At 51.1% G+C, this 57,671-nt stretch carries 47 protein-coding genes (2 of these 47 running past the window's edge); 37 read left to right on the top strand and 10 right to left on the bottom strand.

Annotated elements, in window-relative coordinates; all coding sequences use genetic code 11:
• Positions 1-207, bottom strand: the 5' portion of a protein-coding gene (locus CLFS41_RS20810; RefSeq protein WP_045093347.1) for a LytS/YhcK type 5TM receptor domain-containing protein. The gene continues 1,497 nt to the left of window position 1, outside the view; only the first 207 of its 1,704 coding nucleotides appear in the window; the start codon lies at positions 205-207; its stop codon lies off the left edge, out of view.
• Between the two features lie 245 nt (positions 208-452).
• On the opposite strand from CLFS41_RS20810, the gene CLFS41_RS20805 reads away from it, so the two are divergent.
• From CLFS41_RS20805 to CLFS41_RS20750, 11 genes are all read left to right on the top strand, one after another.
• A complete protein-coding gene (locus tag CLFS41_RS20805) occupies positions 453-845 on the top strand; it encodes a GntR family transcriptional regulator (RefSeq protein ID WP_007863751.1) in 393 nt (130 codons plus the stop codon).
• The gene (locus CLFS41_RS20800) at positions 838-1,737 is read left to right on the top strand and encodes an ABC transporter ATP-binding protein (protein ID WP_045093346.1); all 900 of its coding nucleotides are present in this window, start codon (positions 838-840) and stop codon (positions 1,735-1,737) included. Before CLFS41_RS20805 ends, CLFS41_RS20800 begins: the two co-directional genes overlap by 8 nt.
• Complete coding sequence (locus CLFS41_RS20795) at positions 1,712-4,105, top strand: DUF6449 domain-containing protein (RefSeq protein WP_045093345.1); 2,394 nt, start codon at positions 1,712-1,714, stop codon at positions 4,103-4,105. The genes CLFS41_RS20800 and CLFS41_RS20795 overlap by 26 nt, the downstream gene beginning before the upstream one ends.
• Positions 4,106-4,421: 316 nt before the next feature.
• The gene (locus CLFS41_RS20785) at positions 4,422-5,609 is read left to right on the top strand and encodes a pyridoxal phosphate-dependent aminotransferase (protein ID WP_045093343.1); all 1,188 of its coding nucleotides are present in this window, start codon (positions 4,422-4,424) and stop codon (positions 5,607-5,609) included.
• A gap of 33 nt (positions 5,610-5,642) precedes the next feature.
• Positions 5,643-6,704 (top strand): histidinol-phosphate transaminase, encoded by a 1,062-nt coding sequence (gene hisC, locus CLFS41_RS20780; RefSeq protein WP_045093342.1) that lies wholly within the window; start codon positions 5,643-5,645, stop codon positions 6,702-6,704.
• 55 nt (positions 6,705-6,759) lie between these two features.
• Positions 6,760-7,890, top strand: a complete 1,131-nt coding sequence (gene ytvI / locus CLFS41_RS20775) for a sporulation integral membrane protein YtvI (RefSeq protein ID WP_040416682.1) — start codon at positions 6,760-6,762, stop codon at positions 7,888-7,890.
• A gap of 24 nt (positions 7,891-7,914) precedes the next feature.
• A complete protein-coding gene (locus CLFS41_RS20770; protein WP_007863758.1) occupies positions 7,915-9,273 on the top strand; it encodes an MATE family efflux transporter in 1,359 nt (452 codons plus the stop codon).
• 34 nt (positions 9,274-9,307) lie between these two features.
• Positions 9,308-9,754, top strand: coding sequence for a DUF523 domain-containing protein (locus tag CLFS41_RS20765; RefSeq protein ID WP_007863759.1), 447 nt, complete (start codon positions 9,308-9,310; stop codon positions 9,752-9,754).
• Positions 9,755-9,757: 3 nt separating this feature from the next.
• Complete coding sequence (locus CLFS41_RS20760) at positions 9,758-11,737, top strand: L,D-transpeptidase family protein (protein WP_045093341.1); 1,980 nt, start codon at positions 9,758-9,760, stop codon at positions 11,735-11,737.
• A 160-nt stretch (positions 11,738-11,897) separates the two neighbouring features.
• On the top strand, positions 11,898-12,425 hold the full coding sequence (locus CLFS41_RS20755; protein ID WP_007863761.1) for a DUF6465 family protein: 528 nt from the start codon (positions 11,898-11,900) through the stop codon (positions 12,423-12,425).
• A 174-nt stretch (positions 12,426-12,599) separates the two neighbouring features.
• On the top strand, positions 12,600-14,135 hold the full coding sequence (locus CLFS41_RS20750; protein WP_045093340.1) for an RsmB/NOP family class I SAM-dependent RNA methyltransferase: 1,536 nt from the start codon (positions 12,600-12,602) through the stop codon (positions 14,133-14,135).
• Positions 14,136-14,151: 16 nt separating this feature from the next.
• Here CLFS41_RS20750 and CLFS41_RS20745 read toward each other — a convergent pair whose 3' ends face one another.
• From CLFS41_RS20745 to CLFS41_RS20730, 4 genes are all read right to left on the bottom strand, one after another.
• Positions 14,152-15,042, bottom strand: coding sequence for an RluA family pseudouridine synthase (locus CLFS41_RS20745; protein WP_045093339.1), 891 nt, complete (start codon positions 15,040-15,042; stop codon positions 14,152-14,154).
• Positions 15,043-15,060: 18 nt separating this feature from the next.
• Positions 15,061-16,326 carry a DNA polymerase IV gene (locus CLFS41_RS20740; RefSeq protein WP_007863764.1) on the bottom strand — a complete coding sequence of 422 codons (1,266 nt, stop codon included), beginning with the start codon at positions 16,324-16,326 and terminating at the stop codon, positions 15,061-15,063.
• A gap of 130 nt (positions 16,327-16,456) precedes the next feature.
• A complete protein-coding gene (locus CLFS41_RS20735) occupies positions 16,457-16,696 on the bottom strand; it encodes a hypothetical protein (protein ID WP_045093338.1) in 240 nt (79 codons plus the stop codon).
• A gap of 193 nt (positions 16,697-16,889) precedes the next feature.
• Positions 16,890-17,804: an AraC family transcriptional regulator gene (locus tag CLFS41_RS20730; protein ID WP_045093446.1), complete on the bottom strand. Its 915-nt coding sequence runs from the start codon at positions 17,802-17,804 to the stop codon at positions 16,890-16,892.
• A gap of 136 nt (positions 17,805-17,940) precedes the next feature.
• On the opposite strand from CLFS41_RS20730, the gene CLFS41_RS20725 reads away from it, so the two are divergent.
• The 10 genes from CLFS41_RS20725 to CLFS41_RS20680 all read left to right on the top strand — a co-directional run bounded on the left by CLFS41_RS20725 (position 17,941) and on the right by CLFS41_RS20680 (position 32,742).
• Entirely contained in the window at positions 17,941-19,248 is a 1,308-nt protein-coding gene (locus tag CLFS41_RS20725) for a D-alanyl-D-alanine carboxypeptidase family protein (RefSeq protein ID WP_045093337.1), read from the top strand.
• A gap of 149 nt (positions 19,249-19,397) precedes the next feature.
• Positions 19,398-21,701: an SH3 domain-containing protein gene (locus CLFS41_RS20720; protein WP_007863770.1), complete on the top strand. Its 2,304-nt coding sequence runs from the start codon at positions 19,398-19,400 to the stop codon at positions 21,699-21,701.
• Positions 21,702-21,737: 36 nt separating this feature from the next.
• Positions 21,738-23,579: a cadherin-like beta sandwich domain-containing protein gene (locus CLFS41_RS20715; protein WP_242856898.1), complete on the top strand. Its 1,842-nt coding sequence runs from the start codon at positions 21,738-21,740 to the stop codon at positions 23,577-23,579.
• Positions 23,580-23,711: 132 nt separating this feature from the next.
• Positions 23,712-24,605 carry a MurR/RpiR family transcriptional regulator gene (locus tag CLFS41_RS20710; RefSeq protein ID WP_045093444.1) on the top strand — a complete coding sequence of 298 codons (894 nt, stop codon included), beginning with the start codon at positions 23,712-23,714 and terminating at the stop codon, positions 24,603-24,605.
• Positions 24,606-24,751: 146 nt separating this feature from the next.
• Positions 24,752-26,164 (top strand): 6-phospho-beta-glucosidase, encoded by a 1,413-nt coding sequence (locus CLFS41_RS20705; protein ID WP_045093336.1) that lies wholly within the window; start codon positions 24,752-24,754, stop codon positions 26,162-26,164.
• A 31-nt stretch (positions 26,165-26,195) separates the two neighbouring features.
• A complete protein-coding gene (locus CLFS41_RS20700; RefSeq protein ID WP_045093335.1) occupies positions 26,196-28,064 on the top strand; it encodes a beta-glucoside-specific PTS transporter subunit IIABC in 1,869 nt (622 codons plus the stop codon).
• Between the two features lie 188 nt (positions 28,065-28,252).
• Positions 28,253-29,299 (top strand): anaerobic sulfite reductase subunit AsrA, encoded by a 1,047-nt coding sequence (gene asrA, locus CLFS41_RS20695; RefSeq protein ID WP_045093334.1) that lies wholly within the window; start codon positions 28,253-28,255, stop codon positions 29,297-29,299.
• Positions 29,300-29,301: 2 nt separating this feature from the next.
• A complete protein-coding gene (asrB, locus tag CLFS41_RS20690; RefSeq protein WP_007863782.1) occupies positions 29,302-30,093 on the top strand; it encodes an anaerobic sulfite reductase subunit AsrB in 792 nt (263 codons plus the stop codon).
• Between the two features lie 17 nt (positions 30,094-30,110).
• Positions 30,111-31,154 carry a sulfite reductase subunit C gene (gene asrC / locus CLFS41_RS20685; RefSeq protein ID WP_007863783.1) on the top strand — a complete coding sequence of 348 codons (1,044 nt, stop codon included), beginning with the start codon at positions 30,111-30,113 and terminating at the stop codon, positions 31,152-31,154.
• A 184-nt stretch (positions 31,155-31,338) separates the two neighbouring features.
• Entirely contained in the window at positions 31,339-32,742 is a 1,404-nt protein-coding gene (locus CLFS41_RS20680) for a PLP-dependent aminotransferase family protein (protein ID WP_045093333.1), read from the top strand.
• Here CLFS41_RS20680 and CLFS41_RS20675 read toward each other — a convergent pair.
• Positions 32,709-34,001: a RelA/SpoT domain-containing protein gene (locus CLFS41_RS20675; RefSeq protein WP_007863785.1), complete on the bottom strand. Its 1,293-nt coding sequence runs from the start codon at positions 33,999-34,001 to the stop codon at positions 32,709-32,711. The genes CLFS41_RS20680 and CLFS41_RS20675 overlap by 34 nt on opposite strands.
• A gap of 161 nt (positions 34,002-34,162) precedes the next feature.
• Between CLFS41_RS20675 and CLFS41_RS20670 the strand changes: the two genes are divergently transcribed.
• The gene (locus tag CLFS41_RS20670) at positions 34,163-36,100 is read left to right on the top strand and encodes a leucine-rich repeat domain-containing protein (protein WP_045093332.1); all 1,938 of its coding nucleotides are present in this window, start codon (positions 34,163-34,165) and stop codon (positions 36,098-36,100) included.
• 98 nt (positions 36,101-36,198) lie between these two features.
• Complete coding sequence (locus tag CLFS41_RS20665; protein WP_045093331.1) at positions 36,199-37,401, top strand: FprA family A-type flavoprotein; 1,203 nt, start codon at positions 36,199-36,201, stop codon at positions 37,399-37,401.
• Between the two features lie 227 nt (positions 37,402-37,628).
• On the opposite strand, the gene CLFS41_RS20660 is transcribed toward CLFS41_RS20665, so the two are convergent.
• Positions 37,629-37,976, bottom strand: a complete 348-nt coding sequence (locus CLFS41_RS20660; protein WP_007863788.1) for a helix-turn-helix transcriptional regulator — start codon at positions 37,974-37,976, stop codon at positions 37,629-37,631.
• 172 nt (positions 37,977-38,148) lie between these two features.
• On the opposite strand from CLFS41_RS20660, the gene CLFS41_RS20655 reads away from it, so the two are divergent.
• On the top strand, positions 38,149-39,534 hold the full coding sequence (locus tag CLFS41_RS20655; protein WP_007863789.1) for a sensor domain-containing diguanylate cyclase: 1,386 nt from the start codon (positions 38,149-38,151) through the stop codon (positions 39,532-39,534).
• Here the strand turns inward: CLFS41_RS20655 and asnB are convergent.
• Both asnB and CLFS41_RS20645 read right to left on the bottom strand, forming a co-directional pair.
• Positions 39,510-41,363 carry an asparagine synthase (glutamine-hydrolyzing) gene (gene asnB, locus CLFS41_RS20650; RefSeq protein ID WP_007863791.1) on the bottom strand — a complete coding sequence of 618 codons (1,854 nt, stop codon included), beginning with the start codon at positions 41,361-41,363 and terminating at the stop codon, positions 39,510-39,512. The genes CLFS41_RS20655 and asnB overlap by 25 nt on opposite strands.
• 58 nt (positions 41,364-41,421) lie before the next feature.
• Positions 41,422-42,795 carry a hypothetical protein gene (locus tag CLFS41_RS20645; protein WP_045093330.1) on the bottom strand — a complete coding sequence of 458 codons (1,374 nt, stop codon included), beginning with the start codon at positions 42,793-42,795 and terminating at the stop codon, positions 41,422-41,424.
• Between the two features lie 392 nt (positions 42,796-43,187).
• Between CLFS41_RS20645 and mgtE the strand changes: the two genes are divergently transcribed.
• The 7 genes from mgtE (at position 43,188) to deoD (ending at position 51,559) form a co-directional block, all read left to right on the top strand.
• Entirely contained in the window at positions 43,188-44,537 is a 1,350-nt protein-coding gene (gene mgtE, locus CLFS41_RS20640) for a magnesium transporter (RefSeq protein ID WP_007863795.1), read from the top strand.
• A 953-nt stretch (positions 44,538-45,490) separates the two neighbouring features.
• On the top strand, positions 45,491-46,576 hold the full coding sequence (locus CLFS41_RS20630; protein ID WP_007863802.1) for a BMP family ABC transporter substrate-binding protein: 1,086 nt from the start codon (positions 45,491-45,493) through the stop codon (positions 46,574-46,576).
• 16 nt (positions 46,577-46,592) lie between these two features.
• Positions 46,593-48,110 (top strand): ABC transporter ATP-binding protein, encoded by a 1,518-nt coding sequence (locus tag CLFS41_RS20625; protein WP_045093328.1) that lies wholly within the window; start codon positions 46,593-46,595, stop codon positions 48,108-48,110.
• Positions 48,094-49,125, top strand: coding sequence for an ABC transporter permease (locus CLFS41_RS20620; protein ID WP_007863805.1), 1,032 nt, complete (start codon positions 48,094-48,096; stop codon positions 49,123-49,125). Before CLFS41_RS20625 ends, CLFS41_RS20620 begins: the two co-directional genes overlap by 17 nt.
• Positions 49,126-49,128: 3 nt before the next feature.
• Positions 49,129-50,034, top strand: coding sequence for an ABC transporter permease (locus CLFS41_RS20615; protein WP_045093327.1), 906 nt, complete (start codon positions 49,129-49,131; stop codon positions 50,032-50,034).
• Between the two features lie 50 nt (positions 50,035-50,084).
• Positions 50,085-50,852, top strand: coding sequence for a GntR family transcriptional regulator (locus tag CLFS41_RS20610; protein WP_007863809.1), 768 nt, complete (start codon positions 50,085-50,087; stop codon positions 50,850-50,852).
• Positions 50,853-50,857: 5 nt separating this feature from the next.
• A complete protein-coding gene (gene deoD / locus CLFS41_RS20605) occupies positions 50,858-51,559 on the top strand; it encodes a purine-nucleoside phosphorylase (RefSeq protein ID WP_045093326.1) in 702 nt (233 codons plus the stop codon).
• Between the two features lie 5 nt (positions 51,560-51,564).
• On the opposite strand, the gene CLFS41_RS20600 is transcribed toward deoD, so the two are convergent.
• Positions 51,565-52,101, bottom strand: a complete 537-nt coding sequence (locus tag CLFS41_RS20600; RefSeq protein ID WP_007863813.1) for a DNA-deoxyinosine glycosylase — start codon at positions 52,099-52,101, stop codon at positions 51,565-51,567.
• A 283-nt stretch (positions 52,102-52,384) separates the two neighbouring features.
• Here CLFS41_RS20600 and CLFS41_RS20595 point away from each other — a divergent pair, with 283 nt between their 5' ends.
• The 6 genes from CLFS41_RS20595 to CLFS41_RS20565 all read left to right on the top strand — a co-directional run.
• Positions 52,385-53,272, top strand: coding sequence for a fructose bisphosphate aldolase (locus CLFS41_RS20595; RefSeq protein ID WP_007863814.1), 888 nt, complete (start codon positions 52,385-52,387; stop codon positions 53,270-53,272).
• A 263-nt stretch (positions 53,273-53,535) separates the two neighbouring features.
• The gene (locus CLFS41_RS20585; protein WP_045093443.1) at positions 53,536-54,570 is read left to right on the top strand and encodes a transglutaminase domain-containing protein; all 1,035 of its coding nucleotides are present in this window, start codon (positions 53,536-53,538) and stop codon (positions 54,568-54,570) included.
• Positions 54,554-55,660, top strand: a complete 1,107-nt coding sequence (mobB, locus tag CLFS41_RS20580; protein ID WP_242856897.1) for a molybdopterin-guanine dinucleotide biosynthesis protein B — start codon at positions 54,554-54,556, stop codon at positions 55,658-55,660. Before CLFS41_RS20585 ends, mobB begins: the two co-directional genes overlap by 17 nt.
• A 157-nt stretch (positions 55,661-55,817) precedes the next feature.
• Entirely contained in the window at positions 55,818-56,225 is a 408-nt protein-coding gene (locus tag CLFS41_RS20575; RefSeq protein WP_007863833.1) for a GntR family transcriptional regulator, read from the top strand.
• Positions 56,226-56,266: 41 nt separating this feature from the next.
• Positions 56,267-56,881: a UvrB/UvrC motif-containing protein gene (locus CLFS41_RS20570; RefSeq protein ID WP_007863835.1), complete on the top strand. Its 615-nt coding sequence runs from the start codon at positions 56,267-56,269 to the stop codon at positions 56,879-56,881.
• Positions 56,874-57,671, top strand: partial view of an ATP--guanido phosphotransferase gene (locus CLFS41_RS20565; RefSeq protein ID WP_007863837.1) — the 5' portion only. The gene runs 243 nt beyond the window's last position; the window shows 798 of its 1,041 coding nt (coding positions 1-798); its start codon is at positions 56,874-56,876; its stop codon lies beyond the right edge, outside the window. Before CLFS41_RS20570 ends, CLFS41_RS20565 begins: the two co-directional genes overlap by 8 nt.

Here is a 57,671-nt window from a genome sequence, read left to right as displayed (position 1 = left end):
TACAATGGCTCCCTGGGCACGCACGCCTGTATAGGTGGAGAAGATGCTGACAAGGCCAAAGATAACTGCCAGTGCAGCACGGCTGCCAATGGGGTTGTTATCACCCAAAAGCATACTGCGGACAACGGGAATCTTGGTGAGCAGCGTGGCGATGAGAACCAGCAGCCCTATGTTTAAAAGCAGGCTGAAAAACATGGTATTGGGCATAGGAGGCCTCCTTGTGATGATTTTATGGTACTATCAGTATACCAAATATTTGCAGAACAGGGAATCTTAAGAAAATCTTTTATTGTTTTTCCCGGAAAGATATGGTAATCTAATGTCGAAGATAACTGTACTAATATAATTAATACAGATAATACGCCTGTGCCATTGAAATAAGGTGTTCTTTCGGAGTCTCCGAGAGTACGCCATATAGGCCGGGTGAATTTCCGGAAAGGGGGAAAGAAGGGATGATCGTACTGGACTACAGGGACCGGAGGCCTTTGTATGAGCAGGTGGTGGAACGGTTCCAGGAACTGATGTTTAACGGAGTACTTCCACAGGACTCACAGCTTCCTTCGGTGCGCAGCCTGGCAACGGAGCTTTCCATCAATCCCAATACCATCCAGCGCGCATATGGAGAGCTGGAGCGGCAGGGATACATTTATTCCATCAAGGGTAAGGGAAGTTTTGTGGCTGACAGCAGCCGCCTAAGGGCGGGCATGCTGGGAGAATGGAAGATCCGGTTTGAGTCCTCGGTAAGCGAGGGCATAAAGATCGGGGTCACGGAAGAAGATATGACAGGGATCATAGAGAAAAAATACCGTGAGTATATGACAGAAAGGGGAGAGAGGCATGATTGAAGCAGTGAATCTGACCAAGCGGTTTGATGATATTATGGCCGTGGATCACTTGAACGCCACCATAAAGGACGGAAGCGTCTTTGGCTTGATCGGCACCAATGGGGCCGGCAAATCCACCTTCCTCAGACTGGCAAGCGGGGTGCTGAAGCCGGATGAGGGATGTATCACCATAGACGGACATGAGGTATTTGAGAATACATCTGCAAAAAAGCGTTTTTTCTATATATCGGACGAACAGTTTTTTTTCAGCAACACAACACCTTTGGAGATGATGCACTATTACAGAAAAATCTATGAAAAGTTTGATGAAACCAGGTTTCACAAGCTGATGCAAAGTTTCGGACTGGATGAAAAGCGTAAGATACACACATTTTCCAAAGGCATGAAGAAGCAGGTTTCCGTTATCTGCGGCGTGTGCGCTGCCACGGACTATCTGTTCTGTGACGAGACGTTTGACGGATTGGATCCGGTTATGCGCCAGACGGTTAAAAGCATATTTGCAGCTGACATGGAGGACAGGAACCTGACTCCCATTATCGCGTCCCACAACCTGAGGGAGCTGGAGGATATCTGTGACCACGTAGGTCTTCTCCACAAGGGAGGGATCCTTCTTTCCAAGGATCTGGATGACATGAAGCTGAACATTCATAAGGTCCAGTGTGTGCTGCAGCCTGACATGAAGCCCGAGGACCTGGTGGCTCTTGACAAGGTGAGCATTGAACAGAGGGGACGGCTGTGCACGGTTACGGTGCGGGGGACCAGGCCGGAGATAGAGGCGATCATGTCCTCCTATGATCCGGTGTTCTTTGAATGCATCCCTCTGTCCCTGGAGGAAATATTTATCAGTGAAACGGAGGTGGCTGGTTATGACATCAGGAAGCTTGTACTTTAAGTTGTTAAGGGAGGATTTAAAGCGCCGCGTATGGGCCATTGCCCTGGTTTTCCTGGCGTTCTTCTTCTCACTGCCCATCGGCCTTGCACTCTCCATGGAGAACGCGGCCAATACGGATTATTTTATATATAACGGATACAGAAACTTTGTCCAGGACGGTTCCCTGCCCGATGACCTGTTCCAGGCCAAGCTGCTGGAACTGAAGACAAAGGTGGTGCTGAGTGATGCGGCCTTTGGAAACGGCCTGATCGTATTCCTGCTCATTGTGGCGGCCGTGGTGATCGGTGTATCCAGCTTCTCCTATCTGCACAATAGAAAGAAGATCGATTTTTATCACAGCATTCCTGTGAGAAGGGAGATCCTGTACAGCACACAATATACGGGGGGTATCCTGATCGTGGGCCTGTGCTACCTGATCAACCTGATCCTTATGCTGGGAGTGGCCCTGTCTTACGGCGTGCGCCTGGGAAGCCTGATCGGACCAATGGCAGGCGGCTGGGCGCTGAACATGCTGTATTTCCTTCTCATGTATGCAGTTGTGGTGGTTGCCATGATGATGACAGGAAACATGGTGGTGGGCCTCCTGGGCTCCGGCGTATTCTTTTTCTTCCTGCCGGCGATCATGATGCTTCTGGCAGCATACTGTGAGACGTTTTTCCTGACCACGGCCAGAAGTATGTGGAGTTCCGAGGATTCACCTTTTATGTGGGGCATGAAATACCTGTCGCCCTTCAGCGTATACATGACTGCCCTGAGCTGGGGCGTGAAAAACATAGGAAAACATATACCTGAACTCATATGCACAGGCTTCGGATTCCTGGCGTTTTCACTTCTGGGGCTTCAGCTCTACCGCAAGCGTCCCTCCGAGGCGGCGGGCAGAGCCATGGCGTTTAAGCGTACCATGGCGCCGATCCGCATGATCCTGGTCATTGGCTGCGGCCTTGCCGGCGGTATGTTTTTCTGGTCCCTCCAGAGCAATTTAAAATGGGGGCTGTTCGGAATTGTGGTGGCCGTTATACTGACCCACTGCATTGTGGAGATCATCTATCATTTTGACTTTAAGAAACTGTTCGGCCATAGGGTACAGCTGGTCATCTGTCTGGCGGCAGGCGTGCTGGCATTTTTAAGCTTCCGTTATGACTGGTACGGATATGACTCCTACATGCCTCAGGCCGACCGGATCGCATCCGCCAGCCTGGAGATCGGCATTGACAGCAACTGGCTGGACAGCCGGGAGATCACCATCAGTGACAGCGGAGAGTTTGGAGTCACCTACAAAGCAGCCTACGAAGAAATAGAGAAAAATATGAAGCTCACCGATATGGGACTGGTGCTTCCCATTGCGGAAGAGGGGCGCCGCAATGCCATTGAAGACAGGAAGGTGCGCCTGGGCAGCAGCAGGACACCGGCATACGCAAACACCCGGGTTTCCTATATCGGAGGGGCGGACGGCCCCACATCCGTCTTTGTGGCAGGGAAAGTGGCGGGAGAGGAAAACGAGACCGACAGGCAGATGTACTATACCAATGTGACTGTTAACTACCGCCTTACAAACGGACGCCGGGTCAGCCGCGCTTACAGCCTTTATCTTTCCGACATAATGGATACCTATGAGAAGCTGTACAGCCAGACTGATTATAAGACGGGACTGTACCGCATCCTTTCCCAGACGCCTGAACAGCTGAGCCGGGCGTATTACAAGGAGGCGGGGACCATCGCCTACACCGCGGAGGAGGGCAGCGTGCTGACCGAACTGTTAAAAGCCTATCAGACAGACCTTATGGCCCTGGATACACAGACAAGGATCCAGGAAGCCCCCATTGGAAGCATCTGCTTTGTGACAAAGGACTCGGTTCATTATCTGAAAAAAGGGATCGAAGATTCCCTGTACAAATACAGGGGCGGTTACTGGGATTACAGGGTAGAGGACTTTAACCAATACTGGCCCATTTATCCCTCATTCACCCGCACCATCCAGATACTGGAGAGCCAGGGTGAAAAACCGGGAACCTTTTTTGCCCCAGAGCAGGTAAAAGAGATAACCATCAATGTCCAAAACCTTTTAAAATCATCCTACAGCGACATACCGCAGGATGAGGAACTGGCAGAACTGCGGAAAAAGAATCCCTATTACCAGGAAGACGGAAGCCTGCACTTCACAGACGCCCATGACATTGCCCTGCTTATGGATGCCATGATGGAGGAAGAATACTATCAGATGGATCAGTTCCATCAGCCGGCAGGAGGGTTCTCATACTGCCAGATCGAGCTGAAGGGCAATCAATATGTATCCGGCCTCATTATGGAGGACCGGGTGACGCCTGAGATGCTGGATCTGTTTGCCGGGATTCCCATGGAAGTGGAGTAGGCCGGTCAAATATAACAAAGCCGCGGCCGCCATCTGATATTCGATGGCCCGCGGCCTTTTAGATAACCCCAGAGAGCCTTTTGCACAATTTCGGCGGCCGGGCCGTTTCCCGGAGTCTCAGACCTGCCAAGCCCGCCGCCGTATCCGCCGCCCCATCCCCATTCTTCTCATTGGTCCACCTCTGCCTTCTCCCCATCCCACAAATCCCAATTTTCTTTTTATTGACAATCCCCAAAAGGAAAGCTACAATCATATCAACAGAAGGGCCGGTCCGTATGAGGGGTCTGCCGACAGGGAGAAAGAGAGGACATAAGATATGATATCAGAGAAGATGAAACCATTGGTGAACAATAATTCCGCTATCCGTGCCATGTTTGAGGAGGGCAAGAAGCTGGCTGCCATTTACGGGGCGGAGAATGTATATGATTTTAGCCTTGGCAACCCCAATGTGCCTGCGCCGGAGGCTGTGAATCAGGCGATCTGTGATATCCTGAAGGAAGAAGAGTCCACTTTTGTCCATGGCTATATGAGCAATTCCGGGTACGAGGATGTGAGGGACACCATTGCACAGTCCCTGAACCGCCGGTTTGGAACCGCTTTTCACCAGAACAATATTATCATGACCGTGGGCGCTGCCAGCGGCCTGAATGTGATCCTAAAGACGATCCTCAATCCGGGGGATGAGGTCATTGCGTTTGCCCCATACTTTGTGGAGTATGGCAATTATGTGCGCAACTATGACGGCAATCTGGTGGTGATCTCTCCCAATACAAAGGATTTCCAGCCGAATCTGGAGGAGTTTGCCCGGAAGATAACACCTAAGACAAAGGCTGTCATCATTAACACGCCCAACAATCCTACCGGGGTGGTGTACTCTGCTAAGACCTTGACCGATATGGCGGATGTCCTGAGAAAGAGGGCGGCAAAACTGGGGACCGAGATCGTGCTGATCTCTGATGAGCCGTACCGTGAGCTGGCCTATGATGGGGTGGAAGTGCCCTACGTGACAAGATTTTATGACAATACGGTTATCTGCTATTCTTACAGCAAGTCATTGTCACTGCCCGGAGAGCGTATCGGCTACCTGGTGATCCCTGATGAGCTGACAGACAGTGAGGAAGTGTTTAACGCGGCTACCATTGCAAACAGGGTAATGGGAGCGGTGAATGCACCATCCCTGATGCAGCGCGTGATCAAACGATGTGTGGATGAGCAGGTGAACCTGGAGGCATATGACAGGAACAGGAACCTTTTGTACAACGGGCTCAGGGATATGGGCTTTGAGTGCATTAAGCCGGAAGGTGCATTTTACCTGTTTGTGAAGTCCCCGGAGCCGGATGAGAAGCAGTTTTGCGCCAACTGTAAGAAGTATAATCTTTTGGTGGTGCCGGGCAGCTCCTTTGCGTGTCCGGGATATGTGAGGATCTCCTACTGTGTATCCTATGGCCAGATCGAGCGTTCCCTTCCGGCCTTTAAGAAAGTGGCGGCTGATTACGGCCTTTGATTCATCGGGATCATTAAGAGAGGAGTGCAGAGTATGAGACCATGGGAAGCAAATGTCCGCAGGGTGGTTCCCTATGTACCGGGGGACCAGCCTAAGGGCAGTAAACTGATAAAACTGAATACCAACGAAAATCCGTATCCCCCGGCGCCGGGAGCGGAGAGGGCCATTAGGGAGATGGACACGGACCGGCTGCGCAAGTATCCGGACCCCACGGTTTCAGATCTGGTGGAGGTATTGGCGGAGTACTATGGGGTAGGGACGGACCAGGTATTTGTGGGAGTTGGATCTGATGATGTGATCGCCATGTCCTTTCTTACGTTCTTTAATTCCCCAAAGCCGGTGTTGTTTCCGGATATTACGTATTCTTTCTATAAGGTGTGGGCGGACCTTTACAGGATCCCCTATGAGACACCAAAGCTGGATGGGGATTTTTCCATCATTCCCCGGGATTATAAAAGGGAGAACGGAGGAGTGATCTTCCCGAACCCCAATGCGCCTACGGGCGTCTATATGCCCCTTGACCAGGTGGAGGATATCATAAAGGCCAACCAGGATGTGGTTGTGATCGTGGATGAGGCATATATAGATTTTGCAGGCCCTTCCGCCCTTGGGCTGATCGGGACCTATGATAACCTTCTGGTGGTGCAGACCTTCAGCAAATCCCGTTCCATGGCCGGACTGCGGATAGGCTTTGCGGTGGGAAACCCAGCCCTGATCAAGGCACTGAACGATGTGAAATATTCCTATAATTCTTATACCATGAACCTGCCCTCCATTGTGATGGGAGTGGAGTCTGTAAAGGACAGGGAATATTTTGAGGACATAACAGGGAAAATAACAGCTACCAGGGAACGGGCGAAGATCCGCTTAAGGGAATTGGGATTTACATTCCCGGATTCAAAGGCCAACTTTATTTTTGCATCCCACAAAAGCGTGCCCGCGGCACAGATATTTGAAGCTCTCAAAAAGGAGCAGATTTATGTGCGGTATTTTGATGGGGAGAGGCTGGACAACAGCCTGCGCATCAGTATTGGAACGGATGAGGAAATGGAAACGCTGTTTGCATTTTTGGAACGGTTCCTCGGGGAGCAGTGAGAGATGACAGAGACAGACAGGACAGGGAAAAGAGACAGACAGGACAGGTGATAGGATGGAAGATGCAGGGTGGAAGCATTATCTGCGGCTTATGCTGAATATATTGATCCCGGTAACAGGCTGGATCCTTTTGTGCGTTATGGGGCCCAAGGTTTTGAAATTTTTCATGCCCTTTGTCATTGGCTGGATCATAGCCATGATCGCAAATCCCCTGGTGCGCTTTTTAGAGCGCAGGGTAAAGCTGGTACGAAAGCACAGTTCCATTGTGATCGTGGTGGCGGCCCTGGCCCTGGTGGTTGGCCTTATCTATCTGATCCTGTCCAGAAGCCTGGTATTGCTTCACGGCTTTATGAAAGATCTTCCAGCTCTCTATGAAGGCATTGAGGGGGATGTGGCGCGCAGCATGGAACAGATTGAACATCTGTTCCGGTTCCTGCCCGACAGCATCCAGCAGACCTGGGCGGAGATCGGCAGCAATCTGGGAAGCTATGTGGGAAAGGCAGTGGAAAAACTTGCTTCCCCTACTGTGGAGGCGGCCGGATCAGTGGCCAGGAGCATTCCCGCCGTACTGGTGTATCTGGTGGTCACTATTTTGTCTGCCTATTTCTTTATTGTGGACCGGGATAAAATACTGGCCATGATCAAAGCACACACGCCGGCATGGGCCCAGCGTTATACCAGATACCTGAGAGGGGAACTTCTCCGCCTGATCGGCGGCTATTTTATGGCACAGTTTAAGATCATGGTGGTAGTATGGCTGATCCTTACCGTGGGATTTCTTGTGCTGGGAGTGGGATATGCTCCGCTTTGGGCATTTCTCATTGCATTTTTGGATTTCCTGCCTGTATTCGGCACAGGTACGGCCCTGATCCCATGGGGACTGATCAAGCTGCTGGGAGGCGAGTATGCCTTTGCGGCAGGCCTTTTGCTGATTTATGTCCTGACCCAGGTTACGCGTCAGCTGGTACAGCCTAAGCTGGTGGGAGACAGTATGGGACTCAATCCCCTCCTGACCCTTCTGCTTTTATACCTGGGCTTTAAAGTAAAGGGCATAGCCGGCATGATCCTGGCAGTGCCCATTGGATTGTTTTTTGTGAGTTTATATGAATACGGAGCATTCCAGGGAATCAAGGACAGCCTGGATGTCCTGATCAAGGATATAAATGCCTTCCGAAGGAAGGAATAGATTAGATTATAGGGGAGCAGTACGGTGAGAGTAGAGAATAATCTGGATACGGATCAAGTAAGAGGGCTGGTGTGGAGGTTGGCATTTCCTTCCATGCTGGCTCAATTTGTGAACGTGCTGTACAGCATCGTGGACCGTATGTACATTGGAAATATAGAAGGAATCGGGGCAGTGGCCCTGGCAGGGGTTGGGATCTGCGGTCCGGTGGTGACCCTGATCTCCTCCTTTGCAAGCTGGATCGGGGTGGGAGGCGCCCCGCTGATGAGTATTCGGCTGGGACAGAAAAATGAAAGGGCGGCAACCCAAATGGTGGCTAACTGCTTTGCCCTTCTCACAGGAATGGCCCTTATTATCATGACGGTTACCTTTTTGTTTAAGGAGCCATTGCTTACATTTTTTGGCGCCAGCCCTGCTATCTTTCCCTATGCCAACGAATACATGAGCTGGTATTTATCAGGAACGGTGTTTGCGCTGCTATCAGCTGGCATGAACCAGTTTATCATATGTCAGGGATTTGCCAAGGTGGGGATGAAATCCGTTGTCCTGGGTGCGGTCAGCAACATTGTCCTGGATCCCATTTTCATATTCTATTTTAATATGGGGGTCAAGGGAGCGGCCATCGCCACGGTGATTTCCCAGATGGCCTCCTGCATATACGTGCTCATTTTCCTGTTTGGAAAGAGGCCTCTGGTGCGGATCACGTTTGGGGGATACAGATGGAATACCATGAAACAGGTGCTGATCGTGGGGCTTTCACCTTTCCTTATCATTGCTTCCGACAGCCTGCTGATTATTGTGATGAACATGGTGATCAGCAAGTTTGCCAGGCCGGGGGATGGGGATATGCTTCTCACCTGCAATACCATTGTGCAGAGCTTCATGCTTTTGATCACCATGCCGCTGGGAGGAATTACCGGTGGAACACAGACGGTTTTAGGTTATAATTATGGAGCAGGCAGGCCTGACAGGATACGCAGGGCAGAAAAACACATCGTGGTCCTGGGACTGGTATTTACAGCTGTGATGTTTATCATAGCCCAGGTGGGCCCCGGATATTTTGTACGGATCTTCACAAGGGAATCTTCCTATGTGGGAATTACGGAGTGGGCGATCCGGATCTACACCCTTTGTGTGATCCCGCTGGCCGTCCAGTACACCGTGGTGGACGGATTTACGGGCATGGGCATTGCAAAGGTGGCTGTCAGTCTATCCATGTTCAGGAAGCTGGTGTATTTCCTGTCCATGCTGTTTCTGCCCATGGTATTCGGGGTGGAAAAGGTGTTCTTTGCAGAACCGATCTCAGATATCATTGCATGTATGACAAGCACCGCCACGTATCTGCTCCTGAGCGGGAAGGTGCTGGGAGATCACAAGAGGTTCTGACGTAAAATGATACATAAATGGGAGGATGGGGAATATGAATATACTGGTAAGCGCCTGCCTGCTGGGGGTGGAGTGCAGATATAACGGCAAAGGGGTACTTGAGCCGGAGATAGAGGCACTGCTCCATACGCATCACCTGATCCCTGTGTGTCCGGAGATTATGGGAGGTCTTGCCACGCCCCGTACACCTGCCGAACGGATACAGGGGCGGGTGGTTACCAGAGATGGTGAGGACGTGACCATGGCCTATCAAAAGGGAGCGGAAGCAGCGCTGAAGCTTGCACAGCTCTACGGGTGCAGGGCGGCCATATTGAAGGAGCGGAGTCCATCCTGCGGCAGGGGGCAGATCTATGACGGAACCTTTACCGGCAGATTGATACCGGGGGATGGGGTCTGTGCAGGGCTTTTAGAACAACATGGGATCAAGGTGTACGGAGAAAGCCGGATTACCAGATTGCTGGAGGAATTAGAAAGGTATTGATGCATGGATAAAGAACAGAATAAGAAAGAGGGGATATCAGTACAGGAAAAGCAGGATCCGGGCCGTCCGCGGCGAAGCAGGAGCAAGGCCGCTTTTATGGCCAGGAAAGAGGAACAGGCGCGTGAAAAAGCAGCCGGGGAGAGACGGGAGAGCCCGGCGCAGCCACAGGGAACCGTCAGCCCGCAGAACCGGCAAAACGGCATAAGAACAGACGGACCCCCCCAGGAGCCGTCCGGCAGAGGCAGGGAAGCCGGAAAAAGCCAGGAGCCGTCCGGCAAAGGCAGGGAAGCCGGCGAAACCCGGGAGCCGTTGAAGGGCGGATATTGGAAAGTGGCTGCCATAGTGATGGCTCTGGCATTGGCGGCATGTGCCGGGGGATATTTTTACCGGGCCATGGGATACCGGGATACATACCTTCCCCATACGGTCATTAATGGAATGGACGTGTCGGGACGGTCTTCAAAAGAAGTAAAGGATATGATATCCGCAGGAATCAGGGATTACAGCCTAACGCTCAAGCTTAAGGGCGGAAACAGCGAGTCTGTTTCGGGAGAGGATATTGACCTGCATACTGTATTTGACGGAAGCCTGGAGGAGATCATCCGCCAGCAGAATCCGTACGCCTGGCCCAGATACCTGTTCAGAGGCCCGGAATATGATATCCATACCATGATCGCATTTGACCAACGCAAGCTGGAGGACAGTCTGGGACAGCTGGACTGCTTTGACCCCGCACTGGTTACCGTGCCCGCGGATGCCTATTTGTCAGATTATGTGAGCGGCCAGGGATATGCGGTCGTACCTGAAGTTGAGGGCAATGAACTGGATCCGGACCTGGTAAGGAAGACAGCGGCAGAGCATGTGCAGGCCCTTGAAAAGGAAGCGGACCTGGAGGCGCTGGGCTGTTACCGGGCGCCCTCCATCAGGTCTGACAACAGTGCGCTTGTGGCGGCCAGGGATGCAAGGAACAGGTATGTCAATCTATCGGTGACATACACCTTTGGAAGCACAAGTGAAGTGCTGGATGGGGAAACCATTCACCAGTGGCTGGTTTCTGACGGGCAGAGCGTTGCCCTTGACAGGGATAAGATATCAGAATACATAAAGGATCTGGCGTTCAGACACAACACAGCCTACAAAAAACGCTCCTTTCAAACCAGCTATGGGGAAACCGTGGAGGTGACCGGGTTTTATGGCTGGAGGATCAACCAGAAAGCTGAATTGGAGGAGCTGGCAGAGATACTGGAGGCAGGGGAAGATACAACAAGGGAACCTGTCTATGCCCAGACAGCTGCAAGCCATGACGGCCCTGACTATGGCAATACCTATGCGGAGGTCAATCTGACAGCCCAGCACATGTTTTTTTACAAGGACGGGGAAAAGATACTGGAGTCGGACTTTGTGTCCGGAAATGTTTCTCGGGGCCATTCCACTCCCCCGGGCATATTTGCCCTCACCTACAAGCAGAGGGATGCGGTTTTGAAGGGGGAGGGGTACGCAAGCCCTGTAAAATACTGGATGCCCTTTAACGGCGGGATCGGCTTTCATGATGCCAGCTGGAGATCCAGCTTTGGCGGTTCCATCTATAAATCGGGCGGTTCCCACGGATGTGTGAACATGCCTTATGCGGCTGCCAAGCAGCTGTTTGAGAACGTGTATGCGGGCATGCCGGTGATCTGTTATGACCTGCCGGGCACGGAAAGCTCCAAGCCCAGCAAAGCATCGGGCACAGCGCCGGCGCCGGAGACCACCGCTCCTTTGGCCACAGCGCCGGCTGCGCCTCCGGCCCAGACCCAGCCGGCTCAAACTCAGCCGGGACAGCCAGTGCCGTCCCAGCCAGCCCCCACAGAGCCGCAGATATCCATAGATCCGGTGGGGCAGTCCGCATCACCGGAGGGTACTCAGACGCCGGAGACAACGGCAGGATACGGCCCGGCATTCCAGAGCCCAGGACCCGGTGACGAAATTGGCCCGGGTGTATAATTATTAAAAAAGAATGTAAGAAAAAGGTGTTTTTTGAGGTGTGAGGGCGTTTTTTCCGGTTAATTTGTTGACAAATGAAAAAAAGCATTTTATAATGCCCTTAATGCATCTAAGGGATTACTCGTAAAGCCATTATTCAAAACTAGGGAGGATATGGACTATGGTAGAAGCTAAGAAAGATGTTAAAACAACTGTAAAGCCGGCAGAGGAGGCAGTAAAGCCAACAGCTGCTAAAGCAGAGGCAAAGCAGGCGGCACCAGTTGAAGAAGTAAAGACAGAAGCTGTGGCAGCCGCAGAGACAGAAGCGGCACCGGCCAAGAAAGCCCCGGCCAGGAAAGCAGCAGCGAAGAAGGCTCCGGCTAAGACAACTGCGGCCAAGAAGGAACCGGTTAAGAAAGATACAGTTAAAAAAGAGACGGTTAAAAGGGAAGCGGAGAAGAAAGAAGTAAAGGCTCCAGCCAAGAAAACGGCAGCTAAAAAGGCAGAACCAAAGGCAGAGGTACATTTTCAGTTTGACGGAAAAGACCTGGTGGCCAAGGATGTGCTGGACCGCGCGGTAAAAGCATATAAGAGCAATCATAAGGGTGTGGAGATCAAGACTATTGAGCTTTACATTGTTGCCAATGAAGGCACCGCATACTATGTGGTGAACGGAGAGGCCAACGATGACTTTAAGGTAGTGCTCTAAAGAGGATTGGATTTATTTGTAACAGGGATTGAAGGATGAAGTGGGCTGCTGTATCATCATGATACAGCGGCTCATTTGCCGTCATGGCATGGGACTGTTTCCTGATGTGAATATACCCTCAGTGGACAAGGGATCGGAATATAAGGATTAGTGAAAATAAAGGATGGATATAAGATGACGGAATTGCCGGTACGCTTTAAGGAGCGGATGAAAGAATTGCTGGGAGATGAATATGAGGCTTTTGAGGCCAGCTATGACAGTGAACGGGTCCAGGGGCTTCGCTTTAACTCCCTTAAGGCCTGGGGCGGGACGGAGGATGGATGGGAGGAGCAGGGAGTAAGGGACCTGGCACAAAAGGTGAGCGACAGGGCTGGATTTTCCCTGAAAAAGATTCCCTGGGTAAAAGAAGGCTTCTATTACGATGGAAGCCACAGACCGGGAAAACACCCGTACCATGAGGCCGGGCTGTACTATATTCAGGAACCCAGTGCCATGGCGGTGGTGGAGCTTCTGGATCCCCAACCCGGCGACCGTGTTCTGGATCTGTGCGCGGCTCCCGGGGGCAAATCCAGCCATATCGCGTCCCGGTTAAAGGGACAGGGATTCCTGCTGTCCAATGAGATCCATCCGGCCAGAGCCAGGATCCTGTCCCAGAATATGGAACGCATGGGAGTTTATAATTGTGTGGTTTCCAACCAGGAGCCAGGACAATTGGCGCCCCATTTTACGGAATACTTTCACGGGATCGTGGTGGACGCGCCCTGTTCAGGGGAGGGAATGTTCAGAAAGGATGAGGCTGCCAGAGCGCAGTGGAGCGAGGAGCATGTGGACATGTGTGCCGCCCGCCAGAGAGAGATACTGGACAGCGCCGCGGCCATGCTGCGTCCGGGCGGAAGGATGGTTTATTCTACCTGCACCTTTGCGCCGGAAGAAAATGAAGGGGCAATCCTGGGTTTCCTGGAGCGCCATGAGGAGTTTTGTGTGGAATCCGTGGCAGCTTACGAAGGATTCACAGAGGGGAAACCCCAATGGATCGGATGGAAAGATAGGGAGAAGGCAGGGGAGAGATCAGATCAGGAAGGGGTGGCGTCAGAGCAGACATCAGAGCTGGTAAAACAACATCATCTGGAAGAGACCTTCCGCATCATGCCCCATAAACTGGAGGGAGAAGGCCACTATATGGCTGTCCTTAAAAAGAGAGAGCCGGGGGATAAAGCTTGTTGCCGGGCACGCTTTAAGGAGGCTGTGTATCTGGACAGCAGAAAAAGGAACGGGATCTTTAAGGACTATGAAGCGTTTCTAAAGGATACCCTGGTGCGGCCGGAGCAGTTCCTTGAAAGGGATGAGTATGTTCTGTTTGGCGACCAGTTGTATCTGCTGCCACCTGAGATGCCGGACATGAAGGGACTGAAGATCATCCGGCCGGGACTCCATATGGGGGCCCTGAAAAAAAATCGGTTTGAACCTTCCCACGGCCTGGCCCTGGTTCTGAGACAAGAGGATGTGAAACGATGGGCTGAACTTCCCTCCCATGAAAGGGAGGTCATCCGATATCTGAAGGGGGAAACCCTGTCAGCGGATGAGGTCAGAGCAGAGGGGGACAGGAAGGGATGGGGGCTGGTCCTTACAGACGGCCTCAGCCTTGGCTGGTGCAAATTTGCCGGAGGAATGCTTAAGAACCATTATCCCAAGGGACTGAGGCGGATGTGAACCATTGGCCCCGATCTTATAAAAGACAGGCCATATCCTGGGGAAGCTCTGCTGTAAACTCCATGGACCTGCCGGTAACCGGATGGAGGAAACTCAGCCCGTAGGAATGCAGGGGCTGGCGTTTGATATGGCGGTAGTCGGGATGATAAAGAAAATCCCCCGGTAAAGGATGGCCGATGGACTTCATATGGACACGGATCTGGTGGGTGCGTCCTGTCTCCAGCCAAAGGCTGATATAGGATAGGTCCAGGGATTCGTTGTAAGAGATCCGCCTGTAGTGGGTGCAGGCGGATTCACCGTGTTCATGGTCTATTGCTCTCTCAATGGTGGAGCCGCTGACTCTGGCAATGGGGCTGCGGATGCACCCCTGTTCCATGGTCCTGCCGCACACCATGGCCCGGTATTCCCGCTTGATGTTACGGTTTTGCATCTCATGGGATAACACACAGGCGCTGAGCATGTGCTTGGCAAGGATGAGAAGGCCCGTGGTATCCCTGTCCAGGCGGTTGATGGCCCGGTAGGTAAAGGGCTCACCCTTCTGGCAATAATACCAGGCCACTGCATTGGCCAGGGTGTTGTCATGGTGGCCCTGAGATGGATGGACGGGAACTCCGGCCGCCTTGTCGATCACCAGGATATCCTCATCTTCATACACAATGGAAAGGGGAAGGGGGACAGGGACGATATTATGGGAGGATTCCTCCTCCGTAAGTGTGACCCTAAGCCTTTCACCGGCCTGAAGGCGGTGTACGGTATAGACAGGGATGTGATCAACAATCAATCCCTGAGGATCCTTCTTAAGATGCACCACCAGATGATGGGAATAGCCGCGGGCTTTTAAAAATTCTTCAACCGTGCAATCCTGGGACGAATCTGTTATATGGTATTCAATGGTTTTCTTGATCATGTATTCTCCTGATGTGACTTATATGTCTTCCTGGCGGTTCAGATGTTTTCTCTTGCTGGCTGCATGGTCCACGATGGAATCCTTTTGCAGAAAACTGGCCCGCTTAATGCTGTCTATGCCGTAGCGGCTGCGTATGGCATCCACTGTTTTTTCAAATTCTTTTTTCTTTTGCAGTCCCGGATCCTCAAAAAGGCTGATCTGGGAAAAGGCATCCTCTGAAATCTTTCCGGCCCGCACTCCCATGAGACGCAGTGGGGTCATGGTCCAGAATTCCCTTAATAAACGGCAGGAATGATCGTAGAGCACGGAGGTTGAATCCGTGGGTTCTGGCAGGGCCATCTGGTGGGACTGGTTCCTGAATTCCCAATCCCTCAGTTCCACACAGACATTATTGCAGAGGACATGGTCTGCCCGCAGCCTGGCGCCAACTGTTTCACACAGGGACAGCAGGACCTGGCAGGCATCCTCATAGGAGGAGATATCCCTGGACAGGGTGATGCTGTTGCCGTAGGCCTTGTTAACAGGTTCCTTTTCCTCCACCGGATCATCATCGATCCCGTTGGCATACTGGTGAATGAGCTCGGCGTATTTGTTGCCCAGATGTGCCTTCAGCACCTTTGGATCGCAGGCAGCCAGCTGGCCGATGGTACGCAGTCCAAGGCTTTCCATCTTTTTCTGGGCAGCCCCTCCCACAAAGAAAAGCTCCCGGATGGGCAGCGGCCACATCTTTTCCGGCACTTCCTCCAAAAACAGGGTATGGCACTTGTTCGGCTTTTCAAAATCAGAGGCCATCTTGGCCAAAAGTTTGTTGCTGGAAATACCGATGTTCACAGTGAATCCCAGTTCCCTCCCGATCCGTTCCCGTATCCGGTTGGCTGTTGTCAGCGGGTCGCCAAAAAGATGGATGGTTCCTGTCATATCCAGGAAGATCTCATCAATGCTGAATTTTTCATGGTCCGGCGTATATTCCTCCAGCAGCTCCATCATTTTTCTGGAACACCGGATATAAAAATCAAAACGGGAAGGCACCACGGTCAGGTCCGGGCATTTGCGGCGCGCCTGGGCCAGGGGTTCTCCTGTGGTGACCCCGTATTTCTTTGCAAGAGGAGATTTGGCCAGCACAATGCCATGCCTCATACTGGCATCCCCGCCCACCGCGGAGGGGATGGTGCGCAGATCCAGGGCATCGGGATCCTGGCTCAGCCGGTACACACATTCCCAGCTGAGAAAAGCGGAATTTACATCAATGTGGAAAATGAGGCGTCTCTTTTCCGGCTGCTCCATAATATTTCACACTCCTTTTAATGATATGATTCCATGTATAGACAGAACATATATTCTAGTTTAAGATGAAGGGGTGTTCTTGTCAATCTGTTTCATGGGGTCATATTGCTTTTTGCAGAGTGAAGGCAGGTCACAGGTCGCCGGCGTAAAAGTTGATAATGCTCATATAGTCCGCAGGAACGGGGATTTCCAGCACCAGCGGCAGATAACCCTTATTATCCCTGTGTTTTCTGCGCAGATATTCCTGGATTTCGTCCTGCCCGGTGATATCTGTTTTACCAGTTCCCGGTTCAACCATATATACGGCTCCCTTGCAGCGGTTTACCGTGCGCAGGAATTCTTCCATGTTAATGATATTCAGTTTGATCATAATAGGGCCTCCTTTGAATGCCATGGTCAGCTGGCGTGGTCGGCTGTCCTGATTTCCTATCACTTTACCTGATATCATTATAGTGAAATAATATTCTTATTTATATATGGTTTCCGCCTTTATCTATCACGATCCTGCCATTCGCAGATGATGTAAAGGGCAGATGCGGATGCGGATGAGGCGGCGGCTGCACTCATTCATTCCCCCGGCCGTATCGGCGCCTGTATTCCAATGGTGAATATCCTGTATGCTCTCTGAATACCTTTCCGAAATAACTGCTGCTTCCCAGGCCGCATGCCTGGCTGACCAGGGTGACGGATTCCCGGCCTTGGGCCAGCATACGGCTGGCCTGCTGCAGACGGTAAGCCTTAAGATATTCCACAGGAGTGGTGCGCAGACATTCCTGAAAGGTGCGGAAACATTCCCGTTCGCTGATAAAGGCAGCACCAGCAATATTCCCAACTGTAATCTTATCCCTAAAATGTTCATGGATGTATATGATCATCATTTTCAGCTTGTCATCGTTTTTTGTGCTGTGTCCATTTTCATCAAGGAGAGGGGCGCTGATGGCAAGAATCCTGCACCAGATATCAGAGAGGGAATCCCGCAGCCTGACCTCATATCCATATTCCTCAGAGGAGATCTGAAAAGACCGGCGGATGGATTCCAGAATGGAAGCCTGCTGGGGCCGGCCGGGATCCAGGGGAATAACGCCTATGTGTGCGGCTGTTGTGAGAGGAAGGATATATTTTTTTTCAATCCTGCTTCCGGGAGTCCCTCCTATGAGAGATGGGTCGAACAGATGCTCCAGCTGAACCGTATGGACGATCCCTTTGGGGGACTGAGTCATATGGAGGACGTTTGAATTGAGAAGACCGCCATGACCGGCAGGAAACACAAATGTTCCCTTGGGGATATGGTATTCCACCACACCGGATTCAACATAGAACAATTCCACTTCCTTGTGCCAGTGCCAGGGGATGAAGCGGAGCGGATGCAGTTTGTCCAGTTCCACATAGGAAGCAATATGAGGAAAATCCGGACTGAAATCCGGCAGCAGTTCTTCCTTGCTGCCTTCACGGAATTGTATGCAGCATATATTTTTCAGCATGTTGCGCCTCCTTATACAGTACGCGGATGATCATTTCATTATATCATACAGTTTACCGGGTAGGGAAGTACTCCATGAATAAATGCATATAGGCCAGAATAGGATGAAATAAAGGCAAAAAGGCGGCGCTGCCATGAAACGTTGGATTGTAACTATTGTATTATTGATTTCCCTTGTCTGCGGCCGTGTTCAGACCGTGCAGGGAGCATATATCACACAGCAGGAGGGGAGAAGCGGTGAGGCTGCCGGGGGGAGTGCGAAAGACGGGGATGAGACGGCTGATTTTCTGAAACTCTATGCCCAGTCCGCTGTTCTCATGGACGGCAGCAGCGGCCGTATCCTGTATGGAAAGGGCCAGGACATCATTCGCCCCATGGCCAGCACCACAAAGATCATGACATGTATCCTGGCCTTGGAGATGGGAAATCTGGAGGACAGTGTAACCGTATCCTCCACGGCCGCCTCCCAGCCCAAGGTCCATCTGGGGGTCCGGTCCGGGGAGAAATACCGCCTGGGTGACCTGCTGTATGCCCTGATGCTGGAATCCTACAATGATGCAGCGGTCATGATCGCGGAAAATATAGGGGGCAGCGTGGAAGGGTTTGCCGCACTGATGAATGAAAAGGCAAAAAGCCTGGGGTGTGAGAATACATATTTTATTACACCCAATGGACTGGACGGGGTGAAAAAGGACAAAGACGGAACAGAACATATTCATTCCACCACGGCATCGGACCTGGCGGCTATCATGCGCTATTGTGTAACGCAGTCGCCTAAGAAGGATGAGTTCCTTAAAATCACCCAGACCCAGAACTACTCCTTTTCCGACAGTTCAGGAAAACGTTCCTACAGCTGTTACAACCACAATGCTTTCCTGAATATGATGCAGGGTGTTTTGTCGGGCAAGACGGGATTTACAGGGGGAGCGGGCTACTCCTACGTTGGCGCCATGGAGAATGGGGGAAGAACTTACATCATTGCCCTTTTAGGATGCGGATGGCCCCCTCATAAAACCTATAAATGGACAGATGCCAGAAAACTCTACACCTACGGCCTGGATCATTACAACATAAGAGATGTGTTTTGTGAAAAGGAGATTCCGGATATTCCGGTGACAGGGGGCCTGTGCTGGGAGGAGGAAGGAAACTGCCAGGAATTCACAGGCGCGTCCTTGCACCTGAGCGAGGAGGAAAAAAAGCTTCCCATGCTGCTAAAGGAGGATGAACAGGTGCAGGTGACGGCCCGGATCCCTTCTATATTAGAGGCTCCTGTGCGGGAAGGGCAGAAGATCGGAACCATTGATTACAGCCTGAACGGGACCCTGGTAAAGCAGTTCCCAGTGTATGCGGACAGGGGGGTCAAACAGATGACATTTTCCGGCGTAGTCCGCCACGTACTGGAAATTTTTATAGATTTTGGAAGGAGTTACCACATTATTTAATCTTTTCTTACGAAAGTTTGTATTATGTGAAGTTTCCTGCGTTTTTGTTGACATATGAAGGTATTTGTCATTATAATAGGATTAATGTCATAAAATAGAAATTCATACTTTTATTGGATATGGATGAAAATACAGGAGATTTGTACATAATGAAGGGAAACAAAATTAAGAAAGGTCTGGCGCTGGTGCTGGGGTTGATGATGGCAGCAAATCTTCCGGCATCGGTTGCCACGCCTTTTACAATGTTCAATTCCTACGCATATACGGGAGCTGCCACGGTAAAGGCAACCTCCCTGAATGTCCGCAGCGGCGCCGGCACGGGGTATTCATCCGTGGGCAGGCTGGCGGCAGGTGCAGCCATTAACATCATTGGCGAACAGCGGGGCACAGACGGCAATACATGGTATCAGATCCAATTTACGGGAACGGGCGGAGCGGTGAGTACAGGTTATGTGTCCTCTCTCTATGTCCGGCTTCCTGTTTCTTACACCCCGGATGCCAATTTCGAGGCATATCTGAATTCCCAGGGATTTCCGGAGAGTTATAAGAACGGTTTAAGACAGCTTCATGCCCAGTATCCCAACTGGGTGTTTAAGGCAAAGAATACAGGGCTGGACTGGAATACGGTCATTGAGAATGAGTCCGTACTCAGCCGCAATCTGGTAGCTTCCGGCAGTGTTTCTTCCTGGAAGTCTGTTGCGGACGGCGCATATAACTGGGATAACAGTACCTGGACCGGGCTGGATGGCAGCAACTGGGTGGCGGCATCACCGGATATCATCCGGTATTACATGGATCCCAGGAATTTCCTGGACGAGACCTATGTATTCCAGTTCCTGGCCCATGAATATGACCAGAATACCCAGACAAGGGAAGGCCTTACCAGCATGGTGACCGGTACATTCCTGTCAGGTTCCACCACATCCACGGGCACGGGCGGCAGTGATTTTTCCGGCGGATCATCCTCAGGACCGGGCAGCAGCACGGGACCAGGGAGCAGTTCTCATTCGGGGAGCAGTTCGTCCAACGGCCCGGGAAGAAGTACATATGATGACAGCCAGCACGGCCCCGGTGTGTCAGGGACAAGCGGCAGCTCGACACCTTCGGGCAACAGTTCTTCCCAGGGCAGTCCGGCGTCCGGCGGCAGCGGTGAGGTGAGTCTGGAAGGACCACAGGCATCCATTACTCCCAGGGAGCATCAGCTTGTGACAACCAATGTCAGCCTGGTGGCTCCCGGACAGGATAATTCCTCCTCGTCCAATGGCCCGGTTGCAGTGGGCGGCACCAATACAGGCAGCAATCCGCCTTCAGGTGATACGTCATCCACCCAATCGCCATCCGGTAACTCACCCTCTTCCAATTCACCCTCGGGTAATTCGCCCTCGGACAATTCGCCGTCAGGCAATTCACCATCGAGCAGCTCCCCGTCCGGCGTATCCCCGGCAGGGACTTCGCCTTCGGGAGAAGAGGCTTCTTACATTGATATTATCATGAATGCAGCATCCCAGTCAGGGGTCAGCCCTTACGTGCTGGCAGCCATGATCTTGCAGGAGCAGGGCAACAATGGCACAAGCCCGCTTATATCCGGAAACTATTCCGGGTATGAGGGTTATTATAACTATTTTAATGTGGAAGCATATCAGTCCGGTTCCATGTCCGCGATCCAGATGGGGCTGAGATATGCGTCACAGTCCGGCACCTACGGACGTCCCTGGAACACAGTGGAAAAATCCATCCGGGGCGGGGCCCAGAGCTATGGGGAAAACTATGTAAAGGCCGGCCAGAATACATTTTACCTGAAAAAGTTTAATGTGCAGGGAAGCAACCCCTATAAGCACCAGTATATGAGCAATGTACAGGGCGCTGCGTCAGAAGCGGCCAAGCTGTCCCAGGCATATACGGCAACCATGAAGAATTCGGCGCTGGAATTCCATATTCCGGTATTTAACAACATGCCGGAGCAGGCGTGCATCGCTCCCACGGGGGACGGAAGCCCTAACAATAAGCTGTCCGGCCTGGGTGTGGACGGATTCAGCCTGACCCCATCCTTTAACAGGGATACCCAGGAGTATAACCTGATCGTGGATTCTTCCGTAACCAACATTACAGTCAATGCATCATCGGCTGACTCCAACGCCACCGTGGCAGGCGCAGGCAATATAAACCTGCAGAGCGGAGGCAACGATGTCATTATAACGGTAACCGCACAGAACGGAAATGTACGGACCTACACCATCCATGTGGTGCAGCAGGCAGGAGGACCTACCCAGGGCAGTGTTCAGAGTCCGGCAGCGCCGGATGGAAGCACGGGAGGCGGCAGTTCAGGCAGCAGCTCAGGCGGCGTAGGGCCGGGAGGCAGCGGCGGACCGGGAGCGCCGGGTGACAGCAGTATGCCTGGCGGCGGCAACACACCGGGCGGAAGCAATGTCACTATTGTGCAAGTGCAGTCCTGACAGGAAGAAAACATGATAATCTGAAAGTGGGAATAAATGATGATAAGACGAATGAGACACGGGGCTGCCATTCTGGTAATGGCATGCATGATGGCAGTGATGATGCCTGCACAGATGCTGACAGCATTTGCGGCAAGCGCTAAGATAACCTTTTCCGACCCCTCCGCCACGGTGGGAAGCCAGGTTAAGGTCAATATGAAGATAAGCAGCAGCAGTAATCTGGCCAATGCGGATATTATGCTGTCCTATGACGCCAATGCGCTGGAGTTTGTCAGCGGAACCAACGCAGAAGGCGGGGCAGGAGCTGTCCGGGTTCATGGGGATGCAGGGACGCCCAACACGGGCACCCTGGCCTTTACCCTGCAGTTTAATGCTTTGGCGGCAGGCTCCAGCAAGATCTCGGTAACCAGCCAGGAGATATATGATTCCAGTTCACAGCTGGTGACCGTGGACCATGAGGGAAGCTCCACTGTTACGGTGAGCGCCCTTCAGACCGCATCCAAGGATGCCACCTTAAAGAGCCTGAAGGTTTCGCCGGGTGAACTGAGTCCGGCATTCTCGCCGGATGTGGATACCTATGCGGTGACCGTGGGCACGGACGTGGATAAGCTGATCATCAGCGCGGACACAACGGATGATAATGCAAACAAGGTGATTTCCGGCAATGAAGGCCTCCAGATGGGAGAGAACCGGGTGACCTGTAAGGTCACGGCCCAGGATGGGGAGACAGCCAAGGAATATGTGATCGTGGTGACCAAGGCGGAGGGCGGTGCCAGCGCTGCTTCCGCAGATGCAGGAGAACAGGTCAAGATGGAGATATCCAGGCGGACCATTACCATACTTCCTCCGGACGAGTCTGTTAAGGTTCCTGACGGATTTAAGACCAGCACCATCAATATTGACGGCCACAAGGTAAAGGGCTGGGTATGGGGCGCTGATCAGGAGCCGCAGTACTGTGTTGTGTATGGTATGAATGAGGCTGGTGAAAAGAACTTCTACCGCTATGATATGAGGGACAGTGAGAGGACCATCCAGAGATACTTTGAGGATCCCGCAGCAAGCAGCATGGTGACCCCGGATCAGTACAATACATTGGCAGTACAGTATGACAAGGTACGTGAGGACTTTAACCTGTTTAGGATCCTTCTGGCAGTAACCGTTGCCATTGCAGTGGTGCTCCTGATCATCCTTTTGGTGGTTGTAATGAACAAGAAGGGCAAAGGAGGAGGCCGGGACGGCGATACTCCTGAGGAGCCAGGAGGCAGCAGAAGCAGGGCGGCCGCAAAGAAGAGAAAGCAGATATCCTCCGAAGGCGAAGACGAGTATCAGGAGGATGAGGACCAGGCCTACGAGGATGAAGACGGCTATGGCGATGAGTATGATGAATATGACGAGTATGACGGCCAGGAATTCGGGGATGAAGATGATGAACCGGATGAAGACGGCCAGGTCTATGATGACAGGCGGGAGTACGAATACCAGATGGGGTATGAGGACGAAGGGGAATATGAGGACCGGGATGAGGATGCCGATGAGCGGGAGGAAGCTGCCCGCAGGCGCAGCCGGACAGAGCATCGCCCATCCAGGGCGTCACAGCCTCTGGAGCCGGTGCAGCCAATGGAATCAGTGAAACCCATAGACCCGGTGGAACCGCCCAAGGCAGTCCGGCCGCCTAAATCTGCAGGCCCCTCCAGGCCGTCCAGGCCAGCCCAGTCCGGCAGACCGGACCGGACAACCGGGTCAGCCCAGCCAACCGGGTCAGCCCATCCAACCAGACCGGTCCAGCCAACCAGACCGGTTCAGACATCCAAGCCGGAACAGCCGGCCGGCCTGGCCCAGGATGACGTGAATGATGATTTTGAGATATTTGATCTGTAGATTCATATAGATCCTTATAGAGCGGCAGAATGCAGCGTTCCGTAGTCGGGATGCTGCATTTTGCTTGCATCTGTGTTTTTTATAATTATAATAGAACATAAGAAAAAACAGGCAGAAGGACGGGGGATTGTTATGCTGATTATGGAAAAATTGAAATTAAAGGAAACCATGACAAAAACTGAGAAAGAAATTGCGGATTTCCTGTTGGAACAGGGGAGCAATATTGAAAAGTATTCATCCCGCAGCCTGGCGGAAGCGACCTATACTTCCCCGGCCACCATTGTCCGTATGTGTAAGCGTATGGGGTTTGGCGGCTTTGAAGATTTTAAGACACAGTATATAAAAGAAATACGGTATCTGGATCAGCAGCCCGGCGAGGTGGACGTTAATTTTCCCTTTTCAGAGAAGGATACCATAATGAAGGCGGCGAACCGGATTGCTCTGCTGTACGAAGAGACAGCACAGGATACGGTGTCCCTTCTCCGTCATGATGCTTTGCAGCGTGCAGTCAAACTCCTTCGTTATAGCCAAAATGTTTATGTGTTTTCAGCAGGGACGGCTATCAACCAGGCAGAGTGCTTCCGCGAAAAAATGATCAAAATTGGAAAAAGGGTGACTATTTCCAATAATCTTAACTATCAGCTTTATGAGGCAGGTTGTCTGACGGTCAAGGATGTGGCTATTATTATTTCTTATTCCGGTGAGACAGGAAAGACACTTCGTGTGGCTATGGAATGTAAAAAAAGATCGGTTCCTGTGATCGCCCTCACATCCTTTGGTGAAAATTCCCTTACAAAGTATGCTGCTTGCAAATTAACCATATCCACCAAGGAAAGTCTGTTCCAGAATCTTGGGGATTTTAGTACACATCTGTCAGTCAGTCTGTTGCTGGATATTCTCTATGCAGCCTATTTCCAGCAGGATTACAATGGAAATTATCAGAGAAAGCTGGAGCGCACCAGCCTTTTGGAACGTTTCCGTAAATCCACCAATTCCATTATCATGGGAGGGGAGGAGAAGGAGTAAGTGAGGGGATGGCCGATTGTTAAAACAGTGTTTCATCCAAAGCCACAGAGGAGCGGCTCGAAGATAAAACACTGTTTCATAATCGGCCTTGTTTGTTTTCAAATAAAGTTTTCCTGCTTATAATCGGGTCATAAGGAGGTTTGATTATGAGCTTGAGAAAAGATTTCCTATGGGGAGGAGCCACTGCGGCCAACCAGCTGGAAGGGGCATTTCTTGAAGATGGAAAGGGACTTAGTATAGCGGATGTGGAGCAGGGCTCCTGTCATGGGGTTCCCAGGGTGGTCCATGATGGTGTGATACCGGGATGTTATTATCCCAGCCATGAGGGGATTGATTTTTATCACAGGTATCGGGAAGATATTGATCTGTTAGCGGGAATGGGGTTTAACTGTTTCAGGATGTCCATAAACTGGCCGAGAATTTTTCCGCAGGGAGATGAGATGCAGCCAAATGAGGCTGGACTTGCTTTTTACGACAAGGTATTTGATACCCTTTTGGAAAAGGGGATCCAACCCATTGTCACATTGTCCCACTATGAGACGCCACTGTATCTGGTGCAGAAGTATGGTTCCTGGAGAAACCGGAAGATGATTGAGTTTTTTGAACGATATTGCAGGACCGTGTTTACGCGTTACAAGGATAAGGTAAAATATTGGATAACATTTAATGAGATCAATGAGACCATGAATCAGGCAGAACCCTATCACCAAGCAGGAATACGCTATAGGGAAGGAGAAGATCATAATGAGATTAAGGCCATTGCCAGCCACAACATGTTTTTGGCAAGCGCAAGGGCCGTGATTGCAGGTCATGAGATCGATCCGCAGTTTAAAATCGGATGCATGCTGCAGTACCCGACAACTTATCCCAAGACATGCCGGCCTGAGGATGTACTGGCACAGAGGTTCCACATGATACCTAATTATTATTATACGGATGTGATGTGCAGAGGATATTACACTAACCTGTGCAGGACTCAGTTAAAGCGTATGAGGGTGGAACTGCATATGGAGGAAGGGGATGAAACGGTCCTGAAGGCGGGGACCGTGGACTATATTGCTTTCAGCTACTATTTTTCCTCTGTTGCATCCAGCGAGGACGGATCAGATATCAGGGTGGAACGTTCCAATCCATTCCTGGAACGAAATGCCTGGGACTGGCCCATTGATCCCATCGGCCTGAGGATCGCCCTTAATGAATTGTATGACCGATATCAGATGCCTCTTTTCGTTGTGGAGAACGGGTTGGGAGCTGTTGACCGTGTTGAGGAGGATGGAACGATTCAGGATGATTATCGGATCCGGTTTCTTGCATCCCATATAGAGGCGCTGAAGCAGGCGGTAGAGTTGGATGGTGTGGATGTAATGGGTTATACATGCTGGGGACCTATCGATATCATATCAGTGGGAACAGGGGAAATGCGCAAACGATATGGCTTTATCTATGTGGATAAGGATGACAACGGAAAAGGAAGCTTAAAACGCATTAAGAAGAAATCCTATGCTTGGTATAAAAAGGTGCTGGAAACAAACGGTGAAGATATAGATACGATCGGATAATGATTGTCAGGATAAATGTGGAGGTATTGAGATGGATGCTAAGGTTACGGCGCAAAAGATTCTTCAGGAGGTTGGGGGCGAAAACAATGTTAAGAACCTGACCCACTGTGTTACCAGGCTGAGATTCAGCCTGCGGTCAACGGAAGGGATCGATGAAAAGAAAGTCGGGGAAATCCCGGGAGTGATGGGGGTTGTGAATAAAGGGGGACAGTTTCAGGTGATTATTGGGCAGGAGGTTCCTGTCGTTTATCAGGAACTTCAGAAACTTGGAGGATGCGGAACAGACAAGGCCAAAGACGGAATACCCCAAAATGAAAAAAAGAAGGGGCTCAATGTGCTGCTGGACACCATAGCCGGTATTTTTTCACCAATCATGCCGATCATAGCCGGTGCCGGTATGGTCAAAGCACTTTTATCCATTCTTACACTGTTCAGTCTGATTGACAAAACAGGCAATACATACTATTTTCTAAATTTTATAGCAGATGCATCCTACTATTTTCTGCCCGTGTTTTTAGCGGCATCAGCTGCAAAAAAATTCGGGTGCAGTATGCAGATGGCCATGCTCATGGGCGCGGTCCTGCTGCATCCCAATCTGATCGCCCTGAAAGAGACCGGAGATATTGTCCGAGTATTGGGTATTCCGGTGCGTATGGTGACATACTCTTCATCTGTAATCCCCATTATCATGATCGTATTTGTTCTGTCATATGTGGAAAAATTTGTAGAAAAGATTACTCCTGCTGTAATTAAATTTATAGCAAGGCCCCTGCTGACCATACTGATCATGGCTCCTATCGGTCTGGTAGTGCTGGGACCGTTGGGAAGCATCATTGGTGACGGTCTGGTGGCGTTCTTGCTGTCAGTAGAAAAAATAGCACCGTGGATTCTTCCCACTGTGATCGGAGCCTTTATGCCATTTCTGGTTATGACCGGCATGCATTACAGCCTGCTTCCGGCTTATGTCAATTCCCTTTCCGCTCTGGGATATGAGACAGTGATAGGACCCGGTAACCTTCCATCCAATATTGCCCAGGGAGCGGCAGCACTTTGCGTGGCAGTGAAGACAAAAAACAGGGAATTGCGCCAGCTATCAGTTTCCAGCGGTGTGACCGCTCTTCTGGGCATTACAGAACCGGCCCTGTTTGGTGTTAACTTACGGCTCCGCAAACCATTGATCGCAACAACCATTGGCGGAGGGATTGGAGGCCTGTATGCCGGTTTAACCGGAGTACAGCGCTTTGGCGGAGGCGGAGCCGGTCTGGCGGCAATTGGACTGTATGTGGGACCTGATTCCCGTAATGTGATCAATGCCCTGATTGCAGCCTTTATTGCTTTTGTTGTGACATTTGCTATCCAGTGGCGTCTTGGGTTTGAGGATGTGCCGGAGGAAAGCGGCGCGAAGGAAGAAACTGGAGTGAAGGAGAAATCTTCAGGAAGCGGAAGTCACAAACTGAGTATATCCAGTCCCTTAAATGGGGACCTGATTCCATTAAGTCAGGTTAATGATCAGGTGTTTTCCAGCGGTATGCTTGGAATAGGGGTTGCGGTCCGGCCTTGGGAAGGAAAATTATACGCTCCGGTAAATGGTACAGTTGCCTCGGTGTTTGATACCGGGCATGCTTTAGGGATCGTGGCTGAGAATGGTGCAGAACTTCTGATCCATGTGGGGATGGATACGGTAGAACTGCAGGGAAAATATTTCAAGCCCCATGTAAAGGCGGGAGACCGTGTTAAAACCGGAGATATGCTGCTTACGTTTGATAAGGAGGCCATCGAGAAAGAAGGATACGAGACAGTGACTCCGGTTATTGTATCAAACTCAACGAACCACACAGCGGTGTGCAAAGGGGAACCTGGAATGATCAAGGCAGGTGATTTGATCATGACAGTGGAATAAATGAATCTATTTAGGAATGTAAGCCTGGTGTTGAAGGGGATTCAATGCCAGGCTTCCTTAATGATAAAAATTTATTATTTAACCATTACAATATATAATTAGGCAGACCATTTTTGATTTGTTATAATAATAACATGGCTTAAACAATAATAATAAAGAAGGATAACCAGTAAAGGAGGAGGCATTTCATGGGATATAAGGTTGGAATTAAGGATGCCGACAGGATTTTTGGGCAGCTTCAGGATGAGTATGAAATCTGGGCCCCAAAGCGGTTTGTGGGCAAGGGAAGGTATTCAGACACGGATTTGATCAGGTATGCCCGGGTGGACAGTGTAGAGGAGATTGAGTACAGGGAGAAATCAGACTTTCCGGCAAAGGAGGTTTTAAGCCCCATTACTCAGTCCCTGTTTTATTTTACCGAGGATGAGTTTATTGAGAGCAGGGTTTCATCCAAAAAGCTTCTGATATTCATGCGCCCCTGCGATATCCACGCCCAGCACCACCAGGAAAAAATATATCTTACCAACGGCGGCTTTGAGGATATGTATTATAAGAGGATGAAGGAGCGGGTGAAGATCGTTATGATGGAATGCTCCGGGGGCTGGGATACCTGCTTTTGCGTCAGCATGGGCACCAACCGGTCAGAGGATTATTCCCTGGCAGTCCGTTTTGGTGAGGACGGCCTGGCGGTCCAGGTAAAGGATGAGACCTTTGCCCCTTATTTTGAAGGGATGGAACAGGAGGAGTTTGCCCCTGCATTTGTGGAGGAAAATGCACTCAAGGTCACGGTGCCGGAGATCCCGGACAAGGAAGTCCTGACAAAACTAAAGGACCATCCCATGTGGAGGCAGTATGACGGGAGATGTATTTCATGCGGAGCCTGTACGGTTGCCTGCAGTACCTGTACCTGCTTTACCACCACGGATATTATTTATAATGAAAATGCAAATGTGGGTGAGAGAAAGAGGACAACGGCTTCCTGCCAGGTAAAAGACTTTACGGATATGGCCGGGGGTATGAGCTTTAGAAACAGGGCCGGTGACAGGATGCGCTATAAGGTGCTCCACAAATTCCACGACTACAAGGCGCGATTTAAGGACTATCACATGTGTGTGGGATGCGGCCGCTGCATTGACCGATGTCCGGAGTATATCTCCATTGTGACCACGGTAAACCGCATGGCGGATGCCATTGAGGAGATAAAAGCAGGGGAAATGAGACAGGAGAGGGGATAAGCATGGAAAATATTGTAAAGCCTGTGGCATGTAAGATATTGGAAGTTAAGCGTGAGAGCCTTCACGAGTATACATATAGAGTAGAGACAGACATCAAGCCGGAGCACGGACAGTTCCTCCAGCTTTCCATACCCAAGATCGGGGAAGCGCCCATCTCGGTGAGTTCCTTTGGGGAAGGCTATATGGATTTTACCATCCGTTCCGTGGGCAAGGTGACAGATGTGATATTTGAGAAAAAGGCAGGGGATATCCTGTTCCTGCGCGGAGCCTATGGCAAGGGCTGGCCGATTGACCAGTTTAAGGGAAAGCACATGGTGGTGATTACGGGGGGGACCGGTCTTGCCCCGGTTAAGAGCATGCTGAATATGTTCTACGACAACCCTGACCTTGTGAAAAGCGTGCATCTGATCAGCGGATTTAAGAATGAGGAGGGCATTATCTTCAAGGGCGACCTGGAGCGGTGGAGCAGGCGATTTGACACCATCTATGCCCTTGACAAAGACCGCAAGGATGGATGGGAGACCGGCTTTGTAACAGAATTCGTGTCCCGTATCCCCTTTAAGGATCTGGGGGAGGATTATGCAGTAGTGGTGGTGGGGCCGCCGCCAATGATGAAGTTTACCGGCTTTGAGGTCCTGAAGCAGGGGGTGCCTGAGGAGAAGATCTGGATGTCCTTTGAGCGCAAGATGTCCTGCGCTGTGGGCAAATGCGGACACTGCCGGATCGATGAGGTATACGTATGTCTGGACGGGCCTGTTTTTAACTATACCCAGGCCAAGTATCTGGTTGACTAAGAGAGGGGTGGCAAGGAATGAATCACGATATAGATATTAAAAAGGTGAGGATCAACTGTTTCAGGCAGTCCAAGGTGGCAGGAGAGTTTATGCTTCAGATGCGTGTGCCCGGAGCCATGATAGAGGCAAGGCACCTGTCCATGGTGCAGGAACTTTGTGAGCGCTACGGCAACGGAACATTTCATATGGGTACCAGGCAGACCCTGGATGTGCCTGGGATCAAATACGAGAACATCGAAGCAGTGAACAAGTTTCTCAAAGGCTATATCCATGATGTGGATGTGGAGATGTGCGATGTGGACATGGAGGTTAATGATTACGGCTATCCCACCATCGGAGCCAGGAACGTGATGTCCTGTATTGGAAACGCCCACTGCATCAAGGGAAATATCAATACATACGAGCTGGCCAGGAAAATTGAGAAGATCATATTTCCGTCCCATTACCACATCAAGGTGGCAGTGGCCGGATGTCCCAATGACTGTGTTAAGGCCAACTTCAATGACTTTGGCATCATGGGCGTAAACAAGCAGGACTATGATATTGACCGGTGCATTGGCTGCGGTTCCTGTGTGGATGCCTGCAAACACCATGCCACCGGGGTACTGAGCCTGAACAAGAACGGCAAGGTTGACAAGGATGCCTGCTGCTGTGTGGGCTGCGGGGAATGTTCCCTGATCTGTCCCACCGGAGCCTGGACAAGAGGAACCAAGAAGCTTTACCGGGTTACCCTGGGAGGCAGAACAGGCAAGCAGAACCCAAGGGCAGGAAAGCTGTTCCTAAACTGGGTGACAGAGGACGTGATCCTGGGCATGTTCTCCAACTGGCAGAAGTTTTCCGCATGGGCCCTGGATTACAAGCCGGAGTATCTCCACGGCGGACACCTCATTGACCGGGTGGGCTACAAGGAGTTTGTAAAGCATATCTTTGAAGGCGTGGAATTTAATCCGGAGGCGAAGATGGCGGACGACATCTTCTGGGCGGAGAATGAGCAAAGGGGCAATATGCATGTGATGCCGCTTTCCGAGCACAAGCATGCAGGTCCTCAGGAGAAGAAATAAACTAATAAGGCGGGGGATGCCGTAACCATATGTCCGGTATCCCCCGCTTTTTCTTATGATCACATGCTATAAATACATGCTATAATGAAATGCCGTATTTATATGCTATAATTGTATGCCATACAAGAATAGTATTTTAAAGGTACAATTTGGATGGTATAATGGCATCAAAAAGGAGATAGCCATGCCAGTCAATTCATTTAGTGATTACCCCATGTCCTGGGCGCCGGATAAACAGGAACTGACCTATCCCGTCTATTATTGTCTTGCGGATATGATGGAGAGGGATATTAAAAGCGGGAAGCTGTCCGCCAATACGAAGCTGCCTCCTCAGAGGGAGCTGGCCGATTTTCTGGATCTGAATCTGAGTACCATAACAAAAGCATACAAACTCTGTGAAATGCGCGGGCTGATCCACGCAGTGACAGGAAGAGGAACCTTTGTGACCCCCTATGCAAATGTGTCCACCTCAACGGTGGAAAAGAGCACTGCTCCAAGGATTGAGATGGCTCTGATCCATCCCTTTTATGAATCCAATGCCGCCATCAGGGACCTGACCGTTGAGATCTTAAAAAAACCCTTTTCAGAGCAGCTGTTTGAATATTCCCATCCATTGGGGGACAGGGGACAGATCCTGGCCGGCGCCCAGTGGCTGTCGCGGTTCGGGCTGGATGCGGGCGAGCACAATACCATCATTGCAGCAGGGGCCCAGAACGCCCTTGCCACCATATTGTCATCCCTGTTTGAAGCAGGGGACCGTATTGCGGTGGATACCTATACGTATCCCAATTTCATCAGCCTGGCCAATCAGCTGTATCTGCAGCTGGTCCCCATTGAAAACGACAGGGAGGGAATGCGGCCCGACCAGTTGGAAAGCGCCTGTGCCCTGCAGAACATCAAAGGCGTTTACATGATGCCGGCGGGAAGCAACCCCACCAATATTGCATGGTCGGATGCACGAAAAACGGAGATTGGCGGGATCATCAGGAAAATGGATCTGATGGGAATTGAGGATGACAACTATGCCTCTCTCTTGGAAACCCCATACATCCCGGTTACCCTGGAGGCCCCCGGAAACTGCATTTATGTCAGCGGGCTGTCCAAGCCTCTGTGTCCCGGACTGAGAATCGCGTACCTGTATGTCCCGGAATCATATATCAATCCCATGGAGCAGGGGATCTTCAGCCAGAACCTGAAGATATCTTCTTTAAACATGGAGATTGCGGCCGAGATCATCCGAAGCGGCCTGGCATGTAAGATTATACAGAAGAAGCAGAGATCCGCCCTCAGGCGCAATGGGATATATGTTTCCTATTTTCCGGACAGACCGGCCTGCATGGAATCATACTATCAATGGCTGGAACTTCCCGTGCACTGCACCGGAAGATTGTGCGAGGCTGAGTTGGCACGCCTGGGAGTCAGTGTATTCGGCGCCGAGCGGTTCTCCGTGGGAAACCAAGTAAAAGCAAATGCGGTGCGGGTTGCCACCTGTTCAGCGAAAAGTGATGAGGAGCTGAAACAGGGGCTTACCATACTGCGCGGTCATATCAGGGATCAGGAGGAGGCATCCCCCTCCTTTATCGTATGAGTTTCCGTCTTAGCATCGCCCTTTACAAGGCGGTGGGCCAGGGCCTGGTATACTTCGTGGATCTCATCCCCCTGATGCATCAGTTCCTCCACATCCGGCGTCTCAATGTCATGGATCAGCACGTTCCTGGTCCTGCGCAGCGCGCCCACTTTGTTGGAAAGATCCTTGTCAAGCACGTTCATCCGCCTCAGCGTATTGATGTTAAAGGCGCCGTATGATTTGGGAACATTGCGGCAGGCCGCTTTGTTGAGAAGGTTCTCCAGCGGAACCCACTGGCCGAAGAAATAGTCAATGGCTTTTAGGGATTTGGGATCCGCATTTTCATTGCCGGTCCGCAGATCCTGATATATATGGTAGCGCTTTTCATTGCCCGTGATGATCTGGTCAATGATCTGCTGGGAAATGTTGCGGCGGTCTTTTTCAAATTTTACTGATTTTAATATGGGCTCGATATCTTTTACTTTAACGATCTTCAGCTTGCTCAAAAGCTTAAACAGCAGTTCTATGTTTCCCAGGCGCAGCTCAATGTCCTCCTGCTTCAGGTGATTGCTCATATAGTTGTAAAGGTAGGAGGCCAGGTCGTACTGGCTGCTGAAGGTGGTGTCTTTATTCTTGATCCGCTCATTTCCGGCACTCTGAAGGCGTTCCAGGGCAATCTCACCTGTGAGTACCAGCCCGTTCAGCTCGTCCAGGATAGAAAGCTCCTCATCGGACAGGGCGCCCTGGAGCGGTTTGTAGATCAGGTCGTGCTCCACCTCGGACCAGGCGTGCATGAGCACGGAAGCCACCTGTATCTCCACCCGGACAGAAGTGTATTTTTTCTGGGCAGGAACAACGGATCCCTCGCTGATGTGGATCCTGTAATGGTTGGCCCAATAGCCGGAAAAACGCTTGTTGTAGGTGGGCGGTTTGGACTGTTCCGGGAACTGCTTGTTTTCCAGGACCGTAAACAGATCGTTGATCAGGGCGCCTGCCTTGTCCCGGTCGCCGGGGAAGTAAAGGGATACGCGCACTCCTGCCAGGTCAAACATATCATCATAAATTTCCTTCATGCTCCTGTATGGGGTTTCCCGCTCTGAATTCCTCAAAATGGCTTTGTTTCTCAGCCTTCCCGGGTTCTTGGCCCTGGAAGTTACAATGGCACGGATACCGGCGGCCTGCAGCGCTGTCTCCAGCTGTTTGGCAGCCAGACGTCCGGCATTTTCATAGAATGTATATTTTTTTCGGTAGTTCTCTATAAATTGGCTGATCAGATCCAATATGAACACCTCCGTTCCTGTTTCTGGATAAAAACAGTATATCGTAATGCATGTGATAATTCAAATACTTTCAGGTCCAGGTGTATTCTTTTCTATTTCCAATTTATGTGATACAATGGAAAACATATATAACATATGATTTTCAGAAAGAGAGAACAGGGATGAAGCTGACAGAACTCAAATGCACTGCCTGCAACGGAACACTGAAACTGGATGAGAAGAACCCCCACATAGCGGTGTGCGAATACTGCAGGTCCCGCTATGTGCTGGAGGACGAGGGGGAGGGGAATGTCCGTCTGTCCTCCCAGCCGATCAGGATGAATTATGTGCCCCAAACGCCGGGGGGATCAAAGCAGCCTTCCTCATCCGGGAAGCCTTCCGGGCGGGACAAGGAGGGATGGATACGGGCAGGAGCTGTCACAGGCCTGGCCCTTGTGGTCTTGGCGCTGGTGTTCGGACCGGGATTAAAAAAACAGTGGGATGGATCCAAGGGGCCCGGGCCCGTGTCAGTGACAGACAGAAGAAAAAACGGAAGCGGTGGGGCTGTTACAGAGTCAAAGGCTTTGGAGGAACCAAAGGAGGAAAAGGCCGAGCTTACGGGCCTGTTTGGGGACATGGCTTCCATTGCCATTGGAAAGCCAGCCGGCAGTCTGACGGATGAGGACCTGGCAGGTATCCGGTGGGTGGAGTATAAATATTCCTCCGACCATATCCTGGCCGGATACAGCTTTGAGGATCCGATGGAGGACCAGGATGCTGACCTTACATGGCTGGAGTTTGACCGGGACAAGACAAAGATCGATATGAAGGCATTGTCCCGTTTTACGGGGCTTAAAGCCCTCAGTGTGGCAGGATATGTATCTGCCGGAGATATTAAGGGGTTAAAGCTGGAGCGCATCAGCTGCTATGGAAAGAGCATGCAGGAGGTGGCAGCTGCCTTTGAGGATCCCGGACAGCTAAAGGATCTGCGTGTCAGCGCGGGACTGAAAGACCTGGAAGGAGTGGGAGTCTTTACAGGGCTGGAGCGCCTGACCGTCAGGGGATCGGATCTGACGGATATCAAAGCCCTGGCCGGCATGAAAGGGCTTAAATCCCTGACCATGGAATACTGTAATGAACTAAAGGATTTTTCCGTTCTGTCCGTGATGACCTGGCTGGAGGAGGTGTCGGTCCAGTCTGAAAACATGAAGGATATAGGTTTTGTGAAAAGCATGCCTGCTCTGACCTCATTGTCCCTGTCAAGGGCCGAGGTCCTGAACCTGGACAGTTTGAAGGGGAATACCACTCTTAAGTCCCTGGCTGTTGAGGACTGCAGCAAGGTGACGGACCTGAGCGCCGTATCAGGGCTGACCGGGCTTACGAAGCTGCGTCTGGATGTGCCCTATAACTGTCCTCAGCCTGATCTCAGGGGGCTTAGCGGGCTTAAAGAGCTTGCGGTATCCGGAATGGATACGGTGGGATATCTGGCAGGCATGGGGGAGCTTGAGGAACTGGTTCTGGAGTGGGTGGATATCGATGCCACCTCGGCCTTTGCGGGGCTTACAAACCTTAAAAGGCTGAAATGCTCCCGCATTCCGGATACCACCAAATGGGGATTTGTCAGCAAAATTCCGGCCTTGGAGATACTGGATCTAAACGGTGTGGCTACCTATGAGGACATATCGGGCCTGTTTGGAATGCCTGCCCTGAGGGAACTTTATCTGAACGGGGTGGAGTGTGAACTGGATTTTGGAAAGCTCTCCCCCAATGGGAACCTGGAAGTGGTGGAAATGGACGGAGTCAAGTTATATAAAAATGTTCAGATCAGCGGCGGGGGAGGGATCGTGTACGTGGACTATGACAAGGTAAGCCTGGATGAACACACGGACTTCCTTGGAAACTATCCCGGACTTAAAAGCCTTAGCCTGTCCGACAATATGCTCACCGGCCTGGAGTTTGCCGCGGCTTTGCCGGAACTGGAACATCTTACGGTCAGGGATAATTACATAACAGACATAAAACCCCTGGAAGGTCTGGGCAGGCTGCGCTTCCTGGACTGCACCGGCAATCCGGTGGAGAATTACAGGGTCCTAAGCCAGGACGTGACCATCCTTCAGTAAGTGTACACTAAATAATACAGTGACAATCTGGGTAAAATGTAGTATACTTCTAAACGAAATAAAACATTGATTATCATTTAACGAAAGGATGACTGAATATGTACTGTGTAAAACGCATTAAAGATGACCTGTTCTGGGTTGGCGGTACGGACCGCAGACTGGCCCTGTTTGAGAACGCATTTCCCATTCCCAGGGGTATCTCCTATAACGCATACCTGCTTCTGGATGAGAAGACGGTTCTGTTTGATACCGTGGACCGTGCCATTACAGAACAATTCTTTGAGAATATAGACGCTCTTTTAAAGGGACGGAATCTGGATTACGTGGTGGTGAACCACATGGAACCGGATCACTGTGCAACCCTGGGTGAGATCGTGCGCAGATATCCCGAGGTTCAGGTTATTTGCAATGCCAAGACCGTTCCCATTATCAAGCAGTTCTATAATTTTGATATTGATTCCAGGGCTGTCATTGTTAAGGAAAATGATACCCTGAGCACGGGAAAACATACATTTACCTTTATCATGGCTCCTATGGTGCACTGGCCCGAGGTGATGGTGACCTATGATATCACGGACAAGATCCTGTTTTCCGCCGATGCCTTCGGCACATTCGGCGCAATGAACGGAAACATCTTTGCTGATGAAGTAAACTTTGAACGGGACTGGCTGGATGATGCCAGAAGATATTATACCAATATTGTGGGTAAATACGGCCCGTCTGTACAGACTCTTTTAAAGAAGGCCTCTGCCCTGGAGATCCATACCCTGTGCCCCCTTCACGGACCTGTGTGGAGAACGGATATCGAGTGGTATGTGAACAAATATCTGACCTGGAGCAGCTATGCGCCCGAGGAAAAGGCCGTGATGATCTCATACGGAAGCATTTACGGCAACACGGAGAATGCGGCCAATATTCTGGCAGGCATGCTGGCGGACCGGGGCGTAAGGAACATTGCCATGTATGATGTGTCCTCCACCCATCCTTCCATTATGATCTCCGAGGCATTCCGGTGCAGCCATCTGGTGATCGCGTCCGTTACCTACAACGGCGGTATCTTCAGCAACATGGAGCATTTCCTCACAGACCTGAGGGCCCACAATCTGCAGAACAGGACAGTGGCCATCATGGAGAACGGTTCATGGGGCGTGCTTTCCGGAAAACAGATGAGAGAGATCATCGGTTCCATGAAGAATATGACGATCATGGAACAGTCGGTAACTGTAAAATCCTCATTAAAGGATGTTCAGATGGCTGAGCTGGAAGCAATGGCGGACGCCATTGTGGAGTCCATGAAATAAACCGAGATCGCCCATTGATGATCAATGTTTTTCATACCGGATCAGTGAGATGACAGGAAACAACAAAAACAGCCTGCGGCGCAACAGATGGTGCCGCGGGCTGTTTTTCTGTATGGTCATACATTGCAGTACATGAAAAATATGTACCTTAATGAATATCTTGTTGTATTTTTTTTGTTCTCGTAGTAAAATAATTAAGGTATACGGGAAAATTTGGGGGAGCAGGATCACGGGGAATCAGCTGCCTTGCTCCGCATCAGTTCCGTTACATACCGGACAGCGGGAAGAAGCGCCTTGGCCTCTGCCTCGCTGCAGTTGTGCAGTTCCCAGAGAAGCTGCTGTTTGGCGTCTCCCAACGCCTCAGCGCCCGGATAAAATATTCTGTCCGCCGGGATCCTCAAAGTGGTAACCAAAGGATAGAGAACCTCGAACTTAGGATTCCCGCGGAAGTTTTCAATATTAATAATGGTACGGACATCAATTCCCAGCTTTTCAGCCAGGGATGCCTGGGACAGTCCCTGTTCTTCCCGGGCTTTGCGGATGACCGTACCTAAAGTTTTAACGTAATCATGCATTGTGATTCACCTCAATACTAGTGTACACTACAGTTCTCATATTATGAATTACTATGGGATACATATATTTTATGAATTAAAATACACTTGCATACCAGGCACGAATACATGGAAACTTATGCATCACAGTGCCGGGTCAGGGGAATGTTGCAGGAAAGGAAGAAATTGGTTCATGGATGGGAAGTTGGATGAAAGGAAGCCCCAAAACCGCATGGTGCTGGACGCGGAACGGGAAAAAGAATATGCAGGCTCCCTTTCCGGGATTTTTGATGAACTGGTGGAGTGCAATATAGCTACCGGCCAGTGCAGGAGCATTTTTTTTACAAAGGATAAGAGCTGCCTTTGTGTGAACCGGACCCTGGAGGATTTCCAGGCTTTTGCATGGGAGAGGATCCATCCCGAGGAATGCGGGATGTTCCTGGGGATATTCAATAAAAAACGGATGGAGGAAGCTGCCGGAAAAGGAGAGCATTTATACCTGGAATTTCGCTGTCTCAGGAAAACGGGAGGCTACACCTGGACCCGGGTGCTTCTGATACCGGAAAAACACTGCCGGGACATCATGCTGTGTTACGGGATCGACCTGGGCCAGGAGGACCGGGAGGTCCATGTACTGAAGCAGATTGTGGACCGATATGTGTACAGGAATTGTGATTATCTCATCTGCCTGGACGCATCCAAGGATGCCTATACCCTGCTGCGCAGAAATGAGGGGGCGTCCCTGTTCCCTCCTGACTCATCCGGCAGCTACAGCCGGATGATCGGCTTTTTCATTGATACATATGTGGCCAAGGAGGACAGGGAGCGGGTCAGAAAAGAAATGCAGATGGATCATGTGTTGTCCGTGCTGGACAAGGAAGGGGAGCACACGGTCTCCTACGGGGTGACGGACTCCGGGAAGGGGTATTTCCGCAAGCGGTTTCAGTATGTATATTATGACAGGGCCAACCACATTGTGCTTCTCATGAGGACCGATATCACCAAGGAGTACAAGGAGCAGTGCAGACAGAAGGAGCGGCTGCGGGATGCCCTGCAGCATGCCAGGGTTGATTCCCTAACAGGGCTTTTCAACAGACAGGCCATCCACAGGGAGATCGGACGGTTCTTAAATGACCCCCGCCATCCCCGGGCCGTCCTGCTTTTCATGGATCTGGATAATTTCAAGAATGTCAATGATACCATGGGACACAGGAGCGGGGACCAGGTGCTCTGCCAGGTGGCGGAACTGTTCCGCAATACCCTGCGTTCATCTGATCTGATCGGCAGGGTTGGGGGGGATGAGTTTGTGGCATTCCTTACAGGCGTTGTCTCCGAGGAGGAGGGAATGGAATGCGCCAGGCGCCTGTGTGATGCGGTGGGAGGGATCACGGACCCAATGCTTGGGCCCATGAAACTGTCCTGCAGCATAGGAGGGGCCGTGTGCCCCAGGGACGGACAGGATTATGACACACTGTTTGTAAAGGCGGACGCGGCCGTTTATGAGGCAAAGCACAGGGGAAAAAACCAGTGCGTGTTCTATATGCCCGGAATGGATCATTCCACCAGTTCAATGTCATAGGTTTTCATCCAGAAGTTGATCTGCAGGATATAGGCCATCATCTGGGGGCCTGCCATCAGCTGGCCGTACCAGGGTTTGCCGTAGTCGCCGGGATTGGACAAGAACAGTTCCAGCTTTTTCCGGTCCAGGAACTGCATCACGGGCGCATGGCTGTCGGACATCATTTCCCGGACACGGCCTGCCAGCAGTTTTTCATAGGAAGTATCATATGTTTTTGGATAAGGGGACTTGCGCCTGAAGAGGATATCTTCGGGAAGCAGTCCCTTTGCCGACTGCCTGAGCAGGTTCTTTACCACCCCGTCCCTGGTCTTCATATCCCAGGGTACGTTCCACACATACTCTATGATCCTGTGGTCCGCAAAAGGAACCCTGGCTTCCAGGCCTGAATACATGCTGGCGCGGTCCATCCGGTTCAGAAGGGTCTGCATGAACCACCTCAGGTTCAGGTAGGCGATCTCCCTGCGCCTGGCTTCCACCGGCGTATCCTCGGCCAGGACAGGGGTTTCTGCCACGGAGCGTTCGTAAGTGTTTTTTACATAATCGTCCATGTCCAGATACTCCAGGAAGCTGTCGTCAAGCAGGATCTTTCTGGCATTTAGGTCCATGGTCCAGGGGAACGTATGGGCTTCAAAGCACTCTTTTTTGTGAAACCAGGGATAGCCGCCAAAGATCTCATCCGCGCACTCGCCGGTGAGGGCCACCTTGTTGTATTCCTTGACCATGGAGCAGAACTGGAGCATGGAGGAATCAATGTCCCCCATGGCGGGCAGGTCGTGGGCCAGAACAGAGTCATAGAGCCGGTCGGCCTGGGTGAGATTGCCGCATTCCAGGTAGTGGTGGTCACTGTCCAGAAACTGTACCATACGGTCCACAAAGGGGCGGTCCTGGGAGGGCTGGAAGGAATTGGCCTTAAAATACTTGTCATTGTCCACAAAATCAAAGGAGAAGGTGGTGAGCTTCTTTCCCTGCTTTCTCAGCTGCGCGGCGCAGATTGCGGATACCAGGCTGGAATCCACGCCCCCTGAAAGAAAGGTACAGATGGGCACATCGGAGACCATCTGTCTGCGCACCGCGTCCTGTACCAGGAAGGATGTCTTTTCAACGGTTTCTTCATAGCTGTCCTCATGGGGATGGCTTTCCAGCTTCCAATAGCTCTTAAGACGCAGCCCGCTGTGGGAACAGATAAGGAAATGTCCTGGCAGCAGCTCTTCCATATCTTTGAATACGCCGCATCCGTAAGTCCTTGCAGGGCCGATGGAAAATATTTCGTTCAGTCCTTTTTTGTCCAGTCTGGGGCGGATGCCGGGATAGGCAAAGATTCCCTTTGGCTCTGATGCAAAGATGATCTCCTGGCCCCGTACCATGTAAAACAAGGGTTTTACACCGGACCTGTCTCTGAACAGGCACAGCCGGTTTTTGGCAGTGTCCAGGATGGCAAAGGCAAAGATGCCGTTTAACTGCTTTACAAACTCCGGACCGTACTCCATGTATCCGGTGAGAATGACCTCGGTGTCGCTGGAGGTCTGAAAGGAGCGGCCGCAGCGGATCAGGTCCTGGCGCAGTTCCTCCGTATTGTAGAGCTCTCCGTTGTAGACAATGGCAAAGGTCTGCCCGGAGCCGGATTTCACCATGGGCTGGCGGCCGCCGGACAGATCAATAATGGACAGGCGGGCATGGGAGAGCCCGCCGTGTTCCGCCAGATACAGGCCGCTGTCATCCGGCCCCCGGTGGCGCTGCCGGCCGGCCATGTCGGCCAGAACGGTTTCGTAATGTATTTTTTCTTTCAGGTAATGGTCATGGGGGTTATAAAAACCAGCAATTCCGCACATAATCAGTTCCTCCTCGTTCTATGAGATATAAACTGCCCGGAGCGTGCTTTGAACACGCCTAAAGCAGGAAACAGGCTGCAATAAAGGTACACAGAAAGCCCAGGCATACGGGGACCAGATTCTTTCTGGCCAGGTCCAGGGGGCTTACGTTACAGATGGCGGCCACAGGGATAAGGCCCCATGGTACAATGGTGCCTCCGCCCACAAAGATGGCGGTGATCTGTCCAAGGGCTGCCATAACAGGTACGGACGCGCCGGTGGCAAAGCCAAAGGTGCGGGCCAGGGAACCGGTGAGAGGAAGGCCGGAGAAGCCGGAGCCGTCCAGTCCCGTAAGGCTTCCCACCGCCATCTGGATCAGGGCGGCCACGTATTTGTTCAGGGGGGCATTTTGCGCCAGCCACATGGCCCAGTCGTTCATGATCCCGTGGGAAAATCCCTGGCCCATGATGGCTGCGATCCCTTCTCCGCCTAGAAAGAAGTAAGCGCCAATGATGATCACTGGTGCAAAGATGCGGATGGCAAAGAGAAAACCGTCCGTCACATACCCGGTCACCTTTTCTAAGGACTGTTTCCCGAAACCCAAAAGCGCGCCCAGGCACATGAGGATCAGGGCAGTGCCCGATACCATACTGGTGGCGCTGTTGCCCTTTAATTGAAATGCCAGCATCAGAAGAATATCCCCCACAAATGCCAGGGGGGTGACAACGGCCATGATCACAGCGGCCCTTCGGTTCTGCGGCGGATCGGTGCTCTCGGTCTGGATGGACAGGCGCAGCCCCTTTCCTTCCATTTCCTCCCTGTTTAACAGATATGCGCTTCCCACCGTCACAATACCCATAACCCAGAACACAGGCCATGCCTGATGAAGGATGCCTGTGGTGGTAATGCCTGCCGCGCCTGCGGAGACAGCGGGTGCGCCCTGGATGACAAAGTCATAGCTTAAGGCAAATCCGTGGCCAAAGAGGTTCATGGCCATGGCTGCCGCCAGGGGATTCAGTCCGGCCTTTACTGCAAAGGGAAGCATAATGGTGCCTACCAGCGCCACCGAGGGGCTGGGCCATAAAAAGAGAGAAAAGACAAACATGGTCAGACCCAGGATCCACCAGGTGATGGAGGGGGTTTTCATGATTCTGGACATGGGGACCATCATCAGATAATCACTGCCAAGGTCCTTTAAGCATTTGGAAAGGGAGGTGACCAGGGCTATGGTGGCCAAAACCTCCATGAATTCCTTTCCGGCATAGAGAATGGCATTGAACACGGTCATAATCCCTCCGGTAACGGATTTAAGACCGATCAGTCCAAGGATGAAAAGAAAAGCAATACAGACAGCCGGCGTGTCCCGCCTCATGACCATGACAGCCAGGATGACGATGACGCCTATGAGATAGGCATAGTGCAGGGGAGTCAGCGCTATGGTGGATTCAATCATATGAGTCACTCCTGTTATTTGAGAATATAATCTATAGTATGAGAAAAATCAGGCAGCGGTGAAATAATCCTTATTTTGGGGTTGATTTTATGGCGGTGTGCTGGTATGCTTAAATAACGGAATAAAATAAACAATGAAAGGAAGTGAACCTAAGTGGAAGGTCGAAGTCGTAAGATGGAAGCAGACAATTATCATAAGCGTGTGGTAGTGGGAGCTGTTATGGCGGCTTTGGTCCCGCTTTGCTTTCACTGCCGTTAACAGACTGATACAGGGCGCCTTTGCGCGTCTCCTCATGCGTTTATGATGATAGCCATGGATTACGGAAGGTTTCTGTAATTATGGCTATTTTGTGTGCTGCTTTCATGGATTGTACCGTTCATGAAAGGAATAAGATGCAGGAGAATTTTGACTTGAAAGAATTAATGGAGCTGTTGGATACCAGGCAGTTCCGCAGACTAAAAGAGATATTGTTGGAGATGAACGAGGTGGATATCGCCTCCTTCATAGAGGAACTGGATTCAGAGAAGACAGTGGTGGTGTTCCGCATGCTGTCAAAGGAAGTGGCCAGTGATGTGTTCGCCAACCTTCCTGTGGAGGACCAGGAGCATATCATCAACAGCATAACGGATTATGAGCTCAGCGCCATTGTCAACGACCTGTTTGTGGATGATGCGGTGGATATGCTGGAGGAGCTTCCTGCCAATGTGGTGAAGCGTGTGCTCCAGAACTCAACCGCCGGCACCAGACAGCTGATCAACCAGTTCCTCAAGTATCCGGAGAACAGCGCCGGAAGCATTATGACAGCCGAGTATGTGGGCCTTAAGAAGACCATGACCGTGGAACAGGCGTTTGCCTATATCCGCAAACATGGGGTGGATAAGGAGACCATCTATACCTGCTATGTGATGGATGCCAAGCGGAGGCTGGAAGGGGTGGTCACGGTAAAGGACCTGCTGATGCATCCCTATGAGGAGATCATCGGCAATATCATGGACACCCATGTGATCAAGGCGGTGACCACAGACGACCAGGAAGAGGTGGCCGAGAGCTTCCGCAAATATGACCTGTTAAGCCTTCCGGTTGTGGATCATGAGGAACGGCTGGTGGGGATCGTTACCGTGGATGACGTGGTGGACGTGATGGAGCAGGAGGCAACCGAAGACTTTGAGAAGATGGCTGCCATGATCCCCAGTGAGAAACCATACCTGAAGACAGGGGTATTTGTCCTGGCAAAGAACAGGCTGGCCTGGCTTTTGATCCTTATGGTGAGCAGCATGATCACGGGCGGCATACTGGCCAAGTACGAGGCGGCATTTGCAGTGCTTCCCCTGCTGGTGACCTTTATCCCCATGCTGACAGACACAGGCGGCAACGCGGGCAGCCAGAGCAGTACCATGATCATCCGCGGCATGGCGGTGGGGGAGATCGAGGCCAGGGACATATTCAAGGTATTGTGGAAGGAACTCAGGGTGGGCGTGATCGTGGGCGTTCTTTTGGGGCTGGTCAATTACATCCAGCTGGTCATCCGTTTCCCGGGAAGGGAAATGCTCTGCCTCACCGTGGTCTTAAGCCTTCTGGCCACCGTGGTGATCGCCAAGACCATCGGCTGTGTGCTGCCCATTGTGGCCCAGGCCGTGCATTTGGACCCGGCTATTATGGCGGCGCCCCTTATTACCACCATTGTGGATGCGGTGAGCCTTATCATTTATTTTCAACTGGCCTGCAGCCTGTTAAGCATATAAGTGCGCGCTGGGAAAATCAGCCGCAAAGATGGGCTGTCCTGAACAGTTACGAAAGGATTGCTGTGGATCAAGAAGAGACAAGAAAGAGAATGGAAGAGGGAAGGCATTCTGGGGAACGATATTGTGGAAGAGCATATGGTGGGGAATGACGGACATAGGTACCCGACTGTTGGGATAAATCGTATAAATATTCAGAATATTCACATGCTGGCAAACAATAAACTAATAAGAATGAAATTTAATGAAAAAAGTATTGACAAAACATGGGCGATTATGTATACTATAAATAACAAAAGAAACGAAATAAAAACAAGGAGGTACGGTCCGCCGGAAAGAGATTTTTCGTTTTCTATATAATTTTAAATTATATATGAAAACAGAGAATAAGAGATCTGCCTGATGAAATGTGAAAGGAAACCAGATACATGACCGGTTGATATTTTCATATACCAAGTAGATTATCAATGAACGGGAACATTTTAATGATATGACGAGAAAGTATCAGTAAAATGAAATTGATAATGAAAGGTGAAAATAAAAACAGTACATGTAAAGGGATGACTAAAACACAAAGTAAAGAGAGCAGAGAAACAAAAAACAGGTATCGAGAAAGAGAAATCTGAATCGGTACCTGTTTTTTTGTTGTGCCAAAACCAGTAAAACAGGAGTTGTCATCATGATTTAGAAGTGTCCAACAGATGTACCTGATACCGTGGCCAAATTATGTTATATGGCGGGTACTAGTATTGATTCATCCAGGAAATCCCAATAAGATTAAAATAGTGCACAAAATCCCCCCTCCGTTTTCGTGGAGTTTTAACGAAATGAAGGAAAACACAAAAAAATAGATTTACAAATCAATAAAGTAGTGATACATTTTAAATAACTTATTAAACAAGTTTAGAAACATATTTAAAGAGTGATAAAACAAGTCTAAAACGGAGGGGAATCAAATGAAAAAAACAATGAAAAAATGGGCAGTTCTTTTAGCAGCAGTCAGCATGGCAGGCAGCGCAATCATGGGATGCGGCGCATCCGCCACAGGAAGCGGAGCCCAGAGTAAAGAGGAGAAGTCCGGTAATGAATCAGGAAGCGCCGGTGCGGCGGAGGGAGCGATCCATGTGGGCATCATATTTACCGAGGCAGGCCTTGGGGGAAACTCCTTTAACGACCTGGCGCTGGAGGGAGTAAAGCAGGCAGCTGAGGACTTTGGCATTACATATGATGAAGTGGAGCCTAAATCCGTGTCGGATGAGGAGATCATCCAGGATGAGATGGCGGCATCAGGGGATTATGACCTGATCATCTGTGTGGGGGCGGAACAGGTGGACGCCCTGACCAATGTGGCCAATACATATCCGGAACAAAGGTTTGCCCTGTTGGACGCAACCTCGGATCTGTCCAATGTGGCATCCTATTCATGCAAGGAACAGGAAGGAGCTTTCCTGGCAGGCGCCCTGGCAGCCCTGGCAAAACAGGAGAAGATAGACGGTAAACTGGGGGACAGCAAGACCATTGGATTTATCGGCGGAGTGGACAATCCACTGATCAACCGCTTTGCGGCAGGCTACCAGGCGGGAGCCCAGTATATAGAGCCGGAGATGAAGGTGCTGATCGATTATGCGGGAGGTTTTAATGACCCCACCACGGCAAAGACCATTGCCAATACCTTTGTGGAAAAAGATGCGGATGTGATCTTCCATGCAGCGGGAGCTTCCGGAATGGGTATGTTCCAGGCAGCGGAGGAAAAGGGATTTGTGGCCATTGGAGTGAATCTGAACCAAAACGGCATTGCGCCTGACTATGTGATGGCAAGTATGCTTAAAAAGCTGGATTCCTGCGCTTACCATGCAATTGCCAGCGTTGTGGAGGGAACCTACACAGGGGAGAATCAGATGCTGGGATTAAGTGACGGCGGTGTGGATGTAACAGTGGAGCAGAGCAATATCCAGGTAACGGATCAGATACTTGAGCAGCTGGAAGAACTGAAACAAAAAGTGATAGCAGGAGAGATCCAGGTTCCCTCTGAGCTGAACTAAAAAACAGGAGGCAGGTATGGACGCAATCAAAATGGTTGGCATTGTAAAATGCTTTGGGCCGGTACGCGCCAATGACGGCATTGATTTTACGGTAAAACACCAGGAGATCCACTGTCTTCTGGGAGAAAACGGAACAGGGAAAAGTACTCTTATGAATATCCTGTTCGGGTTATATCATCCCGAGGCCGGGGAGATCTTTATCAATGAAAAAAAGGCATCCATTGCAAATCCCAATGATGCATATGCGCTGGGAATAGGAATGGTACATCAGCACTTTATGCTGGTAGGCCAGCTGACCGTGTTGGAAAACATCATCCTGGGAAAAGAGTCCGGCGGATTTTTCCTGAACCGCAGGGAGAGCCGTGCCAGGGTGGAAGAACTGGTGGAGCGGTTTGGGTTCAGGATCGACCTGGATGAGAAGGTGGTCAACCTATCCGTGGGTATGAAGCAGCGTGTGGAGATCCTTAAAACCCTGTACAGGGGGGCTGATATCATTATACTGGATGAGCCCACGGCCGTGCTCACGCCCCAGGAGGTGGAGGAGCTGTTTAAGATTCTCAGACAGCTGAAAAAGAGCGGAAAGACCATTGTATTCATCACCCACAAGCTCAATGAGACTATGTCCCTGTCCGACCGGATTACTGTTATACGCAAAGGAAAGGTAGTATTCTGCTGCAACACCCAGGACACCAATGAGAAGGAGCTGGCCACACAGATGGTGGGCAGACAGGTAGAATCCGTGGTTGCAAAGAAAGGGCAGCAGACAGGGGATGTGGTCCTGGAGTTAAAGGAAGTCCGGCTTCATGAGAGAGCGGAACACACCGTGAGCCTGACTGTCCGGGCAGGGGAGATCCTGGGAATAGCCGGGGTGGACGGAAACGGACAGCAGGAACTGGAGGAGATGATCGTGGGAAACCGGAAGGTGACGGAGGGGAGCATCCTGCTTGGCGGAAAGCCGATCCATACCCTGCCGGTAAAGGACAGGAAAGCCATGGGAATCGGATATATACCCTCCGACCGCCACAAGAATGCCATGGTATCCGGATTCTCCATTACGGAAAATTTTCTTCTGGGGTATCAGAATACACCGGAATACTGTAAAAAAGGGTTTATTGATTATGACAGGCTGAAGCAGGATGCCGGCAAACAGGTGGAGGCATTTGAGATCAAGGTTGCAGGCGTGGAACAGGAGATCGGGCAGCTTTCAGGAGGCAACCAGCAGAAGGTCATCCTTGGAAGGGAGATCAGCCACGATCCGGGGCTGGTGCTGGTAGCCCAGCCTGTGCGGGGACTGGATATCGGAGCCATTGAGCGTGTACATAAAACACTGCTTCAGCTAAAGGAGCAGGGAAAAGCCATCCTTCTGATTTCAGCCGAGCTGTCTGAGGTCATGAACTTAAGCGACCGTATCGCCGTGTTCTATGAGGGGGAGGCCAGCGCCCAGTTTACAAATGGGGAGTACACAAAAGAGGAGATCGGACTGTTTATGGCAGGAAAGAGACAGGAGGTAAATGTTCATGAAATGGATATGTAATAAGAAGACCGCAGAGGTCGGAAAATCCCTGGCAGCCATAGGAGTAGCCCTTATTATAGGCGCTCTGTTCATCCTTCTGGCAGGCGAATCCCCCATCAAAGCTTATTCATCCCTGATACAGGGCGCATTGGGTACGCCCCAGTCCATTGCCAACACCATCAGCAAGAGCATTCCGCTGGCGTTTACGGGACTGGCTGTGGCCATGGGTTCCCGGTGCGGCATGCTGAACATCGGCGCGGAAGGCCAGCTTCATGCGGGAGCCATGGCAAGCGTCATCACGGCCCTTACACTGAGCTTTCTTCCGGCTCCTGTGCTGCTGGTCGTCAGCATCCTGGCAGGTATCCTTGCCGGGATGGCGGTGGGCAGCGTGCCGGGGATATTCAAAGCCAGATTCAGTACCAATGAGGTCATTGTGGCCATTATGCTCAATTATATCTGCACCCTGTTCACCTCCTATCTGGTCAACGGTCCCTATAAGACAGAGGGGTCCACGGCCCAGACCGAGCTGATTGCAGAGGAGATCTGGTTTGGCAAGCTGCTGCCCAGGACTCAGCTGACCGTGGCGCTGTTCCTGCTTCTGTTTATAGCAGCCGCCATGTACATTTTCCTGTGGAAGACCTCGGTGGGATATCAGCTGCGGGCAGTGGGGGCCAACCCTTCAGCCGCCGGTACGGCCGGTATCCGGGTCAATCTGTTCCTGATCATGTCCATGACTCTCAGCGGCGGTATTGCAGCCCTGGCCGGAGTGACCGAAGTATTTGGAAAATATCACAGGTTTATAGAAGGTTTCTCGCCTTCCTTTGGATTTACGGGGATCGCAGTAGCCATTCTGGGCAGGAACCACCCCGCAGGCGTGCTTCTCACGGCCCTGCTCTTTGGGATCATGGACATGGGTTCTCTGCGCATGAGCAGGGAGACCATGGTCAGCACAAACATGGTAACTGTAATACAGAGCCTGGTGATCCTGTTGGTGGCAGCGCCGGAACTGATCAAATGGACCAGAAAGAGAGGATGACATATGGATATGATCAATAATTTTATCGGACTTACCCTGCAGCTGTCCGTTCCCATTGTCCTGGGAGCCCTGTGCGGCACCATTGCGGAGCGGGGAGGCATTATCCTGCTGGGTGTGGAAGGCATTATGCTCATAGGAGCTTTTGCCGGCGTGGCCGGTTCCTACGCCGCTGGTTCGGCTCTGGCGGGAGTGGCCCTGTCTCTTGTATTGGGCGGCGTGATCGGCTGGTTTTACGCACTTTTCTGCTTAAAATGGAAAGCGCACCAGTCTGTGGTGAGCGTAGGGATCAACCTGTTTGCCAGCGGGATCACAGCAGTTATGCTTAAGACGATCTGGCAGACGGAAGGCATGTCGGAATCCGTGGCATCCATCCCCAACCTGACTGTTCCGGGGCTTTCCAGGATTCCCGTCTTAGGGGCCCTGTTTAAGGAACAGTCCCCCTATCTCTATGGGATGTTCCTGATTGTGGGGGCTGTGTGGATCGTGTTTTATAAGACAAAATTCGGACTCAGGTACAGGGCCATGGGTGACCAGCCCTATGCGGTGCAGACCGCCGGGGTGCAGGTAAACCGTTACCGCTATATTGCCATGATCATAGCGGGAAGTATTGCCGGACTGGCAGGCTCCTATCTCTCCATTTCCCAGAACAACCTGTTTGTGGTGGACATGACAGCGGGCAGGGGATTCATGGGACTGGCGGCCAATATCTTTGGCGGATGGCAGCCTCTGGGCTCCATGGGAGCGGGCATGATATTTGCAGTTGCCCAGGCGGCCAGATTTTATCTCACGGATGTGGCCATCCCCTCCCAGTTCGTGCAGATGCTGCCCTATGCAGTGACCCTGATCGTGCTGCTGTTTGTGGGAAAACGGGTAAAAGGTCCGGAAGCACTTGGCAAATTGGTGGATTAGTCCTATACTAGAACTGACACCAAAGCGCATGAAAGGAGCACAAGAGACCTGTGAAGGATACCGTTATTAAAGAGAAGAATGTAAAGATACCGTTATATGTGACTGCATATGAGACCATCAGCCAGTGGCTGAAAGAGGGAAAATACAAAGCTGGAGACAAACTGCCCGGGGAGAATATCCTGGCGGAACAGCTTCAGGTCAGCAGAGGCACATTGCGGCAGGCTATGCTGCTCCTTCAGGAAGATGGATTGATCATTAATCATCAGGGAAAGGGAAATATTGTCCTTTCTAATCAGGATATGAGTAAAGGTGGGCTGGAAAAAGTCGGGAATCCAATTGTGGACTTCTGCATCCAGCCCGTGGACCGGGTGGTGACCTCCATCGGTTTCCAGCCGGCCACACAAAAGCACCAGCAGGTGCTGAAACTCCGGCCGTCCAGTGTGGTGGCTGTCATTGACATCACCTACTACTGCGGGGAGACGCCGGCCGGATTCGCCATGGTGTATATGCCCCATGAGATACTGGACAGCAGCGATGTGGATCTGGAGGATACGGATACCGTTTACCGGTACTATACGGAGCTTTTGTCCTCCAACGGACTGTACAGTGACACAAAGATCCGTCTGGGACAGGCGAGGGAACGTCTGGCCAATATACTTTGCATCCAGGAGGGAGATCCCCTCTTACTTCTGGAGGAGGTGCTCTATACGGAATACGACACACCGGTATTGTCCCAGAAGCTGTTTTTCGGCCCTGACCAGCATGAGCTGAGTATCAGGAGAAAGAATGACAGGAATACTATAAAAAAATTGGAGTAATAGACATGAAAACATTTCATAACGAAGCGGAGCCAGGACAGATCGGCAGCACGGTCCTGATGCCGGGAGATCCTTTGCGGGCAAAATACATTGCGCAGACCTATCTGACCGATGCAGTGTGTTATAACCGTGTCAGGGGAATGAACGGATATACTGGTTACTATAAAGGGAAAAAGATTTCAGTCCAGGGAAGCGGGATGGGGATCCCATCCATGGGCATCTATGCATATGAGCTCTACCAGAATTATGATGTGGATACCATTATCCGCATAGGCACGGCCGGTGCCATCCACAGGGATGTGGAGGTGGGGGATCTGATCTTTGCCATGGGGTGCTGCACCAATTCCAATTTCCCGGCCCAGTATCATCTGCCGGGCACATTTGCACCCATTGCTGATTTTAGTCTGCTGTCAGCCGCTGTCAGCCAGGCCCAAGGCAGCAGGATCCCCTTTCGGGTGGGCAATGTATTCAGCTCAGATGTATTTTATGAAGACCGGAAAGGGGAAAAGGGGGAATGGGAGAAAATGGGCGTACTGGTCCAGGAGATGGAGACCCTGTCCCTTTACTGTACGGCTGCCCGGGCCGGAAAGCGCGCCCTGGGCATGCTGACAGTGGGCAGCAGCATCCATACGGACAGGGCCCTGACCAATGGGGAACGTGAGAGAAACCTGGATGCCATGATCCAGTGTGCATTGGAGATCGCATAATAAGGTTACCTCCCGGCCTCCAGAAGGGGGAGCAGCACATCGCCCCAGTCCTTTTCCAGGCGGTCCAGTGTAAAAGCGGCATTGGCAGGACTGGTGGAGGGGCATTTGACAGCGTCCCTTCCCGTGTGTTGGCGGCAGTATTTTACATAGAGGCGGTGGGCTGTGCTGCCATTGGTGATGATCTCCCTTATGTCGGCGGCCTGTAAGATGCGCTCCAGATCCATGGGGGTGACATTACAGATGCTCTGGTCGCTGGAACCCTTGATGTCACAGGAGTGGATCACGTCCCAGAGGGCGATCCCGTGTCTCAGCAGGATGGACTTTTTTCCTTGATATTCAGGAGGAAATGTTTCCTTTAACAGCCGCCCCATCAGTTTCCAGAACCGGTTCTGGGGATGCCCGTAATAAAAATTTTGTTCCCTGGACTTAACGGAGGGGAAGCTGCCCAGGATCAGGATGCGTGAATTCCGGTCATATACAGGTTCCAGGGAATGGGAAACCCTGGTATAGCCAGGAAGCAGAAGGTCTTTGTTTTCATTCATTGTGTGGTTCTCCTTTTGTACTGCGGATAGATTTGGCAGAAATACGGCCTGACTTCATTGTACCATCATTTGAATATTTAGCAACTTCTGGAAACTCCTATTGACAATGGGGAGCGGATTTTACTATAATAATAGTATTCTCAGTGTGATTGTTTTCGATGTGTTGGGTCTGCGCCTATGCAGCCAGTATTGTTGGAAAAGAACCAGGAACAGGCGGGCGCAAGGTGTGTCTTCCTGTTCTTTTTAACTCATTGTATTTTCAACAAGAAAGAGAGGTAGCCTTATGAACCAGGAGCAGTTAAAACGTATGAGCGAGGGCAGGGGGTTTATTGCGGCATTGGACCAGAGCGGCGGCAGTACGCCAAAGGCCCTGAAGAATTATGGCATAGGCGAGGAGCAGTACAGCACGGACGAAGAAATGTTTAATCTGGTTCATGAGATGAGGACCAGGATCATTACCAGCCCGTCCTTTACATCAGATCACATCCTGGCCGCAATCCTGTTTGAGAACACCATGGAACGCAGGATCGAAGACAGGCTGACAGCCGATTACCTGTGGGAGGTTAAGGGTATCATTCCCATCCTGAAGGTTGACAAGGGGCTGGCAGAGGAGGAGGACGGGGTGCGCCTTATGAAACCTATTCCGGCTTTGGATGCGCTTTTGACCAGGGCAAAGGAGCATCATATCTTTGGCACCAAGATGCGTTCCGTGATCAAGAAAGCGGATCCGGCAGGTATTAAGAAGATCGTGGACCAACAGTTTGAGATCGGCCTGAAGATCGCAGCTGCCGGCCTGGTTCCCATACTGGAGCCTGAGATCGATATCTACAGCCCTGATAAGGCTGAGAGCGAGCGCATCATGAAGGAGGAAATCAAAACTCATCTGTCAGAACTTCCAGAGGGTACAAAACTGATGTTTAAGCTTTCCATCCCGAATAAACATGGTTTCTACAGCGATATCATGGAAGATCCCCATGTAGTCCGGGTAGTGGCCCTGTCCGGAGGTTATTCCAGGGAGGAGGCCAATGAACGCTTAAGCCGCAGCCCCGGATTGATCGCAAGTTTCTCCCGGGCATTGTCGGAAGGGCTTAGCGCCAAACAGACAGAAGGGGAGTTTGACCGCATGCTGGCGCAGTCCATTAAGGAAATCTATGAGGCGTCCATTACCTGATGGGAGATGGGAAAACACATGCGAAAGAATACACGAAGGAACATATGAGTGTCCCATATAATATTAACATATTGATACACACCCGTACGTTATACAGCATGGCTGGTTATGGCCATGCTGTTTTTTTGGATGGTGTTTTTTGGCAACCAGGAATACAAATAGCAGTTTATTTTTTCCTGACTTTATGTTAGCATATAAAAAGCCGGTTAAAAAAGCCGGACATGCAAATGAAGTTAAACGATAACAGATGTCAGGATAAGATTATGAGACAGGAATATTATTACCAGCACATGACAAAAGGAGAGCAGTCGGCGTACCGCTCCATGCTGGACGGCTTTGAGGCAATTGCCCCGGAATTTCCGGTACTGAACCTGGGCGGGCGTGAACTCTCCGACTTGTTTTTCAGGCTTCGTCTGGATCATCCCTCAATCTTTTATGTGGAGGGATTTAATTACCGGTATGCTGACAATTCCCAATATGTCCAGTTCATTCCCCAATACATGTTTGAGAAGAAAAAGATCAAGGAGATGAAACTTGCCCTGGAATCCAGAATCAACCGCCTGGTCCAGCAGGCCGGGGATCTGTCCCCAGAAGAGAAGGAGAAATACATCCACGACTTTATCTGCACCAATGTGACATATGATAAGCTGAAAAAGCAGTATTCCCATGAAATCATAGGCCCTCTTCAGCAGGGGGTAGGGGTCTGCGAAGGGATTGCAAAAACAGTGAAGATCCTTTGTGACAGGATGGGAATGGAATGTATCATTGCCATCAGCCAGGCTGATCCGGAACAGGGAATCCGTTACCGCCATGCCTGGAACCTGGTAAAGCTTAAGAATACGTGGTATCATCTGGATGCAACCTTTGACAATTCCCTGGGGCGTTATGGGCAGAAACGCTTTGACTACTATAACCTGGATGATAAGATGATGTTTAGGGACCATCAGCCGCTGGTTTATGGAATGCCTGCCTGCCCGGATGGATCCCGCTTCTATTATAAGGAAAACCGTCTGTCGCTGACCAAGGTGGAGGATGTGTCAGGCCGCATGAAGGCGGTGCTGCGGAAAAAACAGCCCTATTTTGTGTTTCACTGGAGAGGAGGGGCCCTGAACCGGGAGGTGCTGGAGCGGATTGTACGGACTGCATCTGAGGCTGCACGGGAAAAAGGGAAATACATCCGCCTGTCAGTTAATTACCGCCAGGCCGTGATGGAAATTGCAGTTCTGGAAAGCCAGCTTCAGGAAACCATATGCAGGGAAGAGGCCAATGAAGGGGAACTGGATGGCAGGGAGAAGTGAGGGAATGGACATGAGCTGGGGAGGCGTGATCCTGTCAGGAGGGCAGGGGAGCAGGATGGGGTATGCGGATAAAAGCAGCCTGATCCATGGAGAAAAGACTTTTTTAGATATAATTGGAAATGAACTTCATTCCCTGGGTGTCCCGTGTTATCTGTCCCGGGCTGCTTATAAAAGCGGAGAACCGGTGCAAGGTTTTACTGTGGTGGAGGATACGGTCCGGGGAAAGGATGGGGAATGGATTGGGCCCATGGGAGGAATCTGGTCCTGCCTTGAGCAGACAGCAGAACCATTCCTGTTTTTTGTGTCCTGTGACATGCCGCTGTTTCGGGGCAGGATGGCGGAATGCCTGTTAAAATACTGGAAACCGGGAGTGGATGCTGTTTTGTGGCGCACCAGGGACGGCAGGCTGCAGCCCATGTGCGCTCTGTATTCCAGAACCTGCCTGCGGGAACTGAGGACCCGGATCCATTCGCAGAATTATCGAATGATGGATTTTTTGGAGCACGTAAACTGCGTGGAGGCAAAGACCGCAAAAGAACATATCCCGGACACATGGTTTTTGAATGTAAACACCCCGGAGATTTACAAAGAACTGGGGAAGAAGCGACTTCCTGTCCTGGCTGTCAGCGGAAGGAAGGATGCGGGGAAGACATGGCTGCTGGAAAAACTGGTGGGGGTACTGTCCGGGGCAGGGGTACGCACCGCGGTCATCAAACATGACGGACACGAGTTTGAAGCCGATGTACCGGATACGGACAGCTTCCGCATGAAAAAGGCCGGGGCTTATGGGACCGTGGTATATTCCGGCAGCCGGTTTTCGCTGGTCAAGGATCAGCCGGGCATGGAAGCGGAGGATTTCTTTGCTTTTTTCCCGGAGGCGGATCTGATCCTGCTGGAAGGGCAGAAGTATTCTTCCTTTCCTAAGATCGAAGTATTGAGGGCGGCTGTGTCCTCTGAACCGGTGTGTGATCCGCGGACCGTGCTGGCTTACGTATCCGATGTGCCCCTTAAGCAGGGAAAGGTATTTCCTTTTGACTCCATTGATGAGATATTCGAAGTGATCATAAGATGGATGGACGGGAAGTGTTAAAACAATAGGGAAAACGGTAAAAGGAGGGGGGATTCCCTCCTTTTTCTGCTTGACGAATCCATGTTCCCTTGCTATAGTAATATTAACAAGTGTTGTTATAATGCTTGTAGAACAAATATAACTTTTATGTCAGTATAAGTCGAAAGATGGTGGATTTATGGTATTGAAGATTGATTTCAACAGTGATGAAGCAATCTATATACAGCTGCGCAACCAGATTATCATGGGCATTGCCACGGACATGATCCGGGAGGGGGACTCCCTTCCCTCTGTGCGACAGATGGCTGATTATATCGGCATCAACATGCATACAGTTAATAAGGCATACACTGTACTTAAGCAGGAAGGCTTTGTGAAGCTGGACCGCCGCAGAGGCGCAGTGGTGAGTCTGGATATTGATAAGATACAGGCCATCGGAGAGATGCGCAGGAACCTGGATGTTGTGCTTGCCTGGGGAATCTGTAAGAATATGACCAGGCAGGAAGTTCACCAGCTGGTAGATGAGATTTTTGATAAGTACACCCGCGGGTGTATGGAAGGAGAAGATGAGGCGGAAGAAAACTAAGGCGGTGACAGCGCGCCTTTGATGACAAATGGAGGATTCGTATGTTATGTGAAAGATGTAAGATCCGGGAAGCCAATATCAGATACACAGAGATCATAAACGGGATCAAGACAGAGCACAATCTCTGTTCCCACTGTGCGAGAGAGATGGATTTTGGACAATACGCCGCCATTCTGGACGGTGAATTCCCGTTGGGAAAACTCCTGTCCGGCCTTCTGGGCCTTGAGGACGATGAGGAGGAGACCGATGTGCGCGGCAAGGTGGTGTGTCCCACCTGCGGCACCAGTTTTGATGATTTTGTGGAAAACAGCCGGTTTGGATGCCCGGACTGCTATGGGGTATTCGACCTGTTCATCAGCGATAAGATGAAGCAGCTTCAGGGAAGCGGAAACCATAAGGGCAAGCATCCCAAATTCAGAAGCACATTTGAGAAGGAACATCCCGCCCAGGCCAATGCCGGAGAGACAAAGGAGACCGCAGATAGCGCTGCCATTCAGGAAAATGGAATGGACAGCAGGTCAGCGGCTGTGAATAAGCAGATCCGTGAGCTGGAGACCCGGCTTAAGGAAGCGGTGAAGCAGGAAGAGTATGAGCTGGCAGCACAGTGCCGTGACCAGATCAAAGAACTAAAAAAGGAGGCGGATATCCATGAGTAAATGGTTTGACAGCGTGGACAACAAAAACTCCAATATTGTTTACAGCCGCATCCGCCTGGCCCGGAACTGGGATGAGTATGCATTTCCCTCCAGAATGACGGCGCAGCAGTGCGGGGAAATGCTGGAACGCATGAAGGAAGGGCTTAAGAATCTTCCGGAACTGGATGGAAATCCGTACAAGTATCAGCAGCTGAATGAGGTCAGGGAACTGGAAAAACTGGCGCTCAGGGAGCGCAGAATCCTGAACCTAGCAGCAGTGAACAAGAAGGAGCCGGCGGGCCTTCTGTTGTCTGAGGATGAGGGCAGCAGCCTGGTGCTGGGAGGAGATGACCATATACGCATGCAGTTTTTGGCTTCCGGTCTTAAACTGGATGAATTATGGCAGAAGGCGGACGCCATGGACGATTATGTAAATGAGCGTTATTCCTATGCGTTTGATGAGAAATACGGTTATCTGACCTCCTTCCCCACCAATGTGGGAACCGGACTTCGGGCCTGTGTGGTCCTTCATCTGCCAACACTGTCCCAGGTGAGAAAATTCCAGAGCATAGTAGGCGATATGAGCCGTTTTGGAACAGCGATCCGGGGACTTTACGGAGAGGGAAGCGATAATTACGGAAGCCTTTATGAAATCTCCAACCAGAGGACCTTAGGGTTGTCTGAAAAGGAGATCGTGGAACTGGTGACCAAGGCGGCATCCCAGCTGAACAACCAGGAGATGAGGGTGAGGAACGCCACCCTTAATACACAGAGACTGGAACGCGAGGACGAGGTATATAAGTCCTACGGC

Origin of the sequence: Clostridium sp. FS41, assembly GCF_000954015.1 — a bacterium.
Taxonomy (GTDB): Bacteria; Bacillota; Clostridia; order Lachnospirales; family Lachnospiraceae; genus Enterocloster; species Enterocloster citroniae.
This window is presented reverse-complemented; position numbering and strand designations above follow the sequence as displayed.

Bases quoted from the DNA above. Each gene is read 5' to 3' on its own strand.
- CLFS41_RS20805 (WP_007863751.1), top strand. From the start codon at position 453: ATGATCGTACTGGACTACAGGGACCGGAGGCCTTTGTATGAGCAGGTG.
- CLFS41_RS20800 (WP_045093346.1), top strand. From the start codon at position 838: ATGATTGAAGCAGTGAATCTGACCAAGCGGTTTGATGATATTATGGCC.
- CLFS41_RS20795 (WP_045093345.1), top strand. From the start codon at position 1,712: ATGACATCAGGAAGCTTGTACTTTAAGTTGTTAAGGGAGGATTTAAAG.
- CLFS41_RS20785 (WP_045093343.1), top strand. From the start codon at position 4,422: ATGATATCAGAGAAGATGAAACCATTGGTGAACAATAATTCCGCTATC.
- hisC (WP_045093342.1), top strand. From the start codon at position 5,643: ATGAGACCATGGGAAGCAAATGTCCGCAGGGTGGTTCCCTATGTACCG.
- ytvI (WP_040416682.1), top strand. From the start codon at position 6,760: ATGGAAGATGCAGGGTGGAAGCATTATCTGCGGCTTATGCTGAATATA.
- CLFS41_RS20765 (WP_007863759.1), top strand. From the start codon at position 9,308: ATGAATATACTGGTAAGCGCCTGCCTGCTGGGGGTGGAGTGCAGATAT.
- CLFS41_RS20760 (WP_045093341.1), top strand. From the start codon at position 9,758: ATGGATAAAGAACAGAATAAGAAAGAGGGGATATCAGTACAGGAAAAG.
- CLFS41_RS20755 (WP_007863761.1), top strand. From the start codon at position 11,898: ATGGTAGAAGCTAAGAAAGATGTTAAAACAACTGTAAAGCCGGCAGAG.
- CLFS41_RS20750 (WP_045093340.1), top strand. From the start codon at position 12,600: ATGACGGAATTGCCGGTACGCTTTAAGGAGCGGATGAAAGAATTGCTG.
- CLFS41_RS20745 (WP_045093339.1), bottom strand. From the start codon at position 15,042: ATGATCAAGAAAACCATTGAATACCATATAACAGATTCGTCCCAGGAT.
- CLFS41_RS20740 (WP_007863764.1), bottom strand. From the start codon at position 16,326: ATGGAGCAGCCGGAAAAGAGACGCCTCATTTTCCACATTGATGTAAAT.
- CLFS41_RS20735 (WP_045093338.1), bottom strand. From the start codon at position 16,696: ATGATCAAACTGAATATCATTAACATGGAAGAATTCCTGCGCACGGTA.
- CLFS41_RS20725 (WP_045093337.1), top strand. From the start codon at position 17,941: ATGAAACGTTGGATTGTAACTATTGTATTATTGATTTCCCTTGTCTGC.
- CLFS41_RS20720 (WP_007863770.1), top strand. From the start codon at position 19,398: ATGAAGGGAAACAAAATTAAGAAAGGTCTGGCGCTGGTGCTGGGGTTG.
- CLFS41_RS20715 (WP_242856898.1), top strand. From the start codon at position 21,738: ATGATGATAAGACGAATGAGACACGGGGCTGCCATTCTGGTAATGGCA.
- CLFS41_RS20710 (WP_045093444.1), top strand. From the start codon at position 23,712: ATGCTGATTATGGAAAAATTGAAATTAAAGGAAACCATGACAAAAACT.
- CLFS41_RS20705 (WP_045093336.1), top strand. From the start codon at position 24,752: ATGAGCTTGAGAAAAGATTTCCTATGGGGAGGAGCCACTGCGGCCAAC.
- CLFS41_RS20700 (WP_045093335.1), top strand. From the start codon at position 26,196: ATGGATGCTAAGGTTACGGCGCAAAAGATTCTTCAGGAGGTTGGGGGC.
- asrA (WP_045093334.1), top strand. From the start codon at position 28,253: ATGGGATATAAGGTTGGAATTAAGGATGCCGACAGGATTTTTGGGCAG.
- asrB (WP_007863782.1), top strand. From the start codon at position 29,302: ATGGAAAATATTGTAAAGCCTGTGGCATGTAAGATATTGGAAGTTAAG.
- asrC (WP_007863783.1), top strand. From the start codon at position 30,111: ATGAATCACGATATAGATATTAAAAAGGTGAGGATCAACTGTTTCAGG.
- CLFS41_RS20680 (WP_045093333.1), top strand. From the start codon at position 31,339: ATGCCAGTCAATTCATTTAGTGATTACCCCATGTCCTGGGCGCCGGAT.
- CLFS41_RS20670 (WP_045093332.1), top strand. From the start codon at position 34,163: ATGAAGCTGACAGAACTCAAATGCACTGCCTGCAACGGAACACTGAAA.
- CLFS41_RS20665 (WP_045093331.1), top strand. From the start codon at position 36,199: ATGTACTGTGTAAAACGCATTAAAGATGACCTGTTCTGGGTTGGCGGT.
- CLFS41_RS20660 (WP_007863788.1), bottom strand. From the start codon at position 37,976: ATGCATGATTACGTTAAAACTTTAGGTACGGTCATCCGCAAAGCCCGG.
- CLFS41_RS20655 (WP_007863789.1), top strand. From the start codon at position 38,149: ATGGATGGGAAGTTGGATGAAAGGAAGCCCCAAAACCGCATGGTGCTG.
- asnB (WP_007863791.1), bottom strand. From the start codon at position 41,363: ATGTGCGGAATTGCTGGTTTTTATAACCCCCATGACCATTACCTGAAA.
- CLFS41_RS20645 (WP_045093330.1), bottom strand. From the start codon at position 42,795: ATGATTGAATCCACCATAGCGCTGACTCCCCTGCACTATGCCTATCTC.
- mgtE (WP_007863795.1), top strand. From the start codon at position 43,188: ATGCAGGAGAATTTTGACTTGAAAGAATTAATGGAGCTGTTGGATACC.
- CLFS41_RS20630 (WP_007863802.1), top strand. From the start codon at position 45,491: ATGAAAAAAACAATGAAAAAATGGGCAGTTCTTTTAGCAGCAGTCAGC.
- CLFS41_RS20625 (WP_045093328.1), top strand. From the start codon at position 46,593: ATGGACGCAATCAAAATGGTTGGCATTGTAAAATGCTTTGGGCCGGTA.
- CLFS41_RS20620 (WP_007863805.1), top strand. From the start codon at position 48,094: ATGAAATGGATATGTAATAAGAAGACCGCAGAGGTCGGAAAATCCCTG.
- CLFS41_RS20615 (WP_045093327.1), top strand. From the start codon at position 49,129: ATGGATATGATCAATAATTTTATCGGACTTACCCTGCAGCTGTCCGTT.
- deoD (WP_045093326.1), top strand. From the start codon at position 50,858: ATGAAAACATTTCATAACGAAGCGGAGCCAGGACAGATCGGCAGCACG.
- CLFS41_RS20600 (WP_007863813.1), bottom strand. From the start codon at position 52,101: ATGAATGAAAACAAAGACCTTCTGCTTCCTGGCTATACCAGGGTTTCC.
- CLFS41_RS20595 (WP_007863814.1), top strand. From the start codon at position 52,385: ATGAACCAGGAGCAGTTAAAACGTATGAGCGAGGGCAGGGGGTTTATT.
- CLFS41_RS20585 (WP_045093443.1), top strand. From the start codon at position 53,536: ATGAGACAGGAATATTATTACCAGCACATGACAAAAGGAGAGCAGTCG.
- mobB (WP_242856897.1), top strand. From the start codon at position 54,554: ATGGCAGGGAGAAGTGAGGGAATGGACATGAGCTGGGGAGGCGTGATC.
- CLFS41_RS20575 (WP_007863833.1), top strand. From the start codon at position 55,818: ATGGTATTGAAGATTGATTTCAACAGTGATGAAGCAATCTATATACAG.
- CLFS41_RS20570 (WP_007863835.1), top strand. From the start codon at position 56,267: ATGTTATGTGAAAGATGTAAGATCCGGGAAGCCAATATCAGATACACA.